Source organism: Halomonas sp. KHS3 (genome assembly GCF_000830495.1).
In the GTDB taxonomy this organism is placed as follows: Bacteria; Pseudomonadota; Gammaproteobacteria; order Pseudomonadales; family Halomonadaceae; genus Vreelandella; species Vreelandella titanicae.
This window is the reverse complement of the sequence record NZ_JWHY01000011.1, coordinates 57,672-115,342: the sequence shown is the minus strand read 5'-3', so window position 1 is coordinate 115,342 and position 57,671 is coordinate 57,672. Positions and strand designations below refer to the sequence as shown.

At 51.0% G+C, this 57,671-nt stretch carries 53 protein-coding genes (2 of these 53 cut by a window edge); 47 read left to right on the top strand and 6 right to left on the bottom strand.

Features of this window, described 5'->3' with window-relative positions:
- The 19 genes from RO22_RS20615 to RO22_RS20525 all read left to right on the top strand — a co-directional run.
- A protein-coding gene (locus RO22_RS20615) for a Gfo/Idh/MocA family protein (protein WP_041159272.1) crosses the window boundary here: on the top strand, positions 1-907 show its 3' portion. It extends 257 nt beyond the left edge of the window; 907 of the gene's 1,164 nt are visible here — the last part of the coding sequence; the start codon falls outside the window, past its left edge; its stop codon occupies positions 905-907.
- Between the two features lie 43 nt (positions 908-950).
- A complete protein-coding gene (locus RO22_RS20610) occupies positions 951-1,721 on the top strand; it encodes an SDR family NAD(P)-dependent oxidoreductase (protein ID WP_022521945.1) in 771 nt (256 codons plus the stop codon).
- 45 nt (positions 1,722-1,766) lie between these two features.
- Complete coding sequence (locus RO22_RS20605; RefSeq protein WP_052475736.1) at positions 1,767-3,056, top strand: ABC transporter substrate-binding protein; 1,290 nt, start codon at positions 1,767-1,769, stop codon at positions 3,054-3,056.
- 66 nt (positions 3,057-3,122) lie between these two features.
- Positions 3,123-4,055 carry a carbohydrate ABC transporter permease gene (locus RO22_RS20600; RefSeq protein ID WP_009287517.1) on the top strand — a complete coding sequence of 311 codons (933 nt, stop codon included), beginning with the start codon at positions 3,123-3,125 and terminating at the stop codon, positions 4,053-4,055.
- Complete coding sequence (locus RO22_RS20595; RefSeq protein ID WP_009287518.1) at positions 4,052-4,879, top strand: carbohydrate ABC transporter permease; 828 nt, start codon at positions 4,052-4,054, stop codon at positions 4,877-4,879. The genes RO22_RS20600 and RO22_RS20595 overlap by 4 nt, the downstream gene beginning before the upstream one ends.
- A 13-nt stretch (positions 4,880-4,892) precedes the next feature.
- A complete protein-coding gene (locus tag RO22_RS20590; protein ID WP_041159271.1) occupies positions 4,893-6,509 on the top strand; it encodes a glycoside hydrolase family 43 protein in 1,617 nt (538 codons plus the stop codon).
- Positions 6,510-6,513: 4 nt separating this feature from the next.
- On the top strand, positions 6,514-7,569 hold the full coding sequence (locus RO22_RS20585; protein ID WP_041159270.1) for an ABC transporter ATP-binding protein: 1,056 nt from the start codon (positions 6,514-6,516) through the stop codon (positions 7,567-7,569).
- 68 nt (positions 7,570-7,637) lie between these two features.
- Entirely contained in the window at positions 7,638-9,044 is a 1,407-nt protein-coding gene (locus RO22_RS20580; protein WP_041159269.1) for a sugar porter family MFS transporter, read from the top strand.
- 294 nt (positions 9,045-9,338) lie between these two features.
- The gene (locus RO22_RS20575; RefSeq protein WP_041159361.1) at positions 9,339-9,635 is read left to right on the top strand and encodes a hypothetical protein; all 297 of its coding nucleotides are present in this window, start codon (positions 9,339-9,341) and stop codon (positions 9,633-9,635) included.
- A gap of 186 nt (positions 9,636-9,821) precedes the next feature.
- Positions 9,822-10,946, top strand: a complete 1,125-nt coding sequence (locus tag RO22_RS20570) for a heparan-alpha-glucosaminide N-acetyltransferase domain-containing protein (protein WP_041159268.1) — start codon at positions 9,822-9,824, stop codon at positions 10,944-10,946.
- Positions 10,947-10,975: 29 nt separating this feature from the next.
- On the top strand, positions 10,976-12,106 hold the full coding sequence (locus RO22_RS20565; protein ID WP_041159267.1) for a serine hydrolase: 1,131 nt from the start codon (positions 10,976-10,978) through the stop codon (positions 12,104-12,106).
- Positions 12,107-12,155: 49 nt separating this feature from the next.
- Positions 12,156-12,434 carry a peptidylprolyl isomerase gene (locus RO22_RS20560; protein WP_007112840.1) on the top strand — a complete coding sequence of 93 codons (279 nt, stop codon included), beginning with the start codon at positions 12,156-12,158 and terminating at the stop codon, positions 12,432-12,434.
- 83 nt (positions 12,435-12,517) lie between these two features.
- Complete coding sequence (locus RO22_RS20555) at positions 12,518-13,453, top strand: ABC transporter ATP-binding protein (protein ID WP_041159266.1); 936 nt, start codon at positions 12,518-12,520, stop codon at positions 13,451-13,453.
- The gene (locus tag RO22_RS20550) at positions 13,450-14,211 is read left to right on the top strand and encodes an ABC transporter permease (RefSeq protein ID WP_009287521.1); all 762 of its coding nucleotides are present in this window, start codon (positions 13,450-13,452) and stop codon (positions 14,209-14,211) included. Before RO22_RS20555 ends, RO22_RS20550 begins: the two co-directional genes overlap by 4 nt.
- Before the next feature lie 35 nt (positions 14,212-14,246).
- Positions 14,247-15,260, top strand: coding sequence for a nucleoid-associated protein (locus tag RO22_RS20545; RefSeq protein ID WP_041159265.1), 1,014 nt, complete (start codon positions 14,247-14,249; stop codon positions 15,258-15,260).
- Between the two features lie 117 nt (positions 15,261-15,377).
- On the top strand, positions 15,378-16,340 hold the full coding sequence (locus RO22_RS20540) for a hypothetical protein (protein WP_022521956.1): 963 nt from the start codon (positions 15,378-15,380) through the stop codon (positions 16,338-16,340).
- Between the two features lie 216 nt (positions 16,341-16,556).
- On the top strand, positions 16,557-17,021 hold the full coding sequence (locus RO22_RS20535) for a TerB family tellurite resistance protein (protein WP_041159264.1): 465 nt from the start codon (positions 16,557-16,559) through the stop codon (positions 17,019-17,021).
- Positions 17,014-17,607: an exopolysaccharide biosynthesis protein gene (locus RO22_RS20530; RefSeq protein ID WP_009287523.1), complete on the top strand. Its 594-nt coding sequence runs from the start codon at positions 17,014-17,016 to the stop codon at positions 17,605-17,607. Before RO22_RS20535 ends, RO22_RS20530 begins: the two co-directional genes overlap by 8 nt.
- Before the next feature lie 42 nt (positions 17,608-17,649).
- Entirely contained in the window at positions 17,650-18,210 is a 561-nt protein-coding gene (locus tag RO22_RS20525) for a YqhA family protein (RefSeq protein WP_009287524.1), read from the top strand.
- A 22-nt stretch (positions 18,211-18,232) separates the two neighbouring features.
- Here RO22_RS20525 and RO22_RS20520 read toward each other — a convergent pair whose 3' ends face one another.
- Positions 18,233-19,255 (bottom strand): serine hydrolase domain-containing protein, encoded by a 1,023-nt coding sequence (locus tag RO22_RS20520; RefSeq protein ID WP_041159263.1) that lies wholly within the window; start codon positions 19,253-19,255, stop codon positions 18,233-18,235.
- Positions 19,256-19,448: 193 nt separating this feature from the next.
- Here RO22_RS20520 and RO22_RS20515 point away from each other — a divergent pair, with 193 nt between their 5' ends.
- Positions 19,449-19,769 (top strand): helix-turn-helix domain-containing protein, encoded by a 321-nt coding sequence (locus RO22_RS20515; protein ID WP_235270538.1) that lies wholly within the window; start codon positions 19,449-19,451, stop codon positions 19,767-19,769.
- Positions 19,766-21,004: a type II toxin-antitoxin system HipA family toxin gene (locus tag RO22_RS20510; RefSeq protein ID WP_041159261.1), complete on the top strand. Its 1,239-nt coding sequence runs from the start codon at positions 19,766-19,768 to the stop codon at positions 21,002-21,004. The genes RO22_RS20515 and RO22_RS20510 overlap by 4 nt, the downstream gene beginning before the upstream one ends.
- 374 nt (positions 21,005-21,378) lie before the next feature.
- Here the strand turns inward: RO22_RS20510 and RO22_RS20505 are convergent, their stop codons facing one another.
- Positions 21,379-21,750, bottom strand: coding sequence for a hypothetical protein (locus RO22_RS20505; protein WP_235270537.1), 372 nt, complete (start codon positions 21,748-21,750; stop codon positions 21,379-21,381).
- 172 nt (positions 21,751-21,922) lie between these two features.
- Here RO22_RS20505 and RO22_RS20500 point away from each other — a divergent pair, with 172 nt between their 5' ends.
- The 6 genes from RO22_RS20500 to RO22_RS20475 all read left to right on the top strand — a co-directional run bounded on the left by RO22_RS20500 (position 21,923) and on the right by RO22_RS20475 (position 33,376).
- Positions 21,923-23,251 (top strand): UDP-glucose dehydrogenase family protein, encoded by a 1,329-nt coding sequence (locus tag RO22_RS20500; RefSeq protein WP_009287525.1) that lies wholly within the window; start codon positions 21,923-21,925, stop codon positions 23,249-23,251.
- Between the two features lie 128 nt (positions 23,252-23,379).
- Positions 23,380-24,741, top strand: a complete 1,362-nt coding sequence (fliD, locus tag RO22_RS20495) for a flagellar filament capping protein FliD (protein ID WP_027956931.1) — start codon at positions 23,380-23,382, stop codon at positions 24,739-24,741.
- A 203-nt stretch (positions 24,742-24,944) separates the two neighbouring features.
- Positions 24,945-26,336, top strand: a complete 1,392-nt coding sequence (fliD, locus tag RO22_RS20490) for a flagellar filament capping protein FliD (protein WP_041159260.1) — start codon at positions 24,945-24,947, stop codon at positions 26,334-26,336.
- Positions 26,337-26,585: 249 nt separating this feature from the next.
- Positions 26,586-27,806 (top strand): FliC/FljB family flagellin, encoded by a 1,221-nt coding sequence (locus RO22_RS20485; protein WP_041159259.1) that lies wholly within the window; start codon positions 26,586-26,588, stop codon positions 27,804-27,806.
- 190 nt (positions 27,807-27,996) lie between these two features.
- Positions 27,997-32,832 carry a TDP-N-acetylfucosamine:lipid II N-acetylfucosaminyltransferase gene (locus RO22_RS23950; protein ID WP_052475735.1) on the top strand — a complete coding sequence of 1,612 codons (4,836 nt, stop codon included), beginning with the start codon at positions 27,997-27,999 and terminating at the stop codon, positions 32,830-32,832.
- Positions 32,825-33,376 carry a class I SAM-dependent methyltransferase gene (locus tag RO22_RS20475; protein ID WP_052475734.1) on the top strand — a complete coding sequence of 184 codons (552 nt, stop codon included), beginning with the start codon at positions 32,825-32,827 and terminating at the stop codon, positions 33,374-33,376. The genes RO22_RS23950 and RO22_RS20475 overlap by 8 nt, the downstream gene beginning before the upstream one ends.
- A gap of 63 nt (positions 33,377-33,439) precedes the next feature.
- Here the strand turns inward: RO22_RS20475 and RO22_RS24330 are convergent, their stop codons facing one another.
- The gene (locus tag RO22_RS24330) at positions 33,440-34,288 is read right to left on the bottom strand and encodes a sulfotransferase family protein (protein WP_084625510.1); all 849 of its coding nucleotides are present in this window, start codon (positions 34,286-34,288) and stop codon (positions 33,440-33,442) included.
- The gene (locus RO22_RS20465; RefSeq protein ID WP_041159257.1) at positions 34,285-35,388 is read right to left on the bottom strand and encodes a DegT/DnrJ/EryC1/StrS family aminotransferase; all 1,104 of its coding nucleotides are present in this window, start codon (positions 35,386-35,388) and stop codon (positions 34,285-34,287) included. The genes RO22_RS24330 and RO22_RS20465 overlap by 4 nt, the downstream gene beginning before the upstream one ends.
- Positions 35,389-36,208: 820 nt before the next feature.
- Here RO22_RS20465 and RO22_RS20460 point away from each other — a divergent pair.
- From RO22_RS20460 to RO22_RS20445, 4 genes are all read left to right on the top strand, one after another.
- The gene (locus tag RO22_RS20460; protein WP_041159256.1) at positions 36,209-36,730 is read left to right on the top strand and encodes a hypothetical protein; all 522 of its coding nucleotides are present in this window, start codon (positions 36,209-36,211) and stop codon (positions 36,728-36,730) included.
- A gap of 166 nt (positions 36,731-36,896) precedes the next feature.
- Positions 36,897-37,667 carry an amino acid ABC transporter substrate-binding protein gene (locus RO22_RS20455; RefSeq protein ID WP_041159255.1) on the top strand — a complete coding sequence of 257 codons (771 nt, stop codon included), beginning with the start codon at positions 36,897-36,899 and terminating at the stop codon, positions 37,665-37,667.
- A gap of 82 nt (positions 37,668-37,749) precedes the next feature.
- Positions 37,750-38,418 (top strand): amino acid ABC transporter permease, encoded by a 669-nt coding sequence (locus tag RO22_RS20450; protein WP_035538134.1) that lies wholly within the window; start codon positions 37,750-37,752, stop codon positions 38,416-38,418.
- Positions 38,415-39,170 carry an amino acid ABC transporter ATP-binding protein gene (locus RO22_RS20445; RefSeq protein WP_027956927.1) on the top strand — a complete coding sequence of 252 codons (756 nt, stop codon included), beginning with the start codon at positions 38,415-38,417 and terminating at the stop codon, positions 39,168-39,170. Before RO22_RS20450 ends, RO22_RS20445 begins: the two co-directional genes overlap by 4 nt.
- Before the next feature lie 17 nt (positions 39,171-39,187).
- Here RO22_RS20445 and RO22_RS20440 read toward each other — a convergent pair whose 3' ends face one another.
- On the bottom strand, positions 39,188-41,104 hold the full coding sequence (locus RO22_RS20440) for a GGDEF domain-containing protein (protein ID WP_411906902.1): 1,917 nt from the start codon (positions 41,102-41,104) through the stop codon (positions 39,188-39,190).
- Between the two features lie 355 nt (positions 41,105-41,459).
- Here RO22_RS20440 and rpsT point away from each other — a divergent pair, with 355 nt between their 5' ends.
- From rpsT to RO22_RS20380, 12 genes are all read left to right on the top strand, one after another.
- Complete coding sequence (gene rpsT / locus RO22_RS20435) at positions 41,460-41,726, top strand: 30S ribosomal protein S20 (RefSeq protein ID WP_022521977.1); 267 nt, start codon at positions 41,460-41,462, stop codon at positions 41,724-41,726.
- A gap of 84 nt (positions 41,727-41,810) precedes the next feature.
- Positions 41,811-43,394, top strand: a complete 1,584-nt coding sequence (murJ, locus tag RO22_RS20430) for a murein biosynthesis integral membrane protein MurJ (protein WP_027956925.1) — start codon at positions 41,811-41,813, stop codon at positions 43,392-43,394.
- 66 nt (positions 43,395-43,460) lie between these two features.
- On the top strand, positions 43,461-44,558 hold the full coding sequence (gene ribF / locus RO22_RS20425) for a bifunctional riboflavin kinase/FAD synthetase (protein WP_041159253.1): 1,098 nt from the start codon (positions 43,461-43,463) through the stop codon (positions 44,556-44,558).
- Positions 44,542-47,397 carry an isoleucine--tRNA ligase gene (ileS, locus tag RO22_RS20420; protein WP_041159252.1) on the top strand — a complete coding sequence of 952 codons (2,856 nt, stop codon included), beginning with the start codon at positions 44,542-44,544 and terminating at the stop codon, positions 47,395-47,397. The genes ribF and ileS overlap by 17 nt, the downstream gene beginning before the upstream one ends.
- An 82-nt stretch (positions 47,398-47,479) precedes the next feature.
- Entirely contained in the window at positions 47,480-48,025 is a 546-nt protein-coding gene (gene lspA / locus RO22_RS20415; RefSeq protein ID WP_041159357.1) for a signal peptidase II, read from the top strand.
- Between the two features lie 19 nt (positions 48,026-48,044).
- Complete coding sequence (gene fkpB / locus RO22_RS20410; RefSeq protein ID WP_022521982.1) at positions 48,045-48,491, top strand: FKBP-type peptidyl-prolyl cis-trans isomerase; 447 nt, start codon at positions 48,045-48,047, stop codon at positions 48,489-48,491.
- Positions 48,492-48,502: 11 nt separating this feature from the next.
- Positions 48,503-49,516: a 4-hydroxy-3-methylbut-2-enyl diphosphate reductase gene (gene ispH, locus RO22_RS20405; protein WP_041159251.1), complete on the top strand. Its 1,014-nt coding sequence runs from the start codon at positions 48,503-48,505 to the stop codon at positions 49,514-49,516.
- An 81-nt stretch (positions 49,517-49,597) separates the two neighbouring features.
- Positions 49,598-49,993 carry a type IV pilin protein gene (locus tag RO22_RS20400; protein ID WP_280115061.1) on the top strand — a complete coding sequence of 132 codons (396 nt, stop codon included), beginning with the start codon at positions 49,598-49,600 and terminating at the stop codon, positions 49,991-49,993.
- Between the two features lie 163 nt (positions 49,994-50,156).
- Positions 50,157-50,588, top strand: a complete 432-nt coding sequence (gene pilV, locus RO22_RS20395; protein WP_041159250.1) for a type IV pilus modification protein PilV — start codon at positions 50,157-50,159, stop codon at positions 50,586-50,588.
- Positions 50,585-51,694 (top strand): PilW family protein, encoded by a 1,110-nt coding sequence (locus RO22_RS23945; RefSeq protein WP_052475733.1) that lies wholly within the window; start codon positions 50,585-50,587, stop codon positions 51,692-51,694. The genes pilV and RO22_RS23945 overlap by 4 nt, the downstream gene beginning before the upstream one ends.
- On the top strand, positions 51,694-52,125 hold the full coding sequence (locus RO22_RS20385) for a hypothetical protein (RefSeq protein ID WP_022521987.1): 432 nt from the start codon (positions 51,694-51,696) through the stop codon (positions 52,123-52,125). The genes RO22_RS23945 and RO22_RS20385 overlap by 1 nt, the downstream gene beginning before the upstream one ends.
- 149 nt (positions 52,126-52,274) lie before the next feature.
- Positions 52,275-53,297, top strand: a complete 1,023-nt coding sequence (locus tag RO22_RS20380) for a tryptophan--tRNA ligase (RefSeq protein WP_022521989.1) — start codon at positions 52,275-52,277, stop codon at positions 53,295-53,297.
- 139 nt (positions 53,298-53,436) lie between these two features.
- On the opposite strand, the gene RO22_RS20375 is transcribed toward RO22_RS20380, so the two are convergent.
- The gene (locus RO22_RS20375; RefSeq protein WP_009287534.1) at positions 53,437-53,955 is read right to left on the bottom strand and encodes an Hcp family type VI secretion system effector; all 519 of its coding nucleotides are present in this window, start codon (positions 53,953-53,955) and stop codon (positions 53,437-53,439) included.
- Between the two features lie 642 nt (positions 53,956-54,597).
- On the opposite strand from RO22_RS20375, the gene tssB reads away from it, so the two are divergent.
- The 4 genes in view from tssB to tssF are tightly spaced (at most 53 nt apart) and all read left to right on the top strand, a layout consistent with a single transcriptional unit that may run on beyond the window.
- Entirely contained in the window at positions 54,598-55,107 is a 510-nt protein-coding gene (tssB, locus tag RO22_RS20370) for a type VI secretion system contractile sheath small subunit (protein WP_041159249.1), read from the top strand.
- 53 nt (positions 55,108-55,160) lie between these two features.
- Complete coding sequence (tssC, locus tag RO22_RS20365; RefSeq protein ID WP_009287536.1) at positions 55,161-56,642, top strand: type VI secretion system contractile sheath large subunit; 1,482 nt, start codon at positions 55,161-55,163, stop codon at positions 56,640-56,642.
- Positions 56,643-56,657: 15 nt separating this feature from the next.
- Positions 56,658-57,089 carry a type VI secretion system baseplate subunit TssE gene (gene tssE, locus RO22_RS20360; protein ID WP_022521991.1) on the top strand — a complete coding sequence of 144 codons (432 nt, stop codon included), beginning with the start codon at positions 56,658-56,660 and terminating at the stop codon, positions 57,087-57,089.
- A gap of 18 nt (positions 57,090-57,107) precedes the next feature.
- A protein-coding gene (gene tssF / locus RO22_RS20355) for a type VI secretion system baseplate subunit TssF (RefSeq protein WP_022521992.1) crosses the window boundary here: on the top strand, positions 57,108-57,671 show its start. Its footprint extends 1,200 nt past the window's final position; the window shows 564 of its 1,764 coding nt (coding positions 1-564); the start codon lies at positions 57,108-57,110; its stop codon lies beyond the right edge, outside the window.

The window sequence follows — 57,671 nt, the reverse complement described above, 5'->3', positions numbered from 1 at the left end:
GGTCGCCATTGTGACCCCCAACCATGTTCACTTCGACGTAGCGCGCACCTTTTTAGAAGCGGGTTTTCACGTCATCTGCGACAAGCCGATGACGATCACCCTGGACGAGGCGCAAACCCTCGCCGAGCTGGTGGAACGGACGGGGCTGTTCTTCGGTTTAACCCATAACTACTCCGGCTACTCGCTGGTACGCCAGGCGCGTGAAATGGTCGCCAACGGTGAGCTGGGTGACCTTCGCGTCGTCCAGGTGGAGTACCCGCAAGATTGGCTCTCCACCCGCCTGGAAGAGAGCGGCGTCAAGCAAGCTGAGTGGCGCACCGATCCCAAACGCAGCGGCCCGGCAGGTTGTTTGGGTGATATCGGCACTCACGCCTACCACCTAGCGCGCTATGTGACCGGCCTGCAACTGGAGTCACTCGCCACCGATATGCACACCTTTGTCGAAGGGCGAGCGTTGGATGACAACGTACATATGCTGCTGCGCTTCAAGGGCGGCGCGCGGGGCATGCTGTGGTCTAGCCAAGTCGCGCCGGGCAACGAAAACGGTCTGCAGCTCCGCGTTTATGGCAGCAAGGGTGGCCTTGCCTGGCGCCAGGAAACGCCCAATCAGCTAGTGCATTCGCCACTGGGAGAGCCGCCACGGATATTGACCCGCAACGGCCCTGGCCTGGGCGAAGCTGCCATGGCGGCTGCACGCATTCCACCGGGGCATCCGGAAGGCTATCTCGAAGCCTTTGCCCAGCTCTATCGCGATTTCGCTGTGCAAATTCACGCCCATCAACGGGGTGAGCGCGCTGAGGCGCTGGCGTTGCAAACCCCGGGAGTCGCCGACGGTGTCGATGGTCTTACGTTTATTACCCGCGCGCTGGCCTCGTCCGCTGCCGGTGGGCAGTGGGTGGATATTTAAAACGCGGTTAAAGCACGCCTAAAAGAGAAAGGTGGGAAACAATATGAATCAGCACTCAGCGCGCTATACAAGCCTTGAACAGCGTGTGGTCTTTATTACCGGCGGCGGCAGCGGCATTGGCGCCTCGCTTACCCGAGCCTTTCACCTTCAGGGCGCGCGGGTGGTGTTCGTCGATATTAACGATGAGGCCAGCGAAGCGCTGGTCGAAGAGCTCCGCGCCGAGACCGGCGAGGCACCGCACTACCACCACTGCGACATTCGCGATGTGGCCAGCCTACAGCAGGTTATCGCCGAGACCGGCCAGCACCTCGGGCCAATCCATACCCTGGTCAACAATGCTGCCAGCGATGATCGTCACGCCTGGCAGGATGTGGATGTTGCTTATTGGGATGAACGTATGTCGCTCAACCTGCGGCCGATGTTCTTTGCTGCCCAGGCAGCGGCAAAACAGATGATGCAAACGGGCGGTGGCTCGATCATTAATTTTGGCTCGGTCAGCGTGCAGATGGCGTTAGGCGGTTTGCCCGCTTATGTGACTGCCAAAGCGGCCGTGCACGGTTTGACCCGCAGCCTGGCCCGGGAACTGGGCGAGCACAATATTCGCGTTAATACACTGGTGCCCGGCTCGGTGATGACCGAGCGGCAGCTCGAAAAGTGGATTAGCCCCGGCGACGAAGTCGCCATTCAACAACGCCAGTGCCTAAAAATGCGCCTTGAACCCCAGCATATCGCCCCCGCGGTGCTGTTTTTAGCCAGTGCCGAAAGCCAGGCCATCACCGCTCAGGAGTTGGCGGTAGACGCGGGCTGGGCTTGATGGATGATTCAACAGCAAGCTTTAAAATAACATTAGGAGAATTTCATGCACGTATCTAACAAATACAACGTGCCCTGTTCACGCCCTCGTCACTTAGCGCTGGTTGTTGCCGCTGTTGCTGCTTTGGGGTCAGTAACCGCAGCCGCCGATACCACGGTGACGGTGCTAAGGATTGAAAGCAGTAGCGCTGAAAAACGCTACTACGAGGAAGTGGTTGCCGCCTATGAGGCGGAGCACCCCGACGTTAATGTCGAGTTCGAATACCTTGCCAACGAGGCGTACAAAACGCGCCTGCCCACTATGCTGCAGTCCAGCCAGCGCCCGGATATCTATTACACCTGGGGCGGTGAGGGGTTGCGCGATCAGGTGGATGCGGGGTTTGTCCGCGACCTGAGCGAGCCGATGCGCGATGGCTGGCAGGATATCTACCCAGAATCTGCAGTACGCGCCTTCACCCTGGATGATCGTGTCTATGGCGCGCCGCTCTACGCCACGGTGGTGGGTATCTGGGCGAACACTGCCCTGACAGAAAAGGCGGGAGTTGATGCGCAAGCGATCAAGACCTGGGAGGATTTTGAAAACGCCGTGATGGCGCTGCGGGAAGAGGGCATAACGCCGCTGGTGGTCGGTGGCCAGGATGGCTGGCCGCTGCATTTCTATTGGGGCTCTTTAGTCACCCGCCTGGCCGGTGGCGAGGGCATCGAAGCGGCGAAAAATGGTGAAAACGGCGGCTTTGAAGGCGAGCCCTTTGTACGCGCTGGCGAGATGCTGCAGTCGCTGGTTGAGCTTGACCCTTTTCAGCCCGGCTTTATGGCCACTTCCTACGAGCGCGCCAGCGGCATGTTTGGCGATGGCGAGGCCGCCTTCCACGTGATGGGCGACTGGGATTATCTTCCTTCCAAACAGCGCTCAGTGAGTGGAGAGGGTGTCCCGGATGATGACTTGCTGTTTGTCCCTTTTCCAGAGGTCGAAGGTGGTGAGGGCAACGCACAGAGTTTTGGCGGGATGAACGGTTTTGCTGTCACCCGTGATGCGCCCGATGAAGCGGTCGATTTCCTGCGTTTTCTGCTCAATGCCGAAAACCAGCGTAAAGCCGCCGCGACAGGCATCTTTGTGCCGGTTGCCGAGGGCTCAGCTGAAGCCCTTGAAACGCCCTATGCCCGCCGCGTTGCAGAAATTCTTGATGAGTCTGAGTTTCATCAGGTGTTTCTGGATCAAGCGCTGGGTACGTCTGTCGGTGCGACGATTAATGATATCAGCGGAGATTTGGCGCAAGGCGTTGTGACGCCCGCAGAGGCCGCAGCCCGGGTCGAAGAGGCCTGGCAATTTAGATGATCCATCTCTTGTGAGGGCACAAGCGATGCTGCTTGTGCTTATTCTTGCTCTGGCTCGGAGTTTGCCATGACCACGCTTGACCGAACCGCCGTGCCGCGGAGAGGGAATGCTGACCGGGTGAAGAAAGGTTTGGTGAGCGGTAAATTCACCGCGCTATTAATCCTGCTTCCACCGGCGTTAATCCTTTTTTCGCTGTTCGTCATTCTGCCACTAGCGGATGCCGTCTATTACAGCGGTTTCTCCTGGAATGGCTACGGTGCGCCCAGTGACTTTGTCGGCTCACAAAATTATCAGCGCCTGCTCGATCACTCGGTGTTTCATACCGCGCTGTGGAATACCGCCAAACTGATACTGGTATCACTACTGATTCAGATGCCCCTGGCACTGGGGTTAGCACTGTTGGTGTACCGTAAAACACCCACCAATACTCTGTTTAGGCTGGTGTTTTTCCTGCCCTACATCTTGGCGGAAGTGGCCGCGGGGCTCATCTGGAGCTTTGTTTTTGACGGCGACTACGGCATTACCAGTTCGCTGTTGCATGCCATGGGCCAGGAGTCGGTATATGTACTGGCCGACCACCAGTGGGCGTTTCCGGCGATTATGACCGTGATCGTTTGGAAGTACTTTGGTTTCCATATGATGATCTACATTGCCGCCCTGCAGGGCGTGCCCAAGGATCTGGTTGAAGCCGCCAAGCTTGAAGGGGCTAAACCCCGCCAAGTGGCGCTTTTTGTACAAATCCCGCTGATTAAGCATGCCATCGTGGTGAGTGGTTTCTTTGCCATTATCGGTTCGCTACAGATTTTCGACATTATTATCCCGATGACCAACGGCGGCCCCTCTAACTCGACTCATACCATCGTTACCTACCTGTACAGCTTCGGTCTCTCACGGCTCAATATTGGCTTTGGTAGCGCCGCTGCGGTTGTGCTGTTTGTGCTCGCTATCGGAATTGCTTTCTTCTACCAACGCACCACCGGCAAGGGGAGTAAGGCATGAAAAGTATCACTACCCGTAACACCCTGCGCGTGATCATTCTGATCGTGGTAGCGAGCGTGGTGATCGGCCCCCTGTTAGCGGCGTTCTTCGGTGGCTTTAAGGGCAATTCTGAGCTGCGCACCAATCCGCTGTGGCTGCCCGATAGTTGGGATGCCGGCAATTACATCGGCATCCTGCTGGACGGCAATTTCTGGCGCTATTTGGGTAACTCTTTCTTCATCTCGTTAATGACGGTGTTTTTAACCCTGGTGGTGGGGGCCGCTGCGGCTTACGTGTTTTCGCAGATCCACTTCTTCGGCGCCAAGATGATCCTCTCCTATCTGCTGCTGGGGCTGATGTTTCCCTTCGCGGCGGCCATTTTGCCGCTGTTTATCAAGGTGCGGGATTTGGGCCTGCTGGATACCTATTGGGCGGTGATTCTGCCCCAGACGGCATTTGGTTTGTCGTTAGCCATCCTGCTCTTTAAGGCCTTCTTCGACCAGCTGCCTAAAGAGCTGTTTGAAGCGGCCTATGTGGATGGGTGCAGCTATTTGCGCTTCTTCTGGTCGTTCACGCTGCCGCTCTCGACCCCCATTCTGGCCACCGTGGGCGTGTTTGTGTTTGTGCAGAGCTGGAATAACTTTCTGCTGCCGTTGGTGGTGTTAAACGACCGCTCTATCTACACCTGGCCACTGGGCATGATGCAGTTCCAAGGGGAGTACCTGACCCAGTGGAACATGATTCTGGCCTTCGTGACCTTGACCATCATTCCGGCGGTTATTTTCTTTCTCGCCGCCCAGAAGTACATCGTGGCTGGCCTGACCGGCGGCTCGGTTAAGGGATAAAGGAGGATCCATAATGAACGATGTCATCCATAACCCTATTCTGGCCGGTTTCAACCCCGACCCCTCCATTTGTCGGGTAGACGGCGACTACTATCTCGCTACTTCGACCTTTGAGTGGTATCCCGGTGTTCAGATTCATCACTCCCGTGACTTGGCTAACTGGACGTTGGTCACACGGCCCTTGAGCCGTGCCAGCCAGTTGGACATGCGCGGCAATCCAGACTCATGCGGCATCTGGGCGCCCTGCTTAAGCTACGCCGACGGGCTGTTCTGGCTGGTCTATACCGACATGAAGCGTTATGAGGGGAACTTCAAGGATGGGCATAATTACGTGGTGACAGCACCGCGTATCGAGGGGCCCTGGAGCGATCCGGTCTACCTGAATTCAAGTGGCTTTGACCCTTCACTGTTTCACGATACCGATGGCCGAAAGTGGTTGATCAACCTGCAGTGGGATTATCGCCAGCACGAAGGGCGGGATCGTTTCGGCGGAATAGTGCTGCAACAGTATGATCCCGAGCAGCGCCGCTTGGTGGGCGACATCACCAATATTTTCGCCGGTACCGAACTGAAGCTCACAGAAGGTTCGCATCTCTACCGGCGCGATGGTTGGTACCACCTCTTGGTGGCCGAGGGCGGCACCGGCTACCAGCATGCGGTGACCATGGCGCGTTCAAAAACGCTGATAGGCCCTTACGAGGTACATCCCAACAATCCACTTCTGACGAGTCGAGATGATCCTGAAAACCCGCTACAGCGGGCTGGCCATGCAGACTTGGTCGACTCCCCTGAAGGTGATACTTATCTGGTGCATTTATGCAGCAGACCTCTGCCAGGCACTCGGCTATCGCCGATGGGGCGCGAGACCGCTATTCAGCGCGTGGAGTGGGGCGAAGATGGCTGGCTACGGCTCGCTGGTGAGGGCAATGTACCAGCGTTAGAGGTGGCGATGAGTGGGGTGACGCAGAAGCTGCCTGCTCATGCAGAGCACCACGATTTCAAATCAGCAACGCTGCCTGATGCGTTTCAGTGGCTGCGTACCCCCTACCCGGAACGGCTGTTTTCGCTCACTGAACGGCCTGGCTACTTACGTCTTTTTGGCCGTGAATCGGTAGGTTCCTGGTTTGAGCAGGCGCTAGTGGCGCGCCGTCAGGACAGCATCCACTGCAGTGCCGAAACGACACTTACCTTTGAACCCAAGGATATTCAGCAGTTTGCCGGGCTGATCGCCTACTACAACCGTTTTAAGTTCCATTATTTAGCGGTGACCTTGAACGATGCAGGCGACAAGGTGCTCAGCATTATCAGTTGCCTGGATGATTGGCCGAACGGCAACTTGAGTATCGCCGAACAAGGCATCCGCATTGAACCTGATGCCACGATTCGGCTTGGGCTGGATATCCACGCCCGGGAGCTGCGCTTTCGCTATGCCCAGGGAGATCAGCCCTGGCAATCGATTGGTCCTGCGTTAGATGCTGGCCTGCTTTCCGACGAAGGCAGCGGTCGTGCCCACGGCTATTTCACCGGCAATTTTCTAGGAATGGCCGCCCACGACATTAGTGGACGCGGCACCCCCGCCGATTTCCAGGCGTTTTGCTATCGCCGCGCCCCTCTTTCAGAGACGAGATAAGCTCATGGCTGAAGTAACACTACGCGACATCGAAAAGACGTTTCATGGCAAAACCACGGTAATCCCTGATTTAAATCTGCATATCGAAGAGGGCTCTTTCACTGTGCTGGTTGGGCCTTCTGGCTGCGGAAAATCCACCTTGCTGCGCATGATTGCGGGCCTGGAGACCGTGACCCAGGGAACGATCACTATCGGCGGGGAAGACGTTACCACCGCCGAGCCGAGTGACCGGGACATTGCCATGGTTTTCCAGTCCTACGCGCTTTACCCGCACATGACGGTCGCTCGCAATATCGACTTCGGCATGCGGCTGGCAAAAGTGCCCAGCAAAGAACGGGAAGCCAAAGTGACCGAGGCCGCGCGCTTGCTCAATCTTGAGGATCTGCTCGAGCGTAAACCTGCTGAGCTCTCTGGGGGGCAGCGCCAGCGGGTGGCCATTGGCCGTGCCATTGTGCGCAGCCCCGGCGTATTTCTGTTCGACGAGCCGCTCTCTAATCTGGACGCTTCGTTACGCAACCGCATGCGGGTCGAGTTGGCCGAACTGCATCAACGGCTCGATACCACCATGGTGTATGTCACCCACGATCAGGTCGAGGCGATGACCTTGGCCGACTGCATTGTGGTGATGAACGCCGGGAAGATTGAGCAAATGGGCAAGCCCATGGCGCTTTATCAACGCCCCGAAACGCTGTTTGTGGCGGGTTTTATTGGCTCGCCGAAAATGAATTTGATCGAAGGTGAACTAGCGGCGGCTTACGGTGCCACCACTCTAGGCATACGGCCCGAGCATCTAGAGGTGAGCCGCGAGAAGGGCGAGTGGAGAGGACGTGTGCGATTCATCGAGAAGCTGGGTGCTGACGCTTTCGCCTATATAGATAGCGAGCAGACCGGCCCGCTCACCGTCCGTCTCTCTGGCGATGTCGATCTTAGCCATGGCGATACGCTTTTTATCACTCCCCAGCAGGCCCAGCTCCACGCGTTTGATGCCAATGGAAAGCGGTTGCCTGATGGCGCGTTGCAGCAACCTTTAACCCGTCACGAAAGCACCCTATATCACTGACGATTTTCAATTTTTCCAACTACCAATACGCAAAACAACGCTCAATAACAAATCCAAGGAGCTAGATAATGACAACACAAACAACGCTAAGCCGCTCATCGTATATCTTGGTGATCTGTTGTATTGCCGCCATCGGCGGTTTCCTGTTTGGTTTCGACAGTGGCGTGATCAACGGCACGGTGGATGGCCTACAGGCCTCTTTTAACTCCGATAGCGCAGGCACGGGCTTTAATGTGGCGTCGATGCTGCTGGGCTGCGCGATCGGTGCTTTTTTTGCTGGGCGCCTGGCGGATCGCTTTGGCCGCCGTACGTTGTTGATCGTGGCCGCTGTGTTCTTCCTGATTAGTGCCTGGGGCTCCGGCGTTGCCGGTAGTTCTATGGAGTTTGTGATATATCGCATTCTCGGTGGGCTTGCCGTAGGCGCCGCCAGTGTCATGACCCCGGCTTATATCAGTGAGGTAGCACCATCGGCCTACCGAGGACGCTTAGCTACTATTCAACAGGTGGCGATTATTTCTGGCCTTTTTATGGCATTTTTGAGTAATTATGTCTTGGCCTATGTAGCGGGCTCGGCCATGTCAGAACTATGGTTTGGCTTCGCGACCTGGCGCTGGATGTTCTGGATTGAACTGATACCGGCTGCCGTTTTCCTGGTGGCATTGCTGTTTATTCCTGAAAGCCCGCGCTACCTGATCAGCACCGGTAAGCAGGGCGAAGCCCGCCGTGTGCTTGGGTTAGTAATGCCTGAGCGTGATGTCAGCACCAAAATTGATGAAATTAATACCACCCTGGATCAAGATCACAAGCCACGGTTGAAAGATGTGGTCAACCGTTCCACGGGCAAGATACATGGCATCGTCTGGGTGGGTATTGGCTTGGCGGTTTTCCAGCAGTTGGTGGGCATTAACGTCGTTTTCTACTATGGCGCAGTGCTATGGCAGTCAGTAGGTTTCTCCGAAGGCGATGCGCTACTCATCAATGTGATCTCTGGCGCCGTGAGTATTGGTGCCTGCCTGCTCGCCATTGCGCTGATCGACAAAATTGGTCGCAAGCCGCTGCTTTGGGGTGGTTCGGTTGGCATGGCGGCGACACTGGCGTGCCTCTCTTACGCGTTCTCGACGGCGTCGATGGTGGATGGCAGCCTACAGTTATCCAGTGACATGGGCGTATTTGCGCTGCTGTGCGCCAACCTTTATGTGCTGTTTTTTAACGCCTCGTGGGGGCCGGTGATGTGGGTCATGCTGGGCGAGATGTTCCCCAATCAAATGCGCGGCTCGGGGCTGGCGATTGCAGGCCTTTTCCAGTGGCTAGCCAACTTCGGCATCACCATGACCTTCCCTATCATGCTGGCATCTATTGGCTTGTTTGGGGCCTACGGGTTTTATGCGATCAGTGCCGTTGCCTCTGTCTTCTTTGTTATCTACTTCGTCAAAGAGACACGCGGTAAAGAGCTTGAAGAAATGGCTTACGAGTAAGTCACTTTCACTTTGTTGCCCCGATTGCATGATTAACCGGGGATCATGTGTCTATTTTAAACAGTATAAGGCTAGTTTTTATTAATAAAATCAAAGGGTTGGTGTGTGTTTAAAACATATAAGCAATTGTTTAACAATGATTTTTATTAACTATTGGCACAGACTGGCACGGGCGCTGCAATGAAGTAAGTAAGAGTGGAGCAGGTAGGACGACCTGACGCTCTTACCCATTAAACCCAGTGCGATGCTCGCACAGAAGTTTAAGTAGCAACGTTTGATAGGAGCAGTATCATGATGAAGACGGAATCTCTCAAGAAACTTGGCATCCTAGGTGTATCGTTTGGCCTGATGGCCAGCCCACTTGCGTTTGCTCAAGTGGACAACAGTGACGAGTACGAAGAACCGACCCCGCAAGAAGAAACGACGCAGGATGATCAAGGCACCTACAACAGCTACGACACTGAGCAAGATAAAGGTTCGGATGTAGGCACTGAGTACGAAGAGGAAGAGGAAGAATTCACTTACGAAGAAGAGGAAGAGGAGCAAGAAGCACCCGCCACCGATGAAGAGGAGGATGATTCCGGCTGGTAATTGCAATCTTTAAGGAATAACTTTTCTCGGGCTCAAGGATGAGTCGACGGATGCCCCGCCAACTGCGGGGCATCTTTGTGTGTGGCCGTTAACAGTATCAACCAAAGCGCACGATATAATTTCGCGTTAAGGTGTTAAGCACCTTTATGCTTAATCATTGACTACGGTGCCCACAAGGATGTCTCGATGCCGCTGAACTGGTCGCCCCTAAAATGGACAGAAATTCCCCAACTGCCTAAGGCCGAGGGCCGCATAGCGGCGATTGACCTGGCCCGTGGTGTAGCCATCGGCTTGATGATTATTAGCCACTCAGTCAGTGGGTTAGTCGGCATTCGCAATGTACCTGATTGGGGGATGGTGCCGGTTCATTTTCTGACTAAATTCTCCTCTTCGTTGTTTATTGTGGTGTTTGGCATTGCCCTGGCGGTGGCGTTTCTTTCCCACACTCAAAGCGATGACTGGCCTAAGCGTCGGTTAAAGCTATGGCTGCGCGCTGTAGAAGTGTGGTTCTGGTACAAAGCGCTCCTAGTCATTGAGATGCTGCCGTTCTACTCGCCCAGCGAGATCGTCGATGCGTTGCTCTATGGCCGATTTGCCATTTGGGTCGAAATCCTAGGCTTCTACGCCATCGCGCTGCTTTGGGTGCCGCTGATTCTGCCGCTCTGGGCGCGGGCGCCGCTTTGGAGTCGGCTTGCCAGCATTGGCGCATTAATCGCGCTGACTATTTGGCTGCAAAGCCTTACGTTTGGTGGCAACGATATTCTGAAGGCGCTGCTGGTAGATCATGAAGACCACTACACCTGGGGGCAAATTAGCCGTGCTCCGATGATTCTAGTCGGGCTGCTTATCGGTGAAGCGTTGCTGCGCTGCTACTTCGACTCCGCCAAACGGCGCCGCTTAGTACTCACTCTGTTGAGCCTGGGTGCGATGATGGTGGCGGGGTTTTATGCGTTGGCGTTTATCAGTGGCGATGTACATGCGGCGATGCTGGCGGTGGCCAACAATGTCGGCAAACACCCGCCAGGGCTTGAGTTTATGCTGTTTAGCCTGGGCGGTGCACTGGTGCTGTTAGCCCTCGCTTTAGCCGGTGGCGCCAAAGCCGCCAAGGCACTTTTACCGCTGACGATGGTCGGTTCAGATGCCCTTAAAGCGTTTATTTTCCATATTGTGATGATCTTTTTAGTGCTGCGCTTTTTGTGGGAAGGCGAGGGAATGTACACCTATCCACAGGCGCTTGGCGTAGGCGGGCTGTTAATACTTGGCGCTGCGGGGTGGATTTGGTTGACCCGTTGGATGGCTAAACACCGCTAAAAGCGATTAATAACTGCTGGGGTGACGATTTGCGACACTGGATACAACGTGGGCTGGTGGTAGTCGCGCTGATTATAGCGTTCCCTGCTCATGCAGATGAGTACGATACAAATTGGTACTATGAGATAGATAAAAAGAGCACCTGGCAGGGCGATTTAACCGCGCGCTTGAAGGCTATCGAAGGTGTCTTTGAGGGGCAGCTGGGCGTTTATGTACAAAACCTCGCCAGTGGTGAAGCGTTTTCATGGCGTGCCGATGATCCTTGGTATTTAGCCTCGCTGATTAAAATACCGGTGGCAGCGCAGGTGCTTGCAGAGCGCCAGATGGGTACGCTGACGTTGGATGATCGGTTAACGCTTGCGCGTAGTGACTTTGTCGATGGCGCGGGCCCCACTAATTGGCACGACCCCGGCACGCCTATTTCTATCCGTTACTTGATGGAGCAGATGATTACCGTCAGCGATAACACTGCCACTGATATGCTGATTGACCGTGTGGGGCTGGCGGCAGTTAACGCACGCGCCCGTGCGATGATCGCCGCAAGCGGCGGTAACCCCGATGAGGTTGGCCCAATCTCTAAACTGGTCGGCGTGCGCCAGGGCGTTTACGGCGAACTCCACCCTGACGCGCGAGAACTTGGCGGAATGGATTTTATTGCCCTGCGACAGCACTCGGTGGGTCAGCGCGGGCAGGCGTTAGCCCGCGTGTTAGGCGTTAGTACGGCGTCCTTCACCCAACCTGATTACGACCATGCGTTTGATGCTTACGAAGCCACCGGTGAAAACGTGGGCACCCTGAGTGCCTTTGGCGATCTGCTTGCCAGCCTGCACCCTGTTCAACAGGGAAGTGCCATGGATGATTTAAATGACGAGCAGCGGCAAACGCTGTTATCGATTATGCAGCGAACCCGTTCCGGCAAACAGCGTCTTAAGGTGGGTATGGGAAGCGGTATAAGCTTCGCTCATAAAACCGGCACTCAGCAGCGGCGTAGCTGCGATGCCGGTATCGCTGAGCGCACTAACGCGGATACTGCAACACAAGGGCCCTGGGTGATTGTCACCTGTACTCGCGGGCCCGAGGCGGTAAGCGCTCACGAACGTACCTTGATCCGTGTGGGCGAAGCGTTGCGTTATAGCGGAGCCCTGGGTAAGCCGTGGTAAACTATCGCCCCGAATGACCCCTCAGAACATCATTAGTTAGGAGTAACCTATGACACGCGCCAGCGCCCGCCACATTCTGGTCAGCAGTGAAGAGCAGTGCCTAGCACTCAAAGAAGAGATTCAAAATGGCCGCGACTTTGCCGAAGTCGCTAAAGAGCACTCCAGTTGCCCCTCTAGTCGTCAAGGTGGCGATCTCGGTAGTTTTGGCCCCGGCCAGATGGTGCCCGAGTTCGATAAGGTTGTCTTCAACGACGAAGTAGGTCAGGTACACGGCCCGGTGAAAACCCAGTTTGGTTACCATCTGCTAGAAATTACCGAACGCACTTAACTTTTCCTAACCAAACGCTCTTAATTGCGCCTAAAAGGCCGTCAAGCGTTGCGGTCATTCGACCGCAACGTGAGGAGTACGCCTTGAACGATCCAATTATTACCATTAACGGCTTGAACAAAACCTACGAGGGTGGCTTTCAGGCGTTAACCCACGTTGATTTAACCATCCAGCGCGGCGAGATATTTGCCCTGCTTGGCCCCAACGGGGCAGGCAAGACCACATTGATCAGCGTGGTATGCGGTTTGGTCAATCCCACCGCCGGTCATGTGCTGGTAGATGGTTTCGACAATATTACCCACTACCGCCAGGCCCGGGAGCTTATTGGTTTAGTGCCTCAAGAGCTAACCAATGAAGCGTTTGAAACTGTCTGGAATACCGTTAGTTTCAGCCGTGGCTTGTTTGGCAAAGCCCCTAACCCAGCGCATATCGAAAAAGTGCTCAAGTCGTTAACGCTTTGGGATAAGCGCAACAACCGCTTAATGACGCTCTCGGGCGGTATGAAGCGGCGCGTGCTGATCGCCAAAGCGCTCTCCCACGAACCGCGCATTCTGTTTCTTGATGAGCCCACCGCTGGGGTTGATGTAGAGCTGCGTCGCGAGATGTGGGAGGTAGTGCGCCAACTACGCGATAACGGCGTGACGATTATTTTGACGACCCACTACATCGAAGAAGCCGAAGAGATGGCCGACCGCATCGGCGTTATCAATCGCGGTGAGCTGGTACTGGTGGAAGAAAAAGCGGCGTTAATGAGCAAGCTGGGCAGTAAACAGCTAACCCTGAACCTGCACAGCCCGCTGACAGAGATACCTACGAACCTGCAGCGCTTTGAGCTAGGCCTAGCCGCTGAAGGGTATGAGCTGATCTATACCTATGATGGTAGCCAGGAAGAGGATGGTCACGCGATTTCGGAGCTATTGACCGCACTTGAGCGAGAGGGCGTCACCTTTAAAGATCTGAATACTCGGCAAAGCTCGCTTGAAGATATTTTTGTTGATTTGGTTAAGGAGCGAGCATGAACCTGCATCCCGTTCGCGCTATTTATATGGCGGAAATGGCGCGTACGCGCCGCACGCTACTGCAAAGTATTGTCTCGCCGGTCATTTCAACGTCGCTTTACTTCGTCGTCTTTGGTGCCGCGATTGGCTCGCGCATCAGTGAGGTCAACGGGGTTAGCTACGGCGCCTTTATTGTGCCGGGGCTGATTATGCTAATGCTGCTCACCCAGAGCGTCTCAAACGCTTCTTTCGGCATCTTCTTTCCGAAGTTTTCTGGCAGTATTTACGAGCTGTTGTCGGCGCCTATCTCGCATTTAGAAATTGTGATCGGCTACGTGGGGGCGGCGGCCTCGAAATCTATTCTGCTGGGGGCGATTATTTTGGCGACCTCGGGCTTGTTTGTACCGTTGGAAATCGCCCACCCGTTTTGGATGTTGTTCTTTCTGGTGCTGACGGCTGTCACCTTTAGCCTGCTGGGTTTTATCATCGGCATTTGGGCCGATGGCTTTGACCGACTGCAGCTGGTGCCGCTGTTAGTGATCACCCCACTGACCTTTTTGGGTGGCAGCTTCTACTCCATTGATATGCTGCCGCCGTTTTGGCAAACCATTACCCTGGCAAACCCCGTGGTGTATCTGGTGAGCGGCTTTCGCTGGAGCTTTTACGGTATCAGCGATGTAAGCCTTGCCGCGAGTGTGGGCATGATTGCTCTCTTTCTCGCGGCCTGCCTAGTCGCCATTGGCTGGATTTTCCGGACTGGTTACCGCCTCAAACCCTGACTCTTTTTTTAAACACTGGAAGCTAGTAGACCTTTATGCCACTACTGCAAAGTATTGTGCACCGCCTCGATCCGACGCTTGACGGTGAGCGCCTAACCCTAACCGCTGCGCCTCAATCAGAGCAGGCAGCGCCCAGTGACGACTCAGTGATGGCGACCCTGGTGGGTGCGCTCAATGACACCTACAACACCAAGCCCAAAGGCTGGGGGCGCTTTGCCGAAGAGGGCGAACAGGCAGGGCCGCTTGCCATGTGGTTGCGCGACTATTTGGCGGGCGATAAAAGCTTTGCTGAGCTTTCTGTTGAACTGGCTGAACGGCTCGCCAAGCAGCTTCAGGAGCAGTTGTCAGTAAGTGGTTACTTAGTGTTCAGCCACCAGCGCCAAGGTGATACTGAAACACTGCTGATGGCATTGGTGCACCAGCGCGAAGGGATTGGCATTAATGATGACCACCACGCGGTGCCTGCTGCCCAGCTCAACACCAGCCAGCTTACCCTGGCGGCGCGTATCAATCTTACCCAATGGCAGAGCGAGGCACCGAATGCCCAGTATGTCTCGTTCCTCAAAGATCGCGGCGGTAAAAAACTCGCTGAGGGTTTGGTCGCATTGCTGGGTATGGAAGAGGGCGTCGATGCTCCGGCCGAAACCCGCACGCTGCTAAAAGCGTTTAGCGACTACGTCGAGAAAGAGGATTACGACGACGAGGTGAGCCGAGAAAAAACCGACACGCTGGTGGATTACGCCAATGAACAGCTTCGCCGTGGCGAGCCAATGACCTTGGAAGAGCTTTCTGGGCTGGTGGACGAACAGCAGCCGAAAGCCTTTTACGACCATATTCGCAACGCCGATTACGGGCTCTCGCCGGAGATCCCTCCCGATAAGCGCACCTTGAGCCAGTTCCGCCGCTTTACCGGCCGAGCGGGTGGCGTTTCGATTAGCTTTGATTCGCACCTGCTGGGCTCAAGCATCGAGTACGATGCCACTCAGGATCGCCTGATTATCAAGCAAGTGCCCAAGCAGTTAAGAGAGCAGCTTACCAAGAAGGATTGAGGTAAGGGCATCTAGTCAGTAGAGCTCTTTTTTTGTTGATGTGCAGATAGCATGAAGGGGTATCGCGCTAGCTAGGCGCCACTGTGCTAGCATTTGAGTAGTGGAATAGGAGTTTGCATGAGCGAAGCGGATACCTCCCAGCCTGCTGACCACGACAGTCCTTGGAAAATGGCGCTTGATGGGTACTGCCAAGAATTTTTGGATCTGCTGTTCCCAGCCATTCATGAACAAGTGGATTGGTCGAAAGGCTTTAGCTTTCTCGATAAGGAGTTACAGCAGATCACAGCGGGTGCCAACAGTGGCAGGCGTTACGCCGATAAGCTGATCAAGGTCTATGCACAGGACGGCAGCGAGACTTGGGTTCTGATCCATGTTGAGGTGCAGGGGGAGCCGGAGGAGGCTTTTTCTGAGCGAATGTACACCTATCAGTACCGGCTACGTGACCGCTACGGGGTGGATGTGGTGAGCTTGGCGGTGTTGGCAGATATCCGCGATAGCTTCCGGCCCACCACTTTTCGCTATCAGCGCTGGGGATGCGAGCTGACCTTTACCTTCCCCACGGCTAAACTGATGGATTGGGAAGCAAACTGGACGAAGCTCGAAGCAAGCGATAACGTCTTTGCGCTGGTGGTCATGGCCCAGATCTACGCTAAGCGATTGAAGGACGGTGCAACGCGTAAGGATGTCAAGATTGCTCTCATTCGGCTGCTGTATGAACGAGGCTACAGCCGTGAACAGATTGTGCGGTTGTTCAATATCATCGACTGGATGCTCCAGCTGCCGAGAGCTCTGGAGTCTGAGTTTGTCCAGGCGGTTTACGCCATACAGGAGGAAAAACACATGCCTTATGTCAACACTGTTGAGCGCTTTGAGCGAGAAAAAGAGCGTCAAGAAGGGCGTCAAGAAGGGCGTCATGAAGGAGTGGAAGGTACGTTACGTAAGCAAATCGCCTTGAAGTTTGGTGAGATGCCCGATTGGGCAGATCAGCGCCTGACATTGGCTTCAGACACGCAGCTAGACGAGTGGGTAGTACAGATTCTGACGGCAGATAGCTTGGAAACTCTGCTTCATAAGCAATAACCTGCTAGTCAGTATCCTCACTTATCGCACTAAAGAGGGCAGCCCCTGAGGCTGCCCTATGTGTATCCGCTTAATAATGGTTTTTCACTCAGTGATACTCATTTGGGTATGCCCTAAGCGCTTCCGCAACTCGTACTTAATAGTTACCAAGTATCTATGAATGCACTTCAAGGCTTAAGTACGGTCAGAAGTCGGTAGCTATAAATGGAGAGTAAAATGCTGAACGCCATTAGTGATTTCTTCCAGCGCTCGCTGGCGCAACCCGAGCAGCGCGAAAATCAAACGCTTACCCTGGAACTGGCCACCGCAGCACTGCTGTGTGAAATCATCCGCGCCGATTACGACACCACCAATGAAGAGCTTGCCGCGCTGCGCCTTATGCTTACCGAGCGCTACCGGCTAAGCGCAAGCGATGTGGAAGAGCTGATGGCGTTGGCACAAGCAGAAGTGGATGAGGCCGTCGATCATTACCAGTTTGTTAGCCTGATCAAAGAGCACTATAACTACGACCAGCGCTGTGAGCTGGTCGCGCAAATGTGGCAGCTGGCCTGGGCCGATGGCAGCGTTGACCCGCTTGAAGAGCACCGTATTCGTCGCTTGGCGGATTTACTGTATGTTAGCCATAGCGATTTTATCCGTACCAAACTGCACGTAGAGGAGCGCAATAAACCCGATGCATAACCGCAACGAAGACTCGAATTTAATGGATCTAATCAGCTCGATTGAGCGTATGGAGCAGGATGCTTCGCGGGTCAGCGTTGACGATGTTGTTCACGCCGTTGGGCGGCGCTCGTTTGGGCCGCTGCTGTTAGTTGCCGGGCTGATCACGCTCACCCCGATCATTGGCGATATACCCGGCATGCCGACCTTAATGGCCGCATTGGTATTGCTGGTTTCCGTGCAGTTGCTGGCGGGAAGTGAGGCGTTTTGGTTGCCCCGTTGGTTGCTAAAACGCTCTCTCTCCCGTCAAAAGTTTGATAAAGGCATTCAGCTGATGAAAAAGCCTGCCCGCTGGATAGATGGACTATTGCGGGTGCGATTACCTTGGCTGACGGGCTACATCGGTATCCGGGTAACTGCCTTGATGTGCTTATTGATTGCCTTGGCCATGCCGCCGATGGAGTTTATTCCCTTTTCGGCCAACGGAGCGGGGCTTGCGCTTACCCTGCTGGGGTTAGGCTTGGTTGCCCGTGATGGTATCGTGCTACTGCTGGGGTTCGTGCTGTTCGTCGCCACCTGTGTATTGATCACGATGAGTCTGATATAGCAGCGTTATATAACAACTTTTATATAACAACAGGAGTATGCCATGACTGATCCGGTTTCAACGCCGCCGCCTAACCCCCCCGAGAGCCAGAATCGCTGGGAGCGACGCATTGAAACAGCGCTGTGGAATTCGCGCTTTTTGGTCATGCTGGCGGTCGTGCCCAGCTTATTGGGTTCATTGATGCTGTTTATCGTCGGTACCGTGGATATTTTCAAGGTAGTCGCCGACGTGATGGGTTACTACCTATTGGGTGGCACCCAGGACATTCACGACAGCCTGGTGCCCGATATCATCATTGCGGTGGACATCTATCTGATTGCCATCGTATTGCTGATTTTCGGCTTAGGCGTTTACCGACTGTTTGTCTCCCGTATTGACCAAGCCGAAGCGAGTAATCTGCGCCACCCGTTTAACGTCGCTTCATTAGACCAACTGAAAGATAAAATCGCCCGGGTGGTGATTCTAGCGGTGATCATTGAGTTTTTCCGCGCCGTGGTGGATATCCGTTTTGCCACGCCCCTGGAAGCCATCTACTTAGCGCTTTCAGTGCTGGCGCTGGCCGCCGCGCTCTACTTGATGAGCCTAGGCCATAAAGGCGAGTAAGCGCACCCGCGACTTGGCTGTGCTACTCGTCATTTTCAGCTAACAAACCTTCTACCAGCCTGTTTAACCGCTGCTGGAACTGCCCGCCCGGCGAGGGTGGGTTAGGGTCTGAGGTGATCACTACAGTCATCTCACGTTCTGGAATAACGTAAAGCGCCTGACCGCCATAGCCACGCCCGTAGTACACGTCTTCGCCTGCCAACTGCGTAATAAACCAACCATAGCCGTATCCGTCGCCAGTCCAGCGCGATGTACCGCGCGGCTGCCATGATTCTTCCACCCAACCTTCCGGCAGAACGCGGTGCTTGTCTCCTGCCTCATTAACCACGATGCCATCATTCCGATACAGCTCGCCCACCTCTATCAGTGCTCGCGGCGAGAGCTGCATATCATTGCCGCCAAAGTAGATCCCTTGGGGGTCGCGTAGCCAGGGGCGAATGGTGATATTAAGCGGATCACCCAATAGGCGCTGGGCAAGGGAATGGGTCGTCTCGCCGCTGGCGTGGGTGAGTGCGGCGGAAAGTAGATGGCTGGTGCCGGTGGAGTAGAGCATCTGCCCACCCGGCTCATCCACGAATGGGCGCGTCATCGCATCGTTCACCCAGTTGGCGCTGGCCACCCAGGCGCCATAGTTGCTGCCAGAAGTGCGCTCAAGCCCCGCCTGCTGGGCGAGCAGGTGCGCCACGGTAATGTCACCAACTTGTGGATCAATACCGCTAGGTAGATGTTCGCCAAACAGCTCCATCATGGGTTGATCAGTTGATTCAATGATGCCTGCTTCAATCGCCGCACCCGTAATGGCAGCCAGCACCGTTTTGGACAGCGACTTAATATTGGCAGGCGACGCCACCCCTGGCCCACCTTGGTGAAGCTCGTGGATAATCTCACCGTCGTAGGCCACTACCACGCTGTGCACGCGGTTAAGCTGGCGGGTTTGCCGCTCTAGCGTTTGGAGTGTGTTTGCAGAAGGTTCATTAGCGGCTGCATAGGCGGTGGGTAACAACGAAGTAACAGCAAACGAAACAAGCAAAGCAGTAGCGCGCATCGCAACACCTTCGGTATAAGTGGCAAAGGTTCGAGGTTTAGAAGTAGCAGAGGTTCCAGGTTTAGAAGTCCACAACTGGTAGCCGCTAGAAGTAAGGCCAGGTAGTACTTTCTGAGCCTGGAAACAAGTGTCTATGTATTAAAGGGTCAAATTTGGTCTTTTATAGCCATTTTTAGTGTATAATGGACTATACATGAGCCATTATTTAGAGGTTTCTATGGCCCTGACTCACTCTCTACTTGCCCCTGGCGAACTGTCCCAGCAGGTCGGTGCCAATGCACGAGAAGCGCGACTGGCGCAGAACCTTTCCCGTAGAACCTTGGCGCAGATGGCGGGTATTTCTGAGTCCACCATTAAACGATTCGAATCCAGTGGGCAAATAACTCTCGATGGCCTAGTGCTCATTGCCACAGCGCTGGGTGCCACACGCGAAATTGCCGAGCTCTTCAAGCATGAGCACCCCATCTCACTTGAAGAGATCAAGCAGGTAGGGCGTGTCCGGGGGCGAAAATGAAGCGTATCAACACCGTAGAGGTACTGTTAGCAGGTAATCCTGTGGGGGAGCTGGTCGCTAGCCGGCAGGGCATCTACTTTGCCTACCACCCCCATTGGGTGGCGGAAGGCTTCAATTTGTCGCCTCTGAACATGGATTTTACTACCCAACCACAGAAGGCGCCGGATCCACTTCTTTTTGCTGGTCTACCAGGAGCATTTGCTGACTCGCTGCCTGATGGCTGGGGAATGCTGCTCATGGATCGCTATTTCCTGGCCGAGCATGGGAAAGACCGGAGAGATATTTCTCCTCTTAATCGGCTGGCTTATATGGCCGACAGGGGAATGGGGGCATTGGAGTATCGTCCCGTTATTGAGCGTACCGCTGACGAAGATAATATTGACCTATCCCAACTCTATCAGGCAGCAAACGCTGTTTACGAAGGTGAAACCGCGGCCACTCTTGATGCTCTGCGCCTGGCCGGTGGTTCCCCAGCAGGTGCCCGACCCAAGGTGATCGTTGCATTATCTTCTGATGGTAAGCAGTGCAGTACATCTTTTCAGGAACTTCCTGCGGGTTATCAACATTGGCTAGTGAAATTCCGTGCGCCAACCGAGCATCGCGACACCGGCGCCATCGAATACGCCTACTCGGTGTTGGCAGAGCGTGCTGGGGTGAAAATGGCCGCGAGCAAGCTGATTGAGATCAACTCCTCAGCGGAAACCGAGCGATTCTTTTCTACTCAGCGTTTTGATCGTAACGGTAATCGCAAAATCCATATGATGACCGCTAGCGGCATTCTTTATGCCGATTACAGCGCTCCATCGCTGGACTATTCAGATCTGCTCAAAGCAACCAACGCTTTCACCCGCCACGCAGAAGACGTTGAACGCATGGCGAGGTTGATGGTGTTCAACGCCCTTACCCATAATCACGATGACCACGCTAAGAACTTCGCTTTTTTGTATGACCAAGGTCGATGGACACTAGCGCCAGCTTATGACCTGACTTATGCCCCTGTCCGGGGCTACGCAGATGAGCATACAACATCTTTCAGTGGGGCAGGCCTGGCTACCCGTAAAAAGCTCAATCAGGTTTGTGCTTCCTTCAGCTACTTAAACCCGGATCTCTATATTGATCAAACCCTTGATGCTCTTTCCGAATGGTCGTCCCTTTGCCGTGAATTAGAAATCGATGCCAAGCAGCAGAAAATGATTCAGCGAGCATTCGATGAGAACCGCCAGCGTCTCGGATAACGCTATCAATGCGGCCACGCTAATACAGCCACTTTCTAAGAGGGAAATGCAGCGACATTACGCAAAAGCAGAAAAAGCCTGCTAGGCTGGAGGTGTTGGCTAATGGGTAAGCAAGCCTTTGATTTCCCTAAAACGCAATAAGCAAGGAGTGCCCTATGCGTAATATTATCTACATTATTGGCCTTATCGTGGTTGTGCTGTTCATTCTGTCAATGCTCGGCCTGCGCTAAGCTACATAGAACTAGGTCTTATAGGGCCAGGCTTTAAAAATGAGCCTGAAGAATATAAGACCAAGCAAAAAACGCCCAAAGCTTTCGCTTATGGGCGTTTTTTTGATCAGCTGTTTAGGGCAGCAATGCTTGGCGTCAGAGGGGTTAGGCGCAGTCAGCGGCCCCTTGACCAAACATATCAAACATCAATTCGCGGCCAAGGCAGGTTAATACAAAACGGCCATACTCATTAAAGGTTGCTGCCTCACTGTCTTCCATCACCTGTTGGCAGGTTGCCCAGGTGGGCGCGGCAGAACTAAGTGCCGACAACTCGCGGCGGGCTAAGCCGCGCTGGGGAAGGGTAATGGTTTCGAGCACATGACCATGATCGTACAGCAGCTCAGCGGCAATCGATAAACACTGGCGAAGGCTACGTTGAACGTTTGCGGTGGTCGATGACCCATAAGACGATGGAGTAGAGCGTTCTTTCGTCAGTTCTGGAGGCATGGGTTCTGAAGTCATAAGTCTCGGAGTCATAGCATGTTCTCCTGCGGTCAGCACCAAGTCGGGCTTGTTGCAGCGCATTATAAACCAAAGTCGATGTTAGACCAAGGTCTATAGTTTAGAGAGAATCTCCCACTATTGAACTCATCAACGGTAGGTCAATGTGCTACGCTCGCTACCACGTATTTTAGCGAGTTAATAAGTCATGCATATCAGTGTATTCGGAACCGGTTATGTCGGCCTTGTTGCAGGTGCTTGTTTAGCCGATGTTGGTCATCAAGTCACCTGTATGGATGTTAACGCTGATCGGATTGATCAGCTTAATGGCGGAGAGGTGCCGATCTTCGAGCCAGGGCTAAGCACTATCGTTGCCCATAACGTGGCGGCTGGCCGTTTACGCTTTACTACCGACGCTGCCCAGGCGGTAGCCGATGGCGAACTGCTGTTTATCGCCGTGGGAACGCCGCCCGATGAAGATGGCAGTGCCGACCTACGCTATGTATTAGAGGTGGCGCGCACCATCGGCCAGCATATGGATAGCTATAAGCTGGTGATTGATAAGTCTACCGTGCCGGTGGGCACCGCGGAAAAAGTCCACGCCGTTATCAGCGATGTGCTCGAACAGCGAGGTGTATCGCTCGCGTTCGATGTGTGTTCGAACCCTGAGTTTATGAAGGAAGGGGCGGCGATAGATGACTTTACCCGTGGCGCGCGGATTATCGTCGGTACAGAAAGCGAGCGGGTGAAAGCGCATATGCAAGAGTGCTACGCCCCCTACAACCGCAACCACGAAAAGCTGATGTTTATGAGCGTGCGGGCCGCAGAGCTGACCAAATACGCCGCCAATGCCATGCTCGCCACCAAAATCAGCTTTATGAACGAGATCGCCAATCTTGCCGAACGGCTCGAAGTGGACGTTGAAGACGTGCGCCGAGGGATTGGCAGCGACCCACGTATTGGCTACCACTTTATATACCCTGGCTGTGGCTACGGCGGCTCCTGCTTCCCCAAAGATGTCCAAGCGTTAGAGCGTGCCGCGCGTCAATTAGGCTATATGCCGGAACTGCTCACCGCCGTCGAGTCAGTGAATTTACGCCAAAAGCAGACCCTGTTCACAAAACTGCAAGATAACTTAGGCAATCTAAGCGGTAAGACCATCGCAGTATGGGGCTTGGCCTTTAAACCCAATACGGATGATATGCGTGAAGCCCCAAGCCGTACGTTAATGGAAGCACTCTGGCAAGCGGGCGCTAAGGTGCAGGCATTTGATCCCGAAGCCATGGCAGAATGCCGCCGCATTTATGGCGAGCGGGATGACCTGATGCTGGCAGGTGACCGAATTCAGGCAGTGAAAGGTGCCGATGCTTTGGTTATCTGCACCGAGTGGAAAGAGTTTCGCAGTGTCGATTTTGATTGGCTAGCCGACCAGTTGGCTGGAAAAGTCGTCATTGATGGGCGTAATTTGTATACGCCAAGTGCTGTTGAAGAGGCAGGGTTGCGTTACATTGGGGTAGGGCGGAAGAGCCACGATTAGGTGGTGAGCAAAAAAAGATTTAAGTTTAATTTCAAACGGTCGATAGCTATTAACTACTAGGATGATAAATTTCTTCACGGGCAGTGTAAGCAACAGCGTGATGACGTTATAAAAGAGGACGGTAAAGTATGGCTTCCATTTCATCACTTGGTATTGGCTCAGGCCTGGATCTCAACGGCTTATTGGATCAGTTACAAGACGCTGAGGAAAAGAAGCTTGTTCCGCTTGCGGCGCGGCAGGAAACCCAGCAGACCAAGATTTCCGCCTACGGGCAGTTGAAGAGCGCGCTCTCGCAGTTTCAAACTGCTGCTGATGCGCTCAATGACAGTGCTCTTTACGAAAGTCTCTCCACTAATGTGGGCGGTTCAGCCATTACTGCCGCTGCTGATGCGGAAGCGCAGCCAGGCAGCTATAACGTTACCGTTGACACTCTAGCCACTCGCGGCACACTTGCTTCAGAAGGGGTGACAGCCGCCGATGAGGCAATCACAGCTGCTGACCAAAAATTAACCCTGAACTTTGCTGATGGTTCCACTCAAGAGGTCGATATAGCGTCAGGCAGCACTCTGGAAGATATTCGCGATACAATTAACGCCACTGAAGATTCTGGCGTGAACGCGACTATCATTAATGATGGTACCAATTTCCGCCTTGCGCTTAGCTCTAGTGAAACCGGCGCAGATGCCTCTATCGCTGATTTCAGTTTTGACGGTACTGCCCCGTTCACTTCAGATACCGCCAATACGCTGCAAAGCGGTACTGACGCAGCGCTTACCGTCAACGGCATTGACATCACCAGCTCCACTAATAAGGTAGAAGGCGCTATCCAAGGTGTGACACTTAACCTTGAAGAAGAGGGTGATAGTACGGTCACCGTTGAGCAAGACACCCGCGCTGTTCGCGAGGCTGTGACCAGCTTTGTGGAAGCCTACAATGGCCTTAAAGACAAGATTGGTGATCTCACCAGTTTCAATTTCGAAACTGGCGAGTCGGGTGAGCTATTGGGCGATAGCACCGTCCGTACCGTCGAATCGCGCTTGCGCGGTGTACTGGGTGGGGCTGTTGAGGGTGAACTCTCCATTCTCAGCGATGTTGGCATTTCTCATAAGTACGATAGCGAGCTTGGGTATAGCAAGCTTGAGATCGATCAGGACAAACTTGATGATGCCATTGCTAATAACCAAGGTGCGCTTTCAACCTTCTTCGCAGGCGATACGGATGAGGCGGGTATGGCAGGGCAAATTAATACAGCTGTCGAACAATTACTTAGCTCTAATGGCCGAGTGGAAGGTGCGATTAGCGGGGCTGAAAATCTCAAAGCATCGCTTGTAGAGCAATATACCCGTATGGAGCAATCAATTGAGCAAACGATATCTCGTTACCGCACTCAGTTTGGTCAATTGGATGGCATGGTTGCGCAAATGAACCAGACCAGCAGTTATCTCACCCAACAGTTCGATGCGCTGGATGCGCAGCTAGGTCGAGGCTGATCCACTCTGCCGCCTAACCCCACCCCAAAACGCCTGTGCTAAGCAGGCGTTTTTGTTAGCAAAAGAAAAACAATCAATTTAGCGAAAGAAAAAGCGCTAAAGTTACCCGCTAATCAGCCGATAGGGTTACATATCACAATTGTCAGCGTACCCCCATGCGCTGAATGTTTCAGGTTTAGCCTTTTTACTGAGGAACAGTCAATATGGCGACGATAACCTCCCTTGGCGTTGGCTCGGGTCTTGACCTGACTGGCCTATTGGATCAATTGCAGAAAGCAGAGCGCGGTAAGCTTGCGCCGATTACGAAGCAAAAAGCAGATCAAAGCGCCAAAGTTTCAGCCTATGGTCAACTGCAAACATCGCTGAATGCTTTTAAAGATGTAGTAGGGAAAATAAACGATCCTAAGCTGTATCAAAGCCTTTCTGCCAACGTGCAGGGAGAGGGCGTAAAAGCAACAGCGACAGCCGATGCATTGCCCGGCAGTTATCGCGTTCAAGTTAGCCAGTTGGCCACTGCGGGTACGCTCGCGTCTACCCGCGTTGGCGATCAAGATGCTGCGCTCGACTTACAAGGGGCGACTGCGTTTCAGCTTAGCTTTGGCAGTGGCGATAGTGTCGATATCGCCCTAACAGCCGATAGCAGTCTAAGCGATATTCGTGATGCAATTAATGCAGACAAAGAGTCGGGAGTCAGTGCCTCTATCATCAATGACGGTACGGGCTATCGATTGGCATTGAGTTCCAAGGAAAGCGGCGCTGAGGCCTCAATCAATAGTTTTAGTTTTGTTGATGGCGGTGGTGTAGCTGTGGCTGGCCCCTTTAGTGAAGATGCGGCTACCCAGCAGATGGGCAAAGATGCTGTATTGAAGGTAAATGGAATTGATATCACCAGTGCCAGTAACCAAATTGAAGATGCTATTCAAGGCGTTACACTCAACATTGCAAGTTTAGCGTTGGAAGATGGCGAGACGGCTACCAGCACGGTAAGCGTTGAGCGCAACACCCTAGCGTTGCGCGAGGCGGTAGGCGAGTTTGTTAAAGCCTATAATAGCTTGGAAGGAACAATTAATAACCTTACAAAATATGATAGCAAAACCCAAACTGCCGGTAAGTTGCTAGGAGACAGCACGGTACGCACCATTGAGTCTCGGTTGCGCAGTGTGATGATAGGTAGTGTTGCGGAAGGTGAGTTTTCTACCCTTAACCAGCTAGGCATTACCTTGCAGCGTGACGGTAAGCTAGAGCTCGATGAAGACAAGTTAAGTGATCTGGCGGCCAAGAGTCCCGACGCGCTCAGCGATTTTTTTGCTGGCAAAGATGAAGCGAGTGGCATGGCAGGGCAGCTAACCACGACGTTAACCAACTTATTAAGTGACAATGGAACTATCAAAGGTGCCATTACGGGAGCGGAAAATCGTGTAAAAAGCTTAGATGAACGCTTTGAACGCATGGAAAAGACGATAGAGAGCACCATCGCCCGCTATCGTAAGCAGTTTGGTCAGTTAGATGGCATGGTCGCCCAAATGAACCAAACCAGCTCTTACCTCACCCAGCAGTTTGATGCACTTGACGCTCAGCTAGGTCGCAAGAAGTAACGTTAACCAGAACCCAGAATGAACAAACGGCCTCCTATACTATGAGGCCGTTTTTGCAAGAGAAGCGCAACAATCATTATGTTTGCTAAAAACACTACTTGCATCACCTCTCAGTTACCAACTTTTACATCTTTTTTTACCACTTCCCCTAAAGAACCCCGCCGCGCTGCCGTTAATTAATATAACGGCACACAAAGTGGCCGAAAAGCGGGCCTTCAAGGCCAGTGTCCATGCAAGGAGATACACACCATGTCAGTGATCAATACCAATATCACAGCGATGATCGGCCAGAACAACCTGGCTAAATCACAGAATTCCCTGTCTACCGCTATGGAGCGTTTGTCCTCTGGTCTGCGCATCAACAGCGCTAAAGATGACGCCGCTGGCCAAGCCATCGCCAACCGCATGTCTTCACAGATCACTGGTCTGTCACAGGCTCAGCGTAACGCCAACGACGGTATCTCCGTTGCGCAAACCGCTGAAGGCGCCCTGAACCAGGTAAACGACAACCTGCAGCGTATCCGTGAGCTGGCCGTTCAGTCTCAGAACGACACTAACTCTGCTGATGACCGTGCTTCCATTCAGGACGAAATCGATCAGCGTCTGACTGAGATCAACCGTATCTCTGATCAGACTGACTTCAACGGCGTTAAAGTGCTTGCTGACGACCAAAGCCTGTCTATTCAGGTGGGTGCCAACGACGGTGAGTCTATCGACGTTGCCTTGGAAAAAATCACTGCTGGTACTCTAAACCTTGCCAGCTTCAATGTTAATGGCCCACAAGGTACTTCGACTGATCTTGCTGCAGCTGGTGGTGCTACAGCAACTGCAGCATTTGAAAAAGCATACGGATCCTCAACTGCTGTTGTAGGTAGCTCTGTCAATGACTTCGCAGCTGACCTTGCAACAAAACTAGGTGTGTCAGCCGGTGCCATTACAGTAGATACGGGTTCTGCCAAAGTTGATGAAGCCGGTAATTGGTATGCTGAAGTTAACATTGAAGCTCAAAATGAATCAGAAGTTACAGCCCTTAAATTGCAAGGCTTTGATATTGCAGGTACTGGCGCCGCTAATGCTCAGGACTTCAGCGTAGCGCTAGAGCCTTCCGAGGCCGACATTACTACTGATCAAACGGAAGCTGCGTTTACCGTTGCTGGTGGTGAGTTGTCAGCTAAAGACCTGTTGAACGGTGCAACTGCTAATCCGATGGAGCAGCTTGATAGTGCTCTGAAGCAAGTCGACGAGCTGCGTTCTGGATTAGGTGCGATCCAAAACCGTTTCGAGTCTGCGATCACCAACCTGCAGACCAACGAAACCAACCTATCCGCTGCTCGGTCACGTATTGAAGATGCTGACTACGCAAGTGAAGTCGCTAACATGACCCGTGCTCAGATCCTGCAACAGGCTGGCACCTCTGTACTGGCACAGGCAAACCAAACACCGCAGAACGTACTGTCTCTTCTGGGATAATTTTTAGTTAAGACAAGTACATATAAGGCAGGCCTATGGCCTGCCTTTTTTGTTTAAAATATTTACTTATAATTTTCATTCTAGTCTCTATTTGCAAAATATTTCACGGTGGCTGTGTCTTTTTTTAGATTTATTGATTAGCATGAGAGCTATGGTTATGTGCATATGCTGATTATAGTGAAGGTGTTTGATGAGTAATATTAATAATTTGAAGAAAAAAGCAATCGAGTTTTTAGATGATAAAAACTATCAAAGTGCTTATGACGTTTTTGCGACACTTGATAATATCGGCGCTTGTGATGCTAAGGATTACGCAAAATACTCGGAGGCATCTTATTTTCTAGGGCTATATGATGAAGCTGAGGAGTATTTGCTGAAAGGGTATGAAGTTGAAAAACGTAATCCTGGTATTTGCTACGGATTAGCTTATTTGTTGAGTAAGAAGGGGAAGAATGAAGATGCACTTATTTTTGCAGAAGCGGCATGCCGATTAAAGCCAAAAAAAGGTGAATATCTTTCACTTAAAGGCAATATATTGATGTCATTGCATCGTTATAAAGATGCATTGTCTTGTTATGAAAAAGGGGTTTCTATAAATCCAAATAGTTTTGCATTACATAATAACCTAGGGAATGTGCTCAATAGCCTTGGGCGATTAGAAGAAAGCCTTGCAGTATACAAAAAAGCCATCTCGTTTCCTGACAGTACCTCACTTGCGTGGTCAAATTATTTAACAACTGCGCATTATCATCCAGAGATTTCTGAAGCTAAACTGCAAAAAATATGTATGGAATGGGGTAGAAGTTTTGATTTAACAGAAACCAAAGAGTTTAACGTTTTATTAAAAAAAGAAAAAAAAATTCGTATTGGCATGATATCTGATGGTTTTCGTAGCCATCCTGTAGGCCATATGATAATTTCAGCATTAGAAAACTGTTCTTCATATCAATTTGATTTTTACTTTTATAGCTCGAATAATCATTGTGATGATGTTACTGAGCGTTTTAAAAATATCGCCAGTAAATGGCAAGTAATTGACCACTTAGAAGATTCAGAATTTTGTTCACTCGTCGTTTCTGACTGTGTTGATATTTTTGTTGACTTGTCAGGCCATAACTCCGGAAATCGAATGATGGCTGTGGCCATGAGAGCAGCGCCACTTCAGATTAAATGGGTTGGTGGGCTGATAAATACAACAGGCGTTAAAGCTATCGATTATCTTATCTCTGATAGTATTGAAACACCATTAGGGGTGGATGATCGATATGTTGAAAATTTAATTCGATTGCCAGACGACTATATATGCTACTCTCCACCTGTGTATGCTCCTTTAGTATCTTCTTTGCCTGCGATTAAAAATGGGTTTGTTACTTTTGCATGTTTTAATAATGGTAAAAAGATAAATGACGTTGTAATTAGTCGTTGGGCAGAGATTTTACATCGAGTGCCACGTTCAAAGTTATATTTAAAGAGTATTCAATATGAATCGAAGGAGATGAAAGATCATATTGAGCTAAAAATAAAAGACTTAGGTATATCAGCTGATCGATTAATTATTGAAGGGCCATCCCGCCATAGAGAATTACTTGCCTCGTACGAAAATGTAGATATTGCTTTAGACCCTTGGCCTTATTCTGGTGGTTTAACGACTTGTGAGGCTTTGTTAATGGGAGTTCCTGTTATCACGCTTCCTGGGCCAACTTTCGCCGGAAGACATAGTGCCACCCACTTAGCCAATGCAGGTATGCCGGAGCTAGTAGTAAATAGTTGGGAAGATTACCAAGAACGTGCTATTTCGTTAGCCAGTGATTTAGATAGTCTTGCTACTATTAGGCAACACTTGCGTCAGGCCTTATTAGAATCGCCTGTATGTGATGCCACTCGTTTTTCAAGACACTTTACTGATGCGATGCGTGCCATTTGGCAGCGCCATTGCGAGGGAAAGCAGCCAACTGCTTTAACGTTCGATAAAACGGGGCAGGCACAATTTACAGACGAAGAAACACCCGTTGATGTTATTTATGCAGAAAATTTCGAAACCGAGGCAGACGAGTTCAGCTGGTCTTTACCTAGCAAGATTATAGTGTTAGATAACGGTTCAGAGCTTATCCGGCAGCAAAGTCTTGTAAGCCTAAGGAAGCTAAAAGCCTTTGGTATTGTTTCATTCGACCCTGCTAGCAGAGTGGAAAACCCGAATCAATTCGAAGGTAGCGACGACGTACAAGTTTTCCCACATGCTGTGCTTGGGAATGGTACCACAGCGACGCTTTATGCGTGCTTAGATCCAGCATTGAGCAGCACCCTGGAACCGCTGCCAGCGGAACAACAGTACGGAGCTAACCCAGCAGGTGCAAGCGTGCTTGCTAAGCTTCCGATCAATACCATCGCGTTAGATAGCATCGAAGGGCTGGAGAGTCTGGATTGGTTAATTCTAGATGATCTAAGCGACGCCACTGCAATCCTTGAAAACGGCGAAAAAGCTCTTAAAGATACGCTAGTCACTCAAGTGCGTATTGCCTTTCAGCCAACGCATAAGCATCAGCCTAATTTAGCTGAAATTCAGCATTGGATGTCACGCCACGGCTTTCGTTTCTATCGTTTCAATAACCAACAGCACTTAAGCCACCTGCCGGATAGCGTATCTGCAGAAATTCGCCAAGCTACCGAACTTCAAAGTGCCGATGCCATTTTCCTGCCCACTCACGAGCGGCTGGCTGAGCTGAGTGAAAACCAGCGCTCCAAACTGGCTTTTCTGTTGCATACCGTGTATGGCATTACAGATATGGCATATGAGGTGCTGGTTAAAGTAGATGAAAAAAAAGCAGAAAAATACTTATTTGAAGAAAGACTGCTGAACCCCAGTATTGATGAATCCAATACTGATAGCCTGAAGGAGTCTAGCCCTAGATTGGCGTACTCCCCGGCCAATAGTGAGCAATTAGTGTCTGATAGTGCATCGACATATAATGATACGCTGAATGGTGATGCTGAGTTACCACAAAGCGACGTCCAAGAATCAGCGCATAATGATGTTGCACGTAATTCTAATCTTACGAAATCTCAGTTGCATAAGAAACCCACAGCCTTATGGGAACTTGATGGGCCAATCTATGTGATTGATATTGGTGCAAACCCTATTGATGGCACCCCTCCTTATGCAGGGCTGCTTCAGCGTGGTTTGGTTAATCTGATCGGTTTCGAACCACAAAAAGACGCTCTTCAAAAGCTTCTAACAATGAAGGGGCCGAATGAAACGTATTTGCCCCACGCTGTTGGTACTGGTGAGAAAACTAAACTTTATATTTGCCAAGCCTCGGGCATGACTTCAACGCTAAAACCTAATAATCAAGTGCTAGATCATTTCCAAGGCTACCCAATTTGGGGGAAAGTTAAGTCGATCGAGGAAATAGATACTGTCCGGCTGGATGATGTCAGCGAAATTAAAAAAATCGACTGGTTAAAAATCGATATTCAAGGCGGCGAATTGAATGTATTTAAAAATGCTGTAACTAAACTAAAAAATGCACTGATTATCCAAACTGAAGTGAATTTTATACAGCTTTATGAAAATCAACCACTTTTCGCCGAAATTGATCAGTGGATGCGTGCAAATGGTTTTATGCTGCATACTCTTTTAGAGCAAAGGAGGCGCCTCTATGCCCCGATGAAAATCAACGGTGGAATTCATCAAGGCATTAATCAGCTGACAACAGCAGATGCTGTATATGTGAAAGATATTAATCGAATGGGTGAGCTTTCAGAAGATGCAGTGAAAAAGATGGCATTTATTCTACATGAGGCTTATGGCAGCATCGATTTTAGTCTTAAGTTGCTACAGAGTATCAGCCCAGAGTTTGGGAAGAAATATGTAGCTAAAATGAAAAGTTATTTGCCAATTAAGATGAAAAATATAAAAGGCCGGGAGTTGTTTCGTTCGCCTGAAAAAAAGATTATTCATATTTGTTTTAATAATATTCACATTCAGCCTTTGGTTAATACGCTAGCTGATGAAAGATTACTAGATACTGAACAATATATTTATGTAGAGAGATGTCGCTCAATACCAGGGTATGATGTTGATTTATCCAACAATAATAAAGCTATTTTTTTCGATTTTGAAAAAGACTTTGAAAGTGTGCTTAATAATTGTCTGAATGACGCAGTTGAAGGTGTTTTATTCCATGGGATTTTCTTTGAATGGCAGAAAAAAATTGTAAAACATATAGGCCTTAAAAAGAAGTTGGTGTGGATTATATGGGGTGGTGATTTATATTGTTGTGAAAAAGAAGATAATAACATGGCTGATTTAGTGAAAAATATAGACTGTGTGGCGACAGTTACATCTTCAGATTACGATGTTTTTGCTCGCATTTTCGGGAGGAAACCACACTTTGATTTTTTATATAAGTTGCCATTTGATGAAAATAAAGCTATAGAAAAGAAAGAGAAAATTATCATTGTTGGTAATAGTGGAGATGTTGGCAATAATCACATTGATATTTTGAATATTCTTTCTAAGAAAAAAGATATCGTTAATTATAAAATATTTATACCTTTTTCATATAATGTGTCTAATGAGTATGCTGGCTTTATTAAAAAACATTTGACGTCATGTGGTTTAGAAAAGAATACATATTTAATCTGCGAGTTTATGAGTAAAGAGGATTATTTCGCGTTAGTATCTAAGGCTGAAATTCTTGTTACTGCTCATGATAGAGCACAAGCAGGAGCTACGATTAATGCAGCTATTTATTATGGTACACACGTTGTACTTAAGGAGAAAATAATACACCATAACAGAAGAATTATAAATCCAATGTGGAAGCGTATAAAAGCAATGGGTGTCAATGCTGTTGATTTAGAAGAATTTTCTAAACTAGTAGGGATTGGAGAGATAAAAGATAAAAGTAAGGATGAAGTTTTATTGGAAAGAAAAAAACTTCTTTCTGCAAGGGGAGAAGATAGTGTAATAAATAAACTCAAAGACTTACAAGATTACTTACGCGAAGAGGGTGCAAATGGATAAGGATGAGGTTCGTATCAACTTGCTTGAGAGATTGCCAAAAAGGTCTATTGGCGCTGAAATAGGTGTGCATAAAGGAGATTTTAGTCAACTTATAATGCAATATGTTAAACCTGCTAAGTTGCACTTGGTTGATCCTTGGAAATATGAGAACGATAGCCTGTATTCTGAATCATGGTATGGCGGTTTGAGTGGTGGGCAAATTGAATTAAATGAGCGATTTGAACATGTGAATAATCGTTTTTCTAAAGAGGTAGATAATGGTGTAGTTCAAATACATCGTGCTGTTTCTGAGGCTGCGTTACTCCATTTTAATGATAATAGTTTGGATTGGGTTTATATAGATGGTAATCATTTATATGAATATGTAATGAAGGATCTTGCTCTTTCATATCAAAAAGTGAAACTCGGGGGTATGATTTGTGGTGATGACTATCAGTTAGGTGGCTGGTGGGAGGGAGGCGTGAAAAAAGCTGTTGATGAGTTTGTTGAAATGAACAGTCTCAGTGTTGATATTATGGGAAACCAATTTATCATTTTTAAATAACAATAATTTATCATTTTTGAAGTGGGTAGAGATTATCGTCTACCCATTTCGTAGTGTAAGTTATTATAAATAATTAAATAATTTAAGATATTTGACAGCTCTTTTTTCGAAGCGTTGAATATCTTTCGTTGTCATTTCTTTTTCGTATTTATATAGATTTGATGAATCCAAGGGAAGTTTGGTTTTTTCTTTCCATTGCAAAAAATCTGTAGGCTCGTCATTTTTAGTATAGAAGTCTAACATTTTTTTTGAGTAGCTAATGTTTAAATGCCTGCATATTTTCTTAAGTGTTTTTTCCGGGAACTGAATAAGACTTTCATAGGTTACAATACATGAGTTTCTATCATGCTCGTGTTCATGAATTATTAATGAAGTCGAGTTCCATTCGGTTGCTATTTCTTCAATAGTATTAGGCAATTGTGGACGGTATTTCGACTCTAAATCGCTTTGAGATATTTTTAAGTAAGACAGTGCAACATCCCTGCCATCTCGAATGATAAATATTTTTTTTGCGTTTGGGTGAAATTTATTTATTTTTTCTATTTCTTTGATGTAATGATTATTTTTATCTCCAATCATGGAGGGGCTTCTTTTTTGTTTTTTTGCGTAAGCTAAATAAACGCTAGTCGCTAGCTCTAAGTAACTACAAGGGCGTGTTATAAGGAGTTGATTTAGAATATCTCTTTCACTGACCCCCCATGTCTCAAATTTTCTACAATTAAATACATCTTTAGAAAATCTCAATAGAGACTCTTCAGAGTAAACTGTATTGCTTAGGTATGAGTCGGTTAACCATAATAGAAAACCACACTCAGGCGGAGCCAATATACCTGGATGACTGTTCAACATTAATCTTAAAAGCGAAGTGCCTGATCTTGGATTGCCTAATATGAAAAATAATGAGGGTTTCATTTTTTTTCCTGATTGATATGCTTGATGGCCTTATAAATACTTTCTTTTACTGTGTCTATCTTTAAGCCTGGATAGATTGGTAGGCATAGTATTTTATTGGCAATGCCGTGAGAAACTATTTTTCTATTGTTGTCTGTTACATAGGTTAGAGTTTCCAGTGAAGGATAGAAATATCTTCTTGGGTGAATGTTGTTTTCCATCAAAATGTTAAGTACTTTATTAGCAACTTCTTTGCTCTTGAATACTGCTGGAAAATAGGAATAATTTTTAGTTGAATTCATGCTGTTGTCTTGGAACTTAACAAGTCCTTTTAAAATTTCCTTATATTCTGTCCAAATTTCCTTTCTTGCACTGAGGTTTTGATCTATCTCGTCTAACACCGCTAGACCCATCGCTGCTTGCAACTCATTCATTTTAGCATTAATACCCAACCCTTCTATTACCTCTGGTCCAGTGATGCCGAAATTAATCATTTTCTTAGCGCGCTCTAAGTCTTCCTTACGTTTGAATATGATAGCGCCACCTTCACCTGTGTGAAAAAGTTTGGTTGCGTGAAAGCTAAGAGTTGCAGCGTCGCCATGCTTAAGTAGGCTTTCACCTTTGTAGTTTACGCCAAAGGCGTGGGATGCATCATAAATAACTTTTAATTGATGCTTTCTAGCAATGTTGTCGATTTTTTCTACTTCACATGCATTGCCAAAAACGTGTACCGGGACAATTGCTTTTGTGTTAGGTGTGATTGCAGCTTCAATTAATGTCGGGTCAAGGCACCAAGTATTCTGGTTGATATCGACAAAAATGGGTTCTATACCTTCCCATTTAAGTGAGCTCGCTGTAGCCACAAACGTAAAGGGAGTAGTGATAGCTTCGGTAGGTTCTACGTGACCACTAATACCTAAAGCACGATAAGCAATTTGAAGAGCTAATGTTCCATTGGCAACTAGAAGGAGATTTTCTACACTTAAATATGATTCCAATCGCTTAGTAAGCTCTTTTACAAGTTCACCATTATTTGTCAACCAGGCGCGTTCATAAATACCATCAATATAGCGGTCGAGTCTCTCGCGGTTGGGTAGGTAGGGCTTAGTTACTGGAATCATAATATCCCTTTAATTGAGCGTAATAGGTCTCTATTATGTTTATACATTATTTCAAATGTCTTTTGTAGTCTTCATTGCCAGAAGTTTGTTGATATTATTCATTCAGCGGTTTTAAGTATAGCTGTTCTTGTAATTTGTGTGATTTTATGCATTTGAGTGAGTTTCAGTCAGCACTGCGTATTCAAAATCGTATAAAAAGGCTGTCAATGAGATCTGTAATATCTATGATAGGCCGTGTTGTCTCTCTGGTTGTACGTTCTAGACTATCAAATGGCCTTAACGGCCTAGTTGTGCCTATATTGGCACAACATCATGGAAGTAAATGGACGAAAAGGCCTAGTGGATTTGCCTATCAAACCTCTTCACCAGTTAGATCTGAAACAATTTTTACTTTTATATGAATACAGACATATTGATAGAATTTCCTCAGTTTTGCTAAATTAGAAAAGAGAAGCCGGTTGGTGTGGTTGGTACGAGTGATGGCTTGTACCGCGTAGTATAAGGTTTCTGGACATCCAATACTTAGTCTCTTTTCTTTATTGGCTTATGCCTAGCACCAATTACTTAGCTCATAACATTAATCTTATTGATGTTTGTTCGATAATGAAGGCAGCTCGCTACGCTGGAGCTATCTTGACTACTCAATTTTTTATTTCTTATTTATCAGGAAAATAACGAATGGATCCGCATAAACAGTCAGTAACTTTGGCTATGGCGGCTGGCTTGTTGAGTTTTAACAGCCTTATCATTTGCATGTATTTCCTATTGAGTGGCAGAGGCGTGCTGGAGGGGCGGAGAGTGGCTAAGGCTCGGACAGTCAGTGCCAACTGATGAGAGCAATGAACTGGCCGCTCAGCCCCCTGCTGTTGCTAAACAGGTGAATACCTCCTCTACGTTACCCGAGAATGAAGATAGCGTAGAGGAGGTGGCACCTGTAGAGGCAGAAGAGAGCACTCATGTACTGTTTGTGATGTTTGATCAACCGGATATCGCACTCAACAAAAAGCTGTTCTCGAGCCTGCAAAAGTGGGAGGCCCACTACGATGAGGCCTTTCAGGTTTATAGCGTGCCAGGCGTTACCCCGCAAAACCCATTGCGGGTTACCAATGCCTACCCGCCTGGATTGATGCCACCTCCAGAAGCCTTTCAGCAAGAAGAGCATTTGATCAGTGGTGTAAGTGTCATCCTCAAAAAGCCAAAGCGCAGGCGCGGGTTTGATAAGGTACAGTTGGAAAAACTGGTTACGTTTACTCAGGAGTTGGCAGCGCTGGGTGGAGGTGTGCTAGATGCCGATCGCCAAGCCGCTACCTTTAAAACGTTTCAGGCCATTCGCCACAAATAGCCATACATCACGGTGTGACTGCATATTCAATAAAAGAATAAAAATTATCTTTAATATTCTTTTGTATGCTTTTGTCGTAGAGGTAAACTAGCAGCCATCAATGCCTCATGATTATTTGTGTGGCTATTCGGATCGTCGGGATATCGACTAACGAGGAAACAGACTCATGCCACTACCAGCTAAGTTAACTACTACCCTTGCGGCGCTTTCGTTGAGTGTTGCCAGTGGGTTTTTCGCCGCTTCTGCCCAAGCCGATACGCTCCGGGTGGGCATGTCCGGCGGTTATTTCCCCTTTACCTTCGTTGAGCAAGATGAACTCAAAGGCTTTGAAGTTGATGTCATGAATGCCGTGGGTGAGATCACCGGTGATGATATCGAGTTCGTCACGGCGAGCTTCTCGGGCTTGGCGGGGATGCTTGAATCTGGCCGTATCGACACCATTGCTAATCAGATCACCATTACCCCAGAGCGTGAAGCGAAGTATGTGTTCACTTCGCCTTACGTGTATGACGGCGCGCAGGTCGTGGTGCGGGCAGGCAATGACACCATTGAAGGTGTTGAAGATTTGTCCGGTAAAAGCGTGGCCGTCAACCTGGGCTCTAATTATGAGCAATTGCTACGTGAGCAACCCAACGCCGACGAAATCGATATTCGTACCTATGAGTCCAATATCGAACAGGATGTGGCGCTGGGCCGGGTAGAAGCCTTTGTGATGGATCGCGTGAGTGCTACACAGGTCATTAAAGAGAAAGGCCTACCGTTAGAGCTGGCAGGGCAGCCGTTCTCGACCATTGAGAACGCATTGCCGTTCCGTGATGATGAAGCGGGCCGTGAGCAGCGCGACCGTGTCGATGCAGCGCTGAGTGAGTTGCGTGAGAATGGTGAGCTGCGTGAGATATCGGAAAAGTGGTTTAATACTGATATCACCCAGCCCTAAACGCTGAACTGATCCGTTCAACGCGGCCGTGGCATTGCCACGGCCGTTTGCTTATAAGCGATTTAGCCTATGTTTAATTATCATGCTTAACCTCGAATACATGTGGGGGCTGCTGCCGGTTCTGTTGCGCTACTTGCCGCTCACCCTTCAAATGGCAACGATTGCCATGTTCTTTGCGCTGATTCTGGCGTGCCTGCTGGCGGTAGTTCGCGTATCGAAAGTGCCGTTCTTAAATGGCTTCTCACTGCTGTTTATCTCGTTTTTCCGGGGTACGCCGCTGCTGGTTCAGCTGTTCCTATTCTATTATGGCCTACCACAACTGATTAGCGCCTTGATCTCGATTACCGGCGTTACCGCCGCCGTGCTAGGCCTGACGCTGCACTTCTCTGCCTATATGGCCGAATCTATCCGTGCGGCGATTGTCGGGATTGATCGCAGCCAGACTGAAGCCGCGCTTTCCATCGGGATGACCCAGTCGCAACTGATGCGCCGTATCATTTTGCCCCAGGCTACCCGCGTGGCAACGCCGACGCTGATGAACTATTTCATCGACATGATCAAAGCGACCTCGTTGGCCTTTACGCTGGGGGTGACCGAGTTGATGGGCGCTACCCAAAAAGAGGCCGCGGGCAGCTTCCTCTATTTAGAAGCATTCCTGCTGGTGGCGCTGATTTATTGGGCGATTGTGGAAGTGCTCTCTTGGGGGCAGCGCCGGTTAGAAATTTATCTGAATAAGGCCTACCAACGATGATTTCGCTGCAAGGCATTACCAAGCGTTTTAGTGGCCATACGGTGTTTAAAGATATCGACTTGAGTCTTGCTCAGGGCGAGATCATTGTGATCATTGGGCCTTCCGGTACAGGTAAATCGACGTTGCTGCGCTGCATCAACTTTCTTGAACGCCCTGATGCAGGCCGTTTGCAGGTGGGTGATTTGAGCGTTGATACCCAGCGTGCCAGCCGGGCAGATATCCTGGCATTGCGCCGGCGTACCGCCTTTGTATTTCAGAACTACGGCCTGTTCGCCAACAAAACCGCGCTGGAGAATATCAGCGAGGGGATGATCGTGGTGGATAAGTTGCCGAAAGCGAAGGCCCATGCACGGGCAAGAGAGATCCTTGAACGTATCGGCCTGGCAGACAAAGCAGATGCTTATCCCGCTTCGCTCTCAGGCGGCCAGCAGCAACGAGTGGGTATTGGTCGTGCCATGGCCGCCAACGCTGATGTAATCCTGTTTGACGAACCCACGTCGTCCCTTGACCCTCAGTGGGTTGAAGAAGTGTTGAGCCTGATGAAGCAGTTGGCGGTAGAGCGCCAGACGATGATCGTGGTCACCCACGAGATGCAGTTCGCCCGGGAAGTAGCGGATCGGGTTGTCTTCATGGACGAGGGCGGCATCGTCGAGGAAGCGCCTCCTGAAGAGTTGTTCACTGCACCCAAAGATGAGCGAACGCGCCATTTCTTGCGCAAAATTTTAGCGCCTACCGGGCAGGCCGTGCCTTAAAGGTCGCAGTAGGTCAGTTACTTCGCGTTAACAACCACTTGGTTTCGGCCATTATCTTTAGCCTGGTATAGCCCTATATCGGCGCGTTTTAGGGCAGGCTTAAGTGCTTTTTCGTTGTCTAGAATAGTCGTTACCCCTAGTGAAGCAGTCAGCCAAAGTGCCTGTTCGGCGTGCTCAGCTGTGACGTTAATGGGGGTAACTGCCGTTGTTCTGCGTATTCGCTCGGCCACCTGTTCCGCTTGAGAAAGCGAGGTATTGGGAAGCAAAATAGCAAACTCTTCGCCGCCCACTCGGCATAGCAAGTCTTCCTGGCGAAGCAGTTTGGTTACTATTTTGGTGAAGTTTTTCAGTACGTCATCGCCTGCGTCATGTCCGTACGTATCGTTAATGTGCTTAAAGTGGTCAATATCAATGGCGATGAACGCGATTGGGAGATTTTGCCTTCGCGCCCGGGATATTTCAGTCGTTGCTTGGGCCTGTAAATAGCGCCGATTGAAGACCCCCGTTAAGGGGTCGGTCATGGCTTGGGCGCGTAGTTTCTCTTCCAGCTCTTTGCGCTCGGTAAGGTCAAAGACGGTAGCGCGCGAATGCACAAACTGACCATTGCGGCAGAAGGCTGAGGCTTGAATCATGACGTGACGCTGCTCGCCGTTTCGGGTTAGCAGGCTGCATTCAGCGCTACTGGGTTGATTTTGTTTTACGTTTGCGAAAGCTTTATCAAACTGATCGCGGGTTTCTGGCGTGATCAATTCTCGGTAAGTGATGTGACCAATAACTTCTTCGTCGGTGTAGCCTAGCCAAGCGAGCTCGGTGCGGTTCATTTTGATCACTCGCCCTGTGGTATCGAGCGAGTGGTAGCCGCAGGGGGCGTTTTCATAAAGATCGCTGACTTCATGAGCGTGGCGCTGAGCCGCCCTACGTAGCTGGCGCTGACGCTGGCTGCTGAGAGCCCAGAATATTCCAAAGGCGACGGCGACACCGTAGGTCAACAGTAGAAACCAGAGCACGGTGGTCTCTTCTTCTATTAAGGATCGCCAAGTAGGTAGTGGTAATGTCACGCCCAGCTTCCAAGGGTAGTAAGCGTTTTCGCTGAAAACAGTACCCGCTAGGCTACGGTAGCGCTGAGTGCGTATATCTTCAGTCTGAAAGCGTAATAGCTGGCCATCGACCTTGGTATGGCCTGTATTGCGCTGCTGCATGGCTTGCCAATAGAGAGGTGAAAGGGCGGCAAAATCGCTGCCAAAGCTCGTCGTATTTAATGGCGGGATGCCTTCATCGAGCAGCCATCGTCCTTGGGCGTCGATTAAAATCGCATTGGCATCTTGGTCAAGCAACATGGCCTGACGTAGGGCGCTGGTAAGGTAATCCCAATTGAGGCTCAAAAGCACCACGCCACGGCGTTCCCCCATGGCATCAAAAACGGGTGTCGACACATTGACCACAGGAATCACGTCGCTACCCATTAGCTCAAATTGGAGGTTACGGCCCGGCGGCGAGATATAAAGATCGCGTGGCTGCAGTGAAGAGGCTTCTTTGAAGTAGTCGGTATAGGCATGATGATTGCCATTCACGCGGTGCCCCGTTTGAATACTTTTAGGTGCGCGGAGTACTTCGCTGCCATGATTATCAATGAGTACCAGCTTGGTATAGCGAGGGTTGTGGCTGATCAACGTGTTTAGAAAGGTTGAAAGTTGCGATAAGTCGCTAAGCGAATAAGGCTGGGCTGATATCGACGAGTTGTCCTGTGCTGCCAGGTACCGCCTTAATGCAGGCATTTCGGCAATCGCCAGCGCGTAATTTAGGCTTTCATTAATATCGCGGGTTAGTGCCTCCTGGCCAACTTTCAATAAGGCATCTGCTTCGGTATGCAGGCTATCTAGCCGGGACTCCATATGGACATGGAGCACAGGCAGCAGTGTTGTCGATACGAGGATCAACGGTATGCAAATGGCTAGTAGTAAGCGAGTGTGTAAACGCCGCAATGACACTGACATGTTTCCTTTGAGTAGGTCTGCGCCGGGCAGCCTGCTTTTAAAGTTATACGTTGTACTTGTAAAGGCGTAGCTAGCAAGCTCGCCAAGCGCGTGATAGACTACGCCATCCTCTCAGACAAGTCCCGTGAGCGGGCAGCTTATTTCGACTGCCTGCTACACACTTTGGTAGGGTGATACGCCTGCCAAATCAATTGGTTGTTGCGGAAACGTCGTGCTGTGGCAGCACAGCAGACGAACACATATTTAATTTCGTTGCCGTTTTATCGGCAACCTTTATTCTCCAAGGAGATACCCTGTGGCGAACAGCAAGCAAGCTCGCAAGCGCGCCCGCCAGGCCGAGAACCGTCGCGTCCTGAAATCCAGCCAGCGCAGCATGGTCCGCACCTACATCAAGCGTGTAGTGAAAGCGATCGGCACCGGCGACCACGCTAAGGCAATGGAAGAGTTCAAGGCAATGCAACCGGTCGTTGACCGTATTGCAGACAAAGACGTGCTGTCTAAGAAGAAAGCAGCTCGCCTGAAGAGCCGTTTGAACAAGCGTATTAAGGCACTGGCGGCGTAAGCCGGCAGGCGCCATAAAAAAACCGGCTGCGGCCGGTTTTTTTGTGTCTGGATGATTTTTCTAGATGATTTTTCTGGATAGCTTATGACAGCGAAGAAAGCACCCAACACATCCCCAGGCACCACAGTCGTGCGTCGCGGGCTAATGCGCTCGGGGCTTGTAGTCAGTGCCATGACCATGCTGTCGAGGGTGATGGGGCTGGCGCGTGATGTGGTTATCGCTACCTTCTTAGGGGCAGGGGATGGCGCTGATGCGTTTTTCGTGGCGTTTAAGATCCCTAACTTTCTGCGCCGTCTGTTTGCCGAAGGGGCTTTCAACCAGGCTTTCGTACCCGTGCTCTCAGAGTACTCCACCCAGCGTAGTCGGGAGGAGATACGCGCGCTGCTGAATGCCACTGCCGGTAGCTTAACGGCGGTGCTGGCGCTAATTACCGCCGTGGCGATGCTCTGTGCGCCGTGGCTGATTTGGGTATTTGCCCCTGGGTTTGGCAGTGAGCCGGACAAGCTGGCGCTGACCGCGGATATGCTGCGCTTAACCTTTCCTTATTTACTGCTAATTTCGCTCACCGCGTTTTCCGGTAGCGTACTGAATACCTGGAACCGCTTTGCGGTTCCCGCGTTTACCCCGGTGCTGCTTAACCTTTCGCTGATTGGTGCGGCGCTGTTTTTAATGCCGCTAATGGAAGAGCCCGCCATGGCGCTCGCCTGGGGCGTGTTGATCGCCGGAGCGGCCCAGTTGGTTTTTCAGGTGCCGTTTTTACTGCGCTTGGGATTGATGCCTACTCCCTGGCCTAATTTTGCTCATGAGGGAGTGCGACGCATACTGAAACTCATGGGGCCTGCGCTGTTTGGGGTATCGGTATCGCAAATTAACCTGCTGTTGGATACCGTTTTGGCGTCATTGCTGGCGGCGGGCAGCGTGTCGTGGCTTTACTACTCGGATCGTTTAGTGGAACTGCCGCTGGGCGTGTTTGGGGTGGCCATTGGGACGGTGATTTTACCAGCACTCTCTAAACGCCATGCTGACCAGTCCAAGGAGCACTTTGCTGCGATGCTTGATTGGGCGATCCGCATTGTATTGCTGTTAGGCTTGCCCGCGGCACTGGCGCTGGCGGTGCTTGCCGAGCCGCTGTTAATCACGCTGTTTCATTACGGAGCGATGACCGACAACGACATCCAGATGGCGGCCATGAGCCTGCGTGCTTATGCCTTTGGCTTGGTAGCCTTTATGCTAATCAAAGTATTGGCACCGGGATTTTTTGCTCGCCAAGACACCAAAACCCCGGTGAAGGTAGGCATTATCGCCATGGTCGCTAATATGGTGTTTAACCTACTGCTGATTTGGCCGCTGGCTCATGCTGGATTAGCGTTAGCCACCGCGCTTTCTGCTTTCTTGAACGCGGGCCTGTTGGGTTACTTACTGCATAAGCAGGGAGTGTTGGTCTTTCAGCCGGGCTGGAAGCGCTATGCGGTGCAGTTACTAGGTGGCAGCGGGCTAATGTGCGCGGCCCTCTATTTTATTGCGCCCGACTGGCAGGCTTGGCTCGCGTTTGGCCTTTGGCAACGGATAAGCTGGGTCACCGGGCTAGTGATACTGGGCGGCTCGCTGTACTTTGCGTGGCTGGCGGCACTGGGTTTGCGCGTTCGTCATTTAAAAATGCACTCATAACACTGCATCCTTGGGTGTGGGTTCGTTATAATCAGAGGCTTTATGTCCTCCAACGGCTGAGGTGCCATGCGCGTCATTCGAGGTCTGCACAACTTGAGAGCGGCTCATCGTGGCTGCGTTGCCACCATCGGTAATTTCGATGGGGTGCATCGCGGCCATCAAGCCATCCTGCAGCAGTGCCGAGAGCATGCGGCGCGCTGGAGTGTGCCGTTAACAGTGGTGGTGTTCGAGCCCCAGCCGCGTGAATTTTTTGCTGGTGATCAAGCTCCACCGCGTTTAACCCGGCTACGCGAGAAAGTACGGCTGCTCCGCGATTTTGGCGCTGAACAGGTTCTCTGCTTGCCGTTTAACGATGCGCTGCGCAGCCTTACCGGGCGTGAGTTTATCGATCAGGTGTTGATTGATGGGCTAGGCGTTAAGCACTTGGTCGTGGGCGATGATTTTCGCTTCGGCTGCGACCGCCGCGGTGATTTTGCCCTGCTGGCGGAGGTCGGGCGCGAACAGGGGTTTGGCGTAGAGCACACGCGTACTTTTACCGTGGATGACGAGCGGGTTTCCAGTTCTCGGGTGCGTACTCTGCTTGCCAGCGGCAATTTTTCTGCTGCTGCGCGTTTGCTGGGCCGCGCCTATTCGTTACATGGCCGAGTGGTGCGCGACCAGCAGTTGGGGCGCACCATTGGTGTACCGACTGCCAATTTGCCGCTGATGCCCCAGCCATTAACGCTGCGTGGGGTTTATGCGGTGGTGGCTGAGCTTGAAAATGGCGAGCGCTACCCAGCAGTGGCGAATGTGGGCTTCCGCCCTACGGTGGGTTCGGAACGGCCAACGCTGGAGGTGCACCTGCTGGATTTTAAAGGTGATCTCTACGGCCAACGCATGACGGTGTTTCCCTGCGCGCGCCTGCGGGGCGAGGTGAAGTTTGACAACCTTGAGGCGCTTAAAGCGCAAATTGAACGTGACCAGGCCCGCGCTCGCCACTATTTAACGGCGGCAATAGGTGGGCAAAACAGCGCTGACCAAGAGAACGCTGAACAGGACTATTCGCTTCCGCTGGCCACGGCCCCGCTTGGGCGTGAGGCCATGTCTTCAAATGCGGTGTCTTCAAACACGATTCCTTCTGATTCTTCTTCGGCGGGTGATGCCGCCGATGCTAACAACGGCTGACCAGACCATGGATTATAAGCACACGCTGAATTTGCCTGAAACTGATTTCCCCATGCGTGGCATGCTGCCAAAGCAGGAGCCAGGGCGGGTTTCCCAGTGGCAGGATATGAACATTTACCAGCGCCTGCGGGAAGCGCGCGCGGGCGCGCCGCTGTTTGTGCTGCACGATGGCCCTCCCTACGCCAACGGCAGTATTCATATTGGTCACGCCGTTAATAAAATCCTTAAAGATATTATCGTTAAATCGAAGAATTTAGCCGGCTTTGATGCGCCATATGTGCCCGGCTGGGACTGCCACGGCTTGCCTATTGAGCACAAAGTAGAAACCACTCACGGCAAGAACCTGGCCCCTGAACACGCCCGTGAGCTTTGCCGTGAATACGCTGGCGCCCAAGTTGAAACACAACTGGCCGACTTTGTTCGTTTGGGCATTATTGGCGATTGGGATCACCCATACCGCACTATGGATTTCGCCAACGAAGCGAGCGAGATTCGTGCCTTGGCCGAGATGGTCGACGCGGGTTACGTGTTTAAAGGTTTGAAGCCGGTCAACTGGTGCTTTGACTGTGGTTCGGCGCTGGCGGAAGCCGAAGTTGAGTACGCTGATAAGAAATCCGACGCCATCGACGTCGCCTTCCCGGTAGAAGATGCCGACAAGCTCGCCGCCGCCTTTGGCTTAAGCGAACTGGCCAAGCCTGCGGCAGTGGTTATCTGGACTACCACGCCATGGACCATTCCGGCCAACCAGGCGCTCAACGTTCACCCTGAGTTCACCTATGCACTGGTCGATACTGGCGAGCGTTTGCTGCTGCTGGCGGAAGAGTTGGTGGAGAGCTGCCTAGAGCGCTTTGGCCTGCAAGGCGAGGTGATTGCTACGACCCAGGGCAAAAACCTCGACCTGATCAATTTCCGCCACCCATTCTACGATCGGCTCTCGCCCGTCTACCTGGCAGAGTACGTCGAGTCAGAAGTGGGCAGCACCGGTATTGTTCACTCCGCACCCTCTTACGGCATGGATGACTTTATCACCTGCCGCGAGCATGGCATGGAGTTTGATGACATGCTCAACCCGGTGCAGGGAAATGGTGTTTACGTTGACGACCTGCCGTTCTTCGGCGGCCAGATGATTTGGAAGGCCAACCCGCATATCGTCGAAAAACTGCGCGAAGTGGGTGCGCTGATGGCGCATATCCCGATCAAGCATAGCTACATGCATTGTTGGCGCCACAAAACGCCGGTGATCTACCGTGCCACGGCGCAGTGGTTTGTGGGAATGGACATCAAAGGCAAAGATGGCAAAACCCTGCGTGAACGTGCCCTTGAAGGTATCGAAGCCACGGCGTTTACGCCTGCCTGGGGCCAGGCGCGCCTGCACAGCATGATCGCCAACCGCCCGGATTGGTGTATCTCGCGCCAGCGAAACTGGGGCGTGCCGATCCCGTTCTTCCTACACAAGCAAACCGGTGAGCTGCATCCGCGCACCGTTGGGTTGATGGAAGAGGCGGCCAAGCGCGTTGAGCTGGAAGGCATCGATGCCTGGTTCAAACTCGACCCGGCAGAGCTGCTGGGTGCTGAAGCGGCGGATTACGATAAAGTCACCGATACCTTGGATGTCTGGTTCGACTCTGGCACCACCCACCGCCACGTACTTCGCGGCTCGCACCCCCATGGCCACGAAAGCGGCCCGCGGGCGGACCTCTACCTGGAAGGCTCCGACCAGCACCGTGGTTGGTTCCACTCATCGCTGCTCACCGGTTCAGCGATTGATGGCCATCCGCCGTATCGTCAGCTGCTGACCCACGGCTTTACCGTCGATTCCCAGGGCCGCAAGCAGTCCAAGTCGCTGGGCAACGTCGTTGCACCTCAGGAAGTGATGGACAAGCTGGGTGGCGATATTCTGCGCCTATGGGTCGCCTCCACCGATTACTCTGGCGAAATGGCTGTCTCGGACGAGATTTTGAAGCGCACCTCCGATGTGTATCGCCGGATTCGCAATACCGCGCGCTTCCTGCTTTCGAACCTTAACGGCTTTGATCCAGAGAAAAACCAGGTAGCGTTTGGCGATATGCTGGCGCTGGATCAGTGGGTGGTGGATCGCGCTCACCAACTACAGGCGCGGATCGAAAAAGCCTACGAAGAGTACCGCTTCCTGGATGTTTACCAACAGGTGCATGGTTTCTGCGCCCGGGAACTGGGTGGCTTCTATCTGGATGTGATTAAAGACCGCCAGTACACCACGCAAACCGATTCGTTGGCGCGGCGCAGTGCACAAACCGCGCTCTATCACGTGGTGGAAGCGCTGAGTCGTTGGATTGCGCCGATTCTCTCCTTTACCGCTGAGGAGATTCACGAAAACATCCCCGGTAAGCGCGGCGACAGCGTGCTGCTGGAGACTTACTACACTAACCTTGGCAGCCTGGAAGAAAATGCTGAACTGGGTCGTGCTTTCTGGGAGCAAGTGCTGGAAGTCAAGCACTCGGTCAACAAGTGTCTTGAAGATGCCCGTAATGCCAAAGTCATTAAAGGCAGCTTGGCAGCTGAAGTCACTCTGTATGTCAGCGATGACCTGCAGGCGACTCTGGCTAAACTGGGTGATGAACTGCGCTTTGTGATGCTAACTAGCGAAGTCACGCTTAAACCCCTGGTTGATGCAGGCGATGCAGAAACGACGGAACTTGATAGCTTGAAAGTCTCAGTCAAAGCCAGCGACAACACCAAGTGCGAGCGCTGCTGGCACCATCGCCCGGATGTCGGTACTCATGCTGATCATCCGGATCTATGTGGTCGCTGTATCAGCAACCTCCCCGAAGGCAGCGGTGAGATTCGCCACTATGCTTAAAGATAAAAGCATGCTTAACGAAAAAAAAGCGCCTAACGATAAAAGCATGCCTAACGATAAAAGCATGCCTAACGATAAAAGCATGCCTAACGAACAACAGGCGCCTAAGGATACAAACGCACGGCCGACGATGCAGCGGCCACTGCGCTGGCTATGGCTGGCTGTGGCAGTAATTGCCTTGGATTTGATCACCAAATACGTGGCCAGCAGTCAGTTAGGCTATGCCCAGCCGGTCGAAGTACTGCCGTTCTTTAACCTGACGCTACTGCACAACACTGGCGCGGCGTTCAGCTTTTTAGCCACACATCCTGGCTGGCAGCGCTGGTTCTTTGCGTTGATTGCTGTGGGAGCTAGCGTGGCGTTGACGGTGTGGCTTTCACGCATCAAACACGATGAAAAGTTACTGGCGGTAGCGCTGCCGCTGATTATTGGCGGGGCGCTGGGGAATCTCTACGACCGCCTGGTGCATGGCTATGTGGTCGACTTTTTATCGTTTCACGTCGCTGGGTGGTACTACCCGGCGTTTAACGTGGCGGATATAGCGATTTCCCTGGGGGCGGTCGCTTTAATCTGGGAATCCATTATGGGCGAGCGGCGGCGCAAAAAAGCGGCCAAGACTTCCCATTAATCGAACGTTGAGAACTGCAATGAGCGACTATCTGATCGATGAAGGCATGGAAGTGACGCTACACTTCACCTTAAAGCTGGAAGATGGCACTTTGGTGGACTCCACCAAAGACAAAGCACCGGCTACCTTCGAGTTTGGCGACGGAAATTTGCCGCCCGGTTTTGAGCATCCGATTAAAGGCTTGGCTGCGGGGCAGGAGGGTACCTTTCAGATAACCCCTGAGCATGCATTCGGCCAGCACAACCCGCAAAATATTCAAACCCTGAAGCGGGCAGATTTTGGCGATGAAGCCCCGGAAATTGGTATGGTAATGTCGTTTGCCGATAAAGCGGGAACGGAATTGCCAGGTGTGGTCAAAACCATTGACGGTGATCGTATCGAGGTGGATTTCAATCACCCGTTAGCAGGCCGCACGCTCACCTTTGAGGTCGAAGTGCTCGACGTCAAACCGGTGACAACGCATTAATTCACTAAGCGATGCCGCTTACGCATCAAGGCGCTACTATGCAAACGACGCAATCGACGCAAGCACAGCCCATACAGATCAAGTTAGCCAATCCGCGTGGTTTTTGTGCCGGTGTGGATCGCGCGATTGATATCGTTAATCGCGCGTTGGATGTGTTTGGCCCGCCGATTTACGTGCGCCATGAGGTTGTGCATAACCGCTTTGTGGTCGAAACGCTGCGCGCTCGTGGGGCAGTGTTTGTTGAAGAACTGGATGAAGTGCCGGACGATGTCATCGTCATTTTCTCCGCCCATGGCGTTTCCCGTGCGGTGCAAGCCGATGCTGAGCGGCGGGGCTTGAAGGTATTCGACGCCACCTGCCCGCTGGTCACCAAAGTGCACTTGGAAGTATTGCGCTACGCCAAGCGTGGTCAAGAGTGCATTCTTATTGGTCATGAAGGCCATCCGGAAGTTGAAGGCACTATGGGGCGTTATGACACCTCCCACGGTGGGCGTATCTACTTGGTAGAGGATGAAGAAGACGTCGCTAAGCTGGAGGTGAATGATCCCTCAAAGCTGGCCTTCGTGACCCAAACTACGCTGTCGATGGATGATACCGCTAAGGTGATCGACGCGCTGCGCGATAAGTTTGCCGAGATTCAGGGGCCACGCAATGACGATATTTGCTACGCCACGCAGAACCGTCAGGATGCAGTACGTGAGCTAGCGTCCCAGAGCGATCTATTGCTGGTGGTGGGCAGCCCCAATAGCTCCAACTCTAACCGCTTGCGAGAACTTTCTGAGCGCATGGGCACGCCCGCCTACTTGATCGATAACGCTGACCAGATCGACCCCAAGTGGCTTGAGAACGTAGCGCGTGTAGGCGTCACCGCAGGCGCCAGTGCCCCTGAAGTATTGGTGAAAGGTGTGATTGCCAAGTTGCAGACTATGGGGGCTGCATTACCTGAAGAGCTACAGGGCCGCGAGGAGACCATTACTTTCTCTATGCCAAAGGAGTTGCGTGAAAAGGTGATCGCCAGCAGCTAACCATAGGCCTCGCAATGCAATGCGTATTAGTTTGCGACATACTAAAACGGTATGAGCCCACTAATACAGGAGCGAAGCCGCGTGTCTTATACCTCTCATCTTTCGACTGGCCATTCTTTACTGAATGGCCAGCGCGGCTTCACCCTCATTGAATTGATGATTGTGCTGGTGATTATCGGCATCGTCGCCTCTATTGCCTACCCCAGCTATACCCGCTACGTGCAAAAAACAGTGCGAACCGACGCCCATGCAGGCCTTATGCAAGCCGCTTCAGAGCTTGAGCGCTGTTACACGCGCTCTTACAGCTATAGCGATTGCACCATCAGTGAGTTATCCCCCGAAAAAAATTATGAGATTGCTGAGAGTATTAACGGTGACGGCTACCTACTGACTGCGAGCACCGTTCAAGATGATGGTTGCGAAGAGGATATAACCTTAAGTTCGAGTGGCGAAAGGTTACCCAATGCCTGTTGGTGAGTTAAGGCGACAACGCTTTCAAAGTTTGGGCGACGCTGACACTTCCAACTGCTCTGGCTCACCCTGCGAAATGACGCTAAACCCCACCCATCAAAGTGCTTCAGCTCCTCCTGTAACGCTGGTGATTAGCACATCGGACAGCCTTCGCAGGAAGGAGAGAGTCATGAACTCTCAGCGCGGCTTTAGCTTATTGGAAGCGCTAGTCGCACTGGTGGTTCTCTCGATTGGCCTGATCGGCGTTGCCGCCATGCAGCTTAAAGCACTGCAAAGTGCCAATGCAGGCTATCAGCGTTCGGTGGCAAGTGTTGCGGCTGTGGATGCTCAGGAGCGGCTTTGGGCTCAGCTAGCCACGCTCGAAACAGGCCAGACCTGCGAGGATGTCGACATCTCCGGCGTTCAGAGTGCATGGAAGGAGCATTGGTTTCAAAATAGTGGTGCGACACCACTACGGGGAGCCTCTTCTTCCCAAAGCCGGATTGCAAAAGGTGACAGTGGAAGTGATTGTCGCATTGACGTGACTGTGGCCTTGGGCGAGGACAATGACGATCAATTTAGCTACTTCTTTCTTCTTCCCAAGGTCGAGAGCTCACCATGAAGCAGCGTCAGCAGGGCTTTACACTGGTGGAGTTGATGGTGGCGTTGGCGATCGGCACGGTCATTATCCTTGGGGCTGGCCAACTGTTTCTAACGACCTTTCAGACCTTTCAAAATGTTGACAAGGTAAGCCGTAAGCAAGAGAACCTAATTTTTATTGCCCAGAGGCTTACCAGTGAAATTCGTCAAAGCGGGCCGGGTCGCTATACGTTACGGTGTGAACAGAGTCAGGATGCCTGTAGCTGTACGGTGGCGGATCAGGAAGAGAATGGGCAGCCGCTGGTAAGTTTTCTGAAAGATGTACCGAACCATGATTCGTCAAGCCAGTGTAATGAGGACGAGCACGTGTTAGGCGAACTTGTGTCGGGTGACGCACCGCTTTACCGGGTGGAACTGCCCTTAGAGAACAATGGTGAGGCGATTGTATTTCATGTCATGGAGCGACAGGGCATATATGCCAGCTTCTTTGATACTCCTACCAGTCAGAAGGGGAAAGGCGATGCAGTGATTGCGGGAGGTGCCGTGAGCGGGGCGGAAAATATCCTGGTAAGTGAATCAACGGTTAACTCAAATTTAGATCCATCGATTATCCCTTCTCCGCAATTAAGCGACTCGCATGATTACTACACAGGCTATATCAATAACATTAAAAATCTGGACGGCGTGATTGCTACCTGTACCGAAAACGAAATCATGTTTTCATCGGGAAAGGCCTTTTATTGCGATGGCAATATAAATAAGTTAAACGTGACTGAACTTAGTGGAAAGGTGGTCGTAGTAGAGCAAGACATTTCAATACAGCAGAATGATAACTCCTCAGTCACTGATGTCGCCATTGTCGCTGGTGGCGAAATTAATTTTAATGGCAATAATACCAATGCACTGTTTCGAGGACTTATCTGGGGAGCGGGTAGTGTCAATTTAAGCATGTCTGGCGTTGAGTTTGTTGGTAGTGTTATCTCCAATGGCTCTGTTGTATTCAATAATGTCAATAGTATTAATGCTGACCTGAGTGTTTGGGAGTTACTGTCAGTATATGGTTATGAGTTCTCTATGCGTCAAGCATTAGAGGGTTTGTCAGAAAATATCGATTTTGGTGACGACTGATGACTCTGCAAAATCGTCAGAAAGGCGCTGCATTGGTCATCGTCATGGCGCTACTAGCCGGGGCACTGCTACTGGGGACTGCCGGCATGCAGTCAGCAATCATAAATGAGCATTTGGCAGGTAACTACCGGATAGTGGCGCAAGCCAATATGAATGCAGAGTCGGCTTACGCAAAAGCGGTTGAGGAGAATCTCGAAACAATAAACTGGGGTAGTGAGTCTTATGACCAAAATTATATTGAAAAGATGAATTGGGAGAGTATCAAAGGGCTTGGGCAGGTCGTAGATCAGTGTGAGGGGGAGGCCTTCCTGTGTTTTTATTTTCCTTTGCTTGTTGATGGAGAAAAGTGCTTTGTCGCGTTTGGAGCTGTATATGATGATCAGGAAGAGCCGCTTGCCTTTAGTGACCCCTATTTTCTTTTCATCGATTGAGCATTTCTTTCAGAATGATAACGGCATAATGCTCTTGTAAATCCTCACCACTCTCTGCGGATATTGTAAAACCAAATTCTGCCTGTCGCATCCCCAGGTTCATACAAGTATCATACGACAATGTACGTTCAATGATGAGCCTAAAAACCATGAGCCAGACCGCAAAAACCCGCGTCCTCACCGGTATCAACACCACCGGCACGCCCCATTTGGGCAACTATGTTGGAGCGATCAAGCCCGCCATTGAGGCAAGCCAGGATCCCAACGTGCAGTCGTTCTATTTTCTGGCTGACTATCACTCCCTCATCAAGTGCCAAGACCCTAAGCGGGTGCAGCAGTCTCGCCTGGAGATTGCCGCGACTTGGCTTGCGCTAGGGCTGGATACCGATAACGCCATTTTCTATCGCCAGTCTGATATTGGCGAAATTCCCGAGCTGATGTGGATGCTCTCCTGCGTATGTGCCAAAGGTTTGATGAATCGCGCCCATGCTTACAAAGCAGCGGTGGCTGAAAACGAAGAGGCAGAAAACCAGGATCCTGATAAAGGCATTACGATGGGCCTTTTTGGTTACCCTGTGCTGATGGCGGCGGATATTTTAATGTTTAACGCCAACAAGGTGCCGGTAGGGCGCGATCAGATTCAGCATATTGAAATGGCGCGCGATATCGCCGGGCGCTTTAACCATCTTTATAAAGGGCAGCACTTTACCCTCCCTGAGGCCGTGGTAGACGACAAAGTACAGCTGTTGAATGGCTTGGATGGGCGCAAGATGTCCAAAAGCTACGATAATACGATCCCGCTCTTTTCCGCTGAGAAAAAACTGCAGAAGCTGGTACGTAAGATTAAGACCAACTCGCTGGAGCCCGGTGAGCCGAAAGATCCAGACACCTGCACGCTGTTTCAAATCTACTCCGCTTTTGCGACACCTGAAGAGACCGCTAGTCTACGTGAGCAGTACGTGAACGGTATTGGCTGGGGCGCGGCTAAGGATCAAGTGTTTGAGTACTTGAATGCACACTTGAGCGCGCCGCGTGAACGCTATAATGCGCTGATGGAAGACCCGGCCCACATTGAGGCTGTGTTGCAAAAAGGCGCCGAACGGGCGCGGGAAGAAGCTGTTGTAACGATGGATCGTCTCCGTTCAACGGTAGGTTTGGGGCGGTTTGTTTAATCCCAGAGCCTTGGCGCAATACCAATAGCGAAACACCTGCAGCAATAGAGCAGAAACGACGAAGCCCCTTCCAAGTGGAAGGGGCTTCGCTTGTTTCAGGCCTTGTTTTTCAGGCCAGGGCTAGGCTATTAGCAACAGCTTAACCTTCGATCGGGGCGCGCCAGTCGTCGGAACCAGAGGTGCCAGCAACAGTGTGTTCCCAATCAATTTTACGGTAAGCCAGTGACACGTCCATCAACTGGGTGAATTCAGACTTGGTGATGTCTTGGGCGTGTGGCATACGCAGGTTGATGTCAACGATAGTGGCATCGGTCAGCGTGGTCGTGAAGAAGTGCTCCTGCTTACCTTCAACAGAGGTGCGGTACCACTTCAGCTCAACGTTGGGCAGCATTTCACCAGACGCTAGTGCGTTGTACATCAGCGGTACTGATTTGTTCAGGGCAACGGTAAAGATAAAGGGCTTGTGTGCACGCTGACCGGATGGCTGACCAGACTGCGGATCAGTGGGTACGGTAACGACATGCTTAAATTCTTGTACCAGCATTTGGTCTTCATGGCCCTCAACGTAGATGTTGCCTACGGAGTCAGGGGTAAAAGCGCCTGCTGTGATGTTGCCCTGAGTTTGGCCTTCGATGCTGATATAACATGGTGTTGGCATGGTCTGCTCCTTGACTGAAAAATTAAAGAAATGTCACGTGGACGAAGACAATAGAGCAACTTCAGGGCCAAGTTTTTAAATTTGTTATATATCAATATGTTATGTGTTTGTTGTGTAGAGCGCTTCTTTCTGCGGGGCAAAAAGTTGCCTGTGCTGGGCAAGATATTGCCTGGCAGGGCAAGAACTTGCTTGCTTGCTCGTTACATCTACAAGCGCTTAGTAACGCTGGGTTGCATCTACCGTTACCTTGCTTTATGACTAAAGCCTTTCTTGGAATTTTAAGCAGAAATAGGGCCATGGGAGCAATATTTTTGCCGCTAAAAATGACGGCGCTGCCCATTTAAGCACCTCTCTTGTATGAATTTTGCTCTCCGTTTTGTAAGAAATCACTGACAGTTTTTGTAAGAGATCTCTTACAAATGCGGTTTTTAAAAATTAGTTTTAATTAGCTTCTTTTATTGTGCTGCTAAAATTCGCGAAAAAGGTCGTAAAACACGTCTTCTTGAAAGTCTTCTTCTCTCAGATTGTCGCAATACCTGCTTAGAGCCATTTGGTACTTTCGGTGTAAATCCGGTACTTTCCCGCAATTAATAAGCATTCTTCTTTGAATCGAAAATGTTCTAATTTTTACGGGCGAAAACCATGGCTAAGCAAGGAACGGTCGCGCCGAAAGAGCGCATCAATATCAAGTATGTACCCGCTACAGGTGATCAGCAGGCCGAGACTGAACTGCCGTTGAAATTATTGGTGGTCGGTGACTTCAAGGGAGGCGAGGAAGATACCTCCATTGAGGAGCGTGAGGCTGTTTCTGTTGATAAGAATAACTTCCAGTCTGTTATGCGCGAAGCGAACCTTGGCTTGCAGGCTGCGGTTCCCAATCGGTTGCAAGAAGAGGGTGAAACAAGCGATTTGGCCGTCAATTTGGAATTTAAATCACTCCATGATTTTGCGCCCGACAGTATCGCTCGGCAGGTGCCGGAGCTGCGTAAGCTAGTCGAATTAAGGGAGGCGTTGGTGGCATTGAAGGGGCCGCTGGGCAACGTACCTGCTTTTCGTGATCGTTTGCAGAAGCTACTCGAAAGTGACGAAACGCGTCAGCAGCTGTTGGCGGAGCTAGAGCTGCTTGATTCTGACCCTAATCGTAACGATTAAGCATTCTTATTTTCGTGCTAGTCCAGTAACCGGATTGTATTCGAGGCATCTCTATGAGTGATACGGCGCAAAAGAAAAGCCAAACGGTGGAAGCCCAGGAAGAGGTTTCTTTACTTGACCAAGTGATGGCGCAGACGCGTATGGCGCCAGCGGATGAGGGCTACGACGTTGCCAAGCAAGGCGTTGCCGCTTTTATTTCCGAACTGTTAAGCGGCGAGAACGCTGCCCCGCAGGTTAATAAAGCCGTTGTGGATAGCATGATCGTTGAACTTGACCGGAAAATTAGTCGGCAAGTTGATGAGATTCTTCACGACAATAGCTTTCAGCAGCTGGAGTCTGCGTGGCGTGGCTTGAAGCTGTTGGTCGACCGCACCGATTTCCGCGAAAACATTAAGCTTGATGTGCTTCACGCCACCAAAGAAGAACTGCTGGATGACTTTGAGTTTGCCCCGGAAATTACCCAAAGCGGGCTCTACCAACACGTTTATGCTGGCGGGTATGGTCAGTTTGGCGGTGAGCCGGTAGCAGGGATTATCGGGCATTATGATTTCACCCCCTCGACCCCTGATATGAAACTACTGCAGCACACGGCTGCTGTAGGGGCGATGGCCCATGCGCCGTTCCTGTCAGCGGTGGCGCCTTCCTTCTTCGGCATCGATAGCTTTGAAGAGCTGCCCAATATCAAAGATTTTAAAGCTATCTTTGAAGGGCCCAAGTACGCGCGCTGGCGTAGTCTGCGCGAGTCAGAAGACGCGCGCTATTTAGGTCTGACGGCGCCTCGTTTCTTGCTGCGGATGCCCTACGACCCGGTCGAAAACCCCATCAAGACATTTAACTATCGTGAAACCGTCAGCGAAGATCACGACCATTATCTTTGGGGTAATACGGCGTACCTGCTGGCCGAGCGCTTGACTGACAGCTTTGCAAAATACCGCTGGTGCCCGAACATTATTGGCCCTCAAAGCGGCGGTGCGGTTGAAAACCTGCCTGTCCATACCTACGAAGCGCTAGGCCAGTTGCAGGCTAAAATCCCCACAGAGGTGCTGGTAACGGATCGCCGCGAGTTCGAGATGGCCGAAGAAGGCTTTATTTCGTTAACGATGCGTAAGGGCAGCGATAACGCTGCTTTCTTCTCGGCTAACTCCGTACAAAAGCCCAAGGTATTTCCGAACACGCCCGAAGGCAAAGACGCTGAGACCAACTACAAGCTGGGTACTCAACTGCCGTATATGTTCATCATCAACCGCCTGGCTCACTACATTAAAGTGCTCCAGCGTGAACAGATCGGTTCATGGAAAGAGCGTCAAGACCTTGAGCGTGAGCTGAATACCTGGATCCGCCAATACGTGGCCGACCAAGAGAACCCGCCCTCCGATGTACGCAGCCGCCGCCCGCTGCGTGCCGCCTCTATTCAGGTGTCGGATGTCGAAGGCGATCCGGGTTGGTACCAGGTGTCTATGTCTGTGCGCCCGCACTTTAAGTACATGGGTGCCAACTTTGAGCTGTCGTTAGTCGGGCGTCTCGACAAGGAATAAGGGAACCTCTCCATCATGGCTATTAACCATGGCAGCCTGCTAGGTAGCCGTCTGTTTGAGCGTCTTGCGATGCCTGAACAGCCGTTAGCGCATGGGGAGGATGAGAGGCTGGCGGAAACTGTTGAGTCGATCAAACGACACTTAGTGGAGTTGCTCAACAGTCATCCGGGCAATAGCGCCTGTGAGCCTGAGTTGGGGTTGCTGGACTTCAATGATGCAACGATCGGCGTGCTGGATTTAGAGCTGAATATCCAGCGCGCCATTCGGCAATGCATCGAACGCTTTGAGCCGCGGGTTCAGCACGTTGAAGTTGAGTCATTACCCAATAATGGCGATCCCTTACAACTGCATTTTCAAGTACATGCCACCGTAGCGTTAGGGCGAGATAACGCCCACGCCACGATCGACTTATTGCTCAATAATAAGCGCTATCAGTGTCTTAACTGATAGGCTTGCGAGGCCCGAATGCTAAATCGCTATTACCGGGACGAGCTCAATTTTCTGAAGCGCCAAGGGCGAGAATTTGCGGAGGGCAACCCCGGCCTGAGTCGCTTCTTGTCAGAGCGCAGTACCGATCCTGATGTTGAACGTCTATTAGAAGGCTTTGCCTTTCTAACTGGCCGTATGCGCGAAAAAGTGGAGGATGAGTTCCCCGAACTTACCCATTCGCTGATCAGCATGCTATGGCCGAACTACTTGCGCCCGGTGCCTAGCATGACCGTGGTGCAATTTACCCCTACGTGGCATGCGCTGAGTACCCATCAGCTCCTGGAGCGGGGTACGGAATTGGCCAGTAAGCCAGTGGATGGCACTACCTGCATGTTCCGCACTTGTCATGACGTGACGCTCTATCCGCTGGAGCATGCGGGGGTTGAGGCACGCCATACACGTGATGCCTCCATTGTTGAGTTGGCGCTTGATGTACATAGTGATCAGCCTCTCAGCGCGATGGGGATTGATACATTGCGTCTGCACCTGGGTGGAGACGCTTATACAGCGCGCACGCTTTACCTGTGGATGAGCCACTAC

Bases quoted from the DNA above. Each gene is read 5' to 3' on its own strand.
- RO22_RS20605 (WP_052475736.1), top strand. From the start codon at position 1,767: ATGCACGTATCTAACAAATACAACGTGCCCTGTTCACGCCCTCGTCAC.
- tssC (WP_009287536.1), top strand. From the start codon at position 55,161: ATGAGTGATACGGCGCAAAAGAAAAGCCAAACGGTGGAAGCCCAGGAA.
- lspA (WP_041159357.1), top strand. From the start codon at position 47,480: ATGCCTAACGAACAACAGGCGCCTAAGGATACAAACGCACGGCCGACG.
- RO22_RS20465 (WP_041159257.1), bottom strand. From the start codon at position 35,388: ATGATTCCAGTAACTAAGCCCTACCTACCCAACCGCGAGAGACTCGAC.
- fkpB (WP_022521982.1), top strand. From the start codon at position 48,045: ATGAGCGACTATCTGATCGATGAAGGCATGGAAGTGACGCTACACTTC.
- RO22_RS20445 (WP_027956927.1), top strand. From the start codon at position 38,415: ATGATTTCGCTGCAAGGCATTACCAAGCGTTTTAGTGGCCATACGGTG.
- RO22_RS20380 (WP_022521989.1), top strand. From the start codon at position 52,275: ATGAGCCAGACCGCAAAAACCCGCGTCCTCACCGGTATCAACACCACC.
- RO22_RS20450 (WP_035538134.1), top strand. From the start codon at position 37,750: ATGCTTAACCTCGAATACATGTGGGGGCTGCTGCCGGTTCTGTTGCGC.
- RO22_RS20585 (WP_041159270.1), top strand. From the start codon at position 6,514: ATGGCTGAAGTAACACTACGCGACATCGAAAAGACGTTTCATGGCAAA.
- RO22_RS20560 (WP_007112840.1), top strand. From the start codon at position 12,156: ATGACACGCGCCAGCGCCCGCCACATTCTGGTCAGCAGTGAAGAGCAG.
- RO22_RS20385 (WP_022521987.1), top strand. From the start codon at position 51,694: ATGACTCTGCAAAATCGTCAGAAAGGCGCTGCATTGGTCATCGTCATG.
- RO22_RS20590 (WP_041159271.1), top strand. From the start codon at position 4,893: ATGAACGATGTCATCCATAACCCTATTCTGGCCGGTTTCAACCCCGAC.
- RO22_RS20580 (WP_041159269.1), top strand. From the start codon at position 7,638: ATGACAACACAAACAACGCTAAGCCGCTCATCGTATATCTTGGTGATC.
- RO22_RS20455 (WP_041159255.1), top strand. From the start codon at position 36,897: ATGCCACTACCAGCTAAGTTAACTACTACCCTTGCGGCGCTTTCGTTG.
- RO22_RS20510 (WP_041159261.1), top strand. From the start codon at position 19,766: ATGAAGCGTATCAACACCGTAGAGGTACTGTTAGCAGGTAATCCTGTG.
- RO22_RS20530 (WP_009287523.1), top strand. From the start codon at position 17,014: ATGCATAACCGCAACGAAGACTCGAATTTAATGGATCTAATCAGCTCG.
- fliD (WP_041159260.1), top strand. From the start codon at position 24,945: ATGGCGACGATAACCTCCCTTGGCGTTGGCTCGGGTCTTGACCTGACT.
- RO22_RS20520 (WP_041159263.1), bottom strand. From the start codon at position 19,255: ATGCGCGCTACTGCTTTGCTTGTTTCGTTTGCTGTTACTTCGTTGTTA.
- RO22_RS20475 (WP_052475734.1), top strand. From the start codon at position 32,825: ATGGATAAGGATGAGGTTCGTATCAACTTGCTTGAGAGATTGCCAAAA.
- RO22_RS20570 (WP_041159268.1), top strand. From the start codon at position 9,822: ATGCCGCTGAACTGGTCGCCCCTAAAATGGACAGAAATTCCCCAACTG.
- RO22_RS20600 (WP_009287517.1), top strand. From the start codon at position 3,123: ATGACCACGCTTGACCGAACCGCCGTGCCGCGGAGAGGGAATGCTGAC.
- ileS (WP_041159252.1), top strand. From the start codon at position 44,542: ATGCTAACAACGGCTGACCAGACCATGGATTATAAGCACACGCTGAAT.
- RO22_RS23945 (WP_052475733.1), top strand. From the start codon at position 50,585: ATGAAGCAGCGTCAGCAGGGCTTTACACTGGTGGAGTTGATGGTGGCG.
- RO22_RS24330 (WP_084625510.1), bottom strand. From the start codon at position 34,288: ATGAAACCCTCATTATTTTTCATATTAGGCAATCCAAGATCAGGCACT.
- RO22_RS20500 (WP_009287525.1), top strand. From the start codon at position 21,923: ATGCATATCAGTGTATTCGGAACCGGTTATGTCGGCCTTGTTGCAGGT.
- RO22_RS20505 (WP_235270537.1), bottom strand. From the start codon at position 21,750: ATGACTCCGAGACTTATGACTTCAGAACCCATGCCTCCAGAACTGACG.
- tssE (WP_022521991.1), top strand. From the start codon at position 56,658: ATGGCTATTAACCATGGCAGCCTGCTAGGTAGCCGTCTGTTTGAGCGT.
- RO22_RS23950 (WP_052475735.1), top strand. From the start codon at position 27,997: ATGAGTAATATTAATAATTTGAAGAAAAAAGCAATCGAGTTTTTAGAT.
- RO22_RS20525 (WP_009287524.1), top strand. From the start codon at position 17,650: ATGACTGATCCGGTTTCAACGCCGCCGCCTAACCCCCCCGAGAGCCAG.
- tssB (WP_041159249.1), top strand. From the start codon at position 54,598: ATGGCTAAGCAAGGAACGGTCGCGCCGAAAGAGCGCATCAATATCAAG.
- RO22_RS20375 (WP_009287534.1), bottom strand. From the start codon at position 53,955: ATGCCAACACCATGTTATATCAGCATCGAAGGCCAAACTCAGGGCAAC.
- RO22_RS20610 (WP_022521945.1), top strand. From the start codon at position 951: ATGAATCAGCACTCAGCGCGCTATACAAGCCTTGAACAGCGTGTGGTC.
- RO22_RS20535 (WP_041159264.1), top strand. From the start codon at position 16,557: ATGCTGAACGCCATTAGTGATTTCTTCCAGCGCTCGCTGGCGCAACCC.
- fliD (WP_027956931.1), top strand. From the start codon at position 23,380: ATGGCTTCCATTTCATCACTTGGTATTGGCTCAGGCCTGGATCTCAAC.
- ispH (WP_041159251.1), top strand. From the start codon at position 48,503: ATGCCGCTTACGCATCAAGGCGCTACTATGCAAACGACGCAATCGACG.
- RO22_RS20545 (WP_041159265.1), top strand. From the start codon at position 14,247: ATGCCACTACTGCAAAGTATTGTGCACCGCCTCGATCCGACGCTTGAC.
- murJ (WP_027956925.1), top strand. From the start codon at position 41,811: ATGACAGCGAAGAAAGCACCCAACACATCCCCAGGCACCACAGTCGTG.
- RO22_RS20550 (WP_009287521.1), top strand. From the start codon at position 13,450: ATGAACCTGCATCCCGTTCGCGCTATTTATATGGCGGAAATGGCGCGT.
- RO22_RS20540 (WP_022521956.1), top strand. From the start codon at position 15,378: ATGAGCGAAGCGGATACCTCCCAGCCTGCTGACCACGACAGTCCTTGG.
- RO22_RS20485 (WP_041159259.1), top strand. From the start codon at position 26,586: ATGTCAGTGATCAATACCAATATCACAGCGATGATCGGCCAGAACAAC.
- RO22_RS20515 (WP_235270538.1), top strand. From the start codon at position 19,449: ATGAGCCATTATTTAGAGGTTTCTATGGCCCTGACTCACTCTCTACTT.
- ribF (WP_041159253.1), top strand. From the start codon at position 43,461: ATGCGCGTCATTCGAGGTCTGCACAACTTGAGAGCGGCTCATCGTGGC.
- RO22_RS20595 (WP_009287518.1), top strand. From the start codon at position 4,052: ATGAAAAGTATCACTACCCGTAACACCCTGCGCGTGATCATTCTGATC.
- RO22_RS20575 (WP_041159361.1), top strand. From the start codon at position 9,339: ATGAAGACGGAATCTCTCAAGAAACTTGGCATCCTAGGTGTATCGTTT.
- pilV (WP_041159250.1), top strand. From the start codon at position 50,157: ATGAACTCTCAGCGCGGCTTTAGCTTATTGGAAGCGCTAGTCGCACTG.